We start from the raw sequence: 57,671 nt of genomic DNA, 5'->3' as shown, positions 1-57,671 counted from the left end.
GTTATCGGGCATAAGTTTATACATGTTTTTGATGATATTGAAGTGACCCGGATGCGCTTAGTTATTAAATCAGCAATAGGAACCCCCAAGATCAAAAAAATCGAAGTACATAAAAATTAGAGTTTTACATTTATAAAATAACTGATTCTGGAAAAAGGATTGTATTCCTGTAAATCATTACACGCCAAAATAATTAAGATTAAAAAATTAGGCTATGTCCAACAAGATATTTGTTTTAAGGTTTTCGGTATATCGTATCAAGGACAAATAAATCCATTTATATGCTTATAAAAACGATTTGTAATAAAATCCATTATAGGGTAATGTTGGTTTCCTTGTTCCTCCAAGTTGGTTGCACCAATTCTGAACTATCAAGGAAACCAAACATCATATTTATTCTTGCCGATGACCTGGGCTGGAGGGATTTGGGATTTATGGGGAGTGAATTTTATGAGACCCCAAACCTGGATAAGCTTGCTTCGGAGAGCATGGTGTTTACCAATGCCTATGCAGCTTCTCCGATATGTTCCCCGTCACGCGCAGCTATCCTAAGCGGCAAACACCCTGCGAGATTGCATCTTACGGATTGGATACCTGGAAACCCTCCTTCAAGGACCGAAAAACTGATGGCGAAACCCTTTAAAACCGAGCTGGCAATGGAGGAGTTTACTTTGGCAGAGGCCATGCAACAGGGAGGTTACAAAACATTTTTTGCTGGTAAATGGCATTTGGGAGAGGAAGCGTTTTATCCGGAATATCATGGATTTGATATAAATATTGGAGGAAACCATACAGGTCATCCTTCCAGTTATTTCTCTCCTTACAATAACCCACAGTTGCCCGATGGTCCCGATGGCGAGTATCTTACGGATCGACTTGTCAATGAGACAATTTCATTTATGAAGGAGGAACAAGGGAATCCATTTTTGGCCTTTCTTTCGTTTTATTCCGTTCACTTGCCTTTACAGGGAAAACCGGAAAAAGTGGAAAAATATAGGAAGAAGCTCCAAAATATGAATTTTAATGGCAAGGAGTTGGTACAACAGGGAACGACCTATTTTAAAAACCACCAAAATGACCCCGTTTATGCGGCCATGGTGGAAAGCATGGATGAAAATATTGGTCGGTTGTTGAAGGCTATTAAACAACTGGGACTTGATAAAAATACGATCATTGTATTTACATCCGATAACGGCGGGATGGCGACCAATAGGAATCCAAATCCTATCCCAACTTCCAATTTGCCCCTAAGGGCCGGTAAAGGACATTTGTACGAAGGTGGAATCCGTGAACCGCTAATAGTATGTTGGCCAGGAAGGGTTGTTCCCGGTAGTAGGTCGGACGAGCCTGTAACGGGAACGGATTTTTATCCAACATTTATAGATCTGGCCGGAATAAAAATGCTACCAGAGCAACATATTGACGGGAATAGTTTAAAACCGGCATTATTTAGTAAGGAAAGAATCGATAGACAAGCCATTTTCTGGCATTATCCCCATTATAGTGGGGGGTTGGGCGGTAGGCCTGCAGCTGCAGTAAGGATGGGCAAATACAAGTTGATAGCATTTTTTGAGGATATGGAAGTTGAACTATACGATCTGGAAACCGATATCTCGGAACAACATGATCTGTCCACTAAAATGCCCAAAAAAGTGAAAGAAATGAAGGGGTTATTGCATGCGTGGAGAAAGGAAGTAGGTGCGCAAATGCCTATACCCAACCCCGATTATAAAGAATAAAATAGCTATATTATCATTAAAACTTGTTTCATGTATTATAAAAAGGGATTTTTTAACCTAAGCTTATTTTCCGTCTTGTTTCTTTTTACAATGGCAGGCTGTCAAAAACAAAATTTTGATAAAAATAATGAATTGCCAAAATACGAACCCACATTTAAGGAATTGGCTAAAACATGGGATGAGGCCATACCCCTGGGCAATGCAACCTTAGGTGCGTTGATCTGGCAGAAAGACGGGAAATTACGATTTTCATTGGATAGGGCAGACCTCTGGGATCTGCGCCCAATGGAAAACTTGAATTTTGAGGAATTCGACTTTGATTGGGTGAAAAAAGAATGGGAAAACAATACTTATAAAAATGTTCAGGATAAATATGATGCCCCATATGATAATTTACCGGCCCCATCCAAAATACCGGGAGCTGCCATAGAATTTGACATTAGTAGTCTAGGAGAGGTAGCATCGGTAAAACTAATGTTGAAAAACGCCATTTGCGAGGTACGTTGGAAAAACGGAGCAGTCCTTAAAACCTTTGTCCACGCCACAGAACCTATTGGTTGGTACCGATTTGAAAATCTCCCAACGCTTTTAAGGCCTACCATATCCCCCCCGACCTATGCATTGAAAGAAACCACTGGAAAGGGAGATCCGGTAACCGGACAGGATTTGCGAAGATTGGGTTATGGGCAAGGTAAAATAGAAGAAACTGAAAATTCCATTTCTTACGATCAAAGTGGGTGGTCCGGATTTGAATATCAGTTACATACCCAATGGAGACAGACTGAGAATGTATTGGAAGGTAGTTGGAGTATGAGTTCAAGAAAATCAAAAAATGAAAGGCATCTAAGCGCCGAGAAAATTGTCAATGTCTCTTTTTCTGATGGAATGTTGGCTTCTATGAAAAGCCATAGGTCCTGGTGGGAATCATTTTGGGGAAAATCCAATATAAGTGTTCCCGATACCATTTTACAAAACCAATGGTATATGGAAATGTACAAATTGGGATCGGCTGCAAGGCAGGGGGCACCACCCATATCCCTGCAAAGCGTATGGACAGCGGACAACGGTAAACTACCGCCCTGGAAAGGGGATTTTCACCATGACCTAAATACACAATTAAGTTACTGGCCCACCTATTCCGGCAATCATCTGGATCTGGAACAAGGGTTTCTGGACTGGCTGATCAAATACAAGCCCAGCTTTAAAAAATATACCAAGGAATTCTATGGTACCAACGGACTTAATGTGCCCGGGGTCACTACCTTGACGGGAGAGCCCATGGGCGGTTGGATCCAATATTCCTTCGGCCCAACGGTCGGGGCATGGCTGGGGCAACATTTCTATTTACATTGGCGCTATTCCATGGATAGGGATTTTCTTAAGGAGGAAGCCTATCCGTGGATCAGGGAGGTGGCCGTTCACATTGACGAGTTGTCGGTAATGGGCAAGGACGGAAAGCGAAAACTCCCTTTGAGCTCCAGTCCTGAAATCCACAATAATTCCCGCGAGGCCTGGTTCGATGAGATCACCAATTTTGACCTTGCCTTGATCAAGTGGACCTATTCACATGCGGCAGAACTGGCCATGGAGCTAGGTTTGAAAGAGGAAGCGGATAAATGGAACTCCAATCTTAACGAGTGGCCGGATTATGCCGTGAACGAACAGGGGCTTATGTTCTCCCCTGGCCTGCCCTATAACGAATCACATCGTCATTTTTCCCATTTAATGGCCATACACCCACTGGGACTCATAGATCCTTCCCATGGGGAAAAGGATACGGAAATTATAAACAGGACCATTGCCAACCTGGACGCTACAGGTAGCAGCCAATGGGTAGGCTACTCCTTTAGTTGGCTGGGCAACCTAAAGGCCAGGGCCTTTGACGGGGAAGGAGCGGCAAAGGCATTAAAGGATTTTGCCACTTCCTTTGTACTGTCCAATGGTTTTCATGTCAACGGCGACCAATCCGGTACCGGAAAATCCAATTTTACCTACAGGCCATTTACCTTGGAGGGCAACTTTGCCTTTGCCGCGGGACTGCAGGAAATGCTGATACAGAGCCATACCGGAACCGTACGCCTTTTCCCCGCTATCCCATCGGATTGGAAAAACGTGGGTTTTAGCCAATTGCGCGCAGAAGGGGCCTTTTTGATATCCGCGCAAAAACAGGAAGGAAAATTGAAATGGGTAAAGATTTTTTCTGAAAAGGGTGGGGAGTTACGACTAAAAAACCCCTTTCCGAATAAGGAGATTTCTTTTCAAGAAAGAACGGACTATACTTGGAAAGGGGATATATTGTTGATCAATACAAAACCCGGAGAAATGGCATTAATTAAGGAAAAAGAGTAATCTCTAAAATATTTTATGGAGTGGATTTTATTATATCGGTTGTAGATAAATAAATTAAAATTATAATGAACCGGCTCTTTTAAGATTTTTTATCAATTTTGTGGTTTGTAAACTATTGAAATGAAAAATCATTTCATAGGGTTTTTTAAATGAGTCTTTAATATTTTTTCAATATTAAGACTTATTGCGATCAACAATTGGATTTTTCAATCGTGTTATTTTTTTAATGTAAGTCATGAAAACAACTAATAAAATAAAGACCAAGGACGTGATTCTCCAAGTGGCAGTGCAATTATTTAATCAGCATGGTGTTCAGAGCATTACAAGTAGGCAGATTGCTACGGAGATGGGGATAAGTTATGGTAATGTTGACTACCATTACAAAAATAAAGAGGAGGTGTTGTTGGCTATCTATAAGCAGATGCGGAACGAAATGTCCAGTACCTATCTTTCACGGAAAGAATATTCTACATCCTTGGAATATTTTCATCGATTATTGATTAGGCTTGAAGCATTTCAGTTGAAGTATAGATTTTTTAATCTGGATGTACTCGAAATATCCCGTTCGTTTCCTAAGATAAGCAAACATATTACCAAGACTTTGGAAATAAGAAAACAACAAATGAATGAGTTGTTTATGGACTTTATTGCGGAGGGTTATTTGGAAGGGGATGGGGGTTTTGACTATAGCCGCTTACAACATACAATACGTATTATTATTACTTTCTGGTTGTCACAACAGGAGGTGCTCCACAATTTTAAATATCAGGAAAACGGCGAAATGACGAGACATATATGGGAAATACTTTTGCCTAATCTAACAGAATCTGGCCGGAAGGAACATCATAGATTGATTACAAGGTTTGGTTATTGCTGAATTGGGAATATTTATTCAAAGCAGGAGGGTCCTGGTTCGGAACCAGTAGGGCCCAAAGTAACAAAGACATGGCTTCCAAGAAATTGGGAACTGTTTTTGTGGGGTGTAAATTCTCGTTTGAGCGCGCTTTACGATCATTTTTTAAATCCTGTTCCTTCTCCAATTAAATTTTTGTGGGCCAAGTATTCTAGGCATCATAATTTTCTCCAGGCTGTAGCGGGAATATCTTCATTTTTATAGTTTCGGGAGGAAAAATATAGGAGTATGGTATTATTTAAATAATAGTCATTATCTTTTATGGGTCAATGTAGTATTTGGCCTCTGCTGTTGTTGTCTTGGGTTGATTAAAATAGGGTTAACAGAACATTAGGACTGGAATGTTGCAATTCCAGTTTTATGCTTATACCCAATGGGCTTGCAGTGAATATATTATATGGGAGCCAACCAAGACCATCAAATTATTGTTTACATGAAAAACCAAAATAAGGCCGTATCGCGAAGAAAATTCTTGGATTCTATTACAACAGCAGCACTAGCAGTTCCATTTTTGGCCAATGCCTCTGTAAGTTTTGGTTCTCCGGTCAACAAGTTAAGACATGCTTGTATAGGGGTCGGGGGAATGGGATGGCACGACCTTCAAAACTTTAAGGAACATCCCCATGTACAAATTGTTGCACTATGCGACGTGGATGCAAAAAACTTACAAAGGGCGGCGGATATTTTACCGGATGCACGATTATATAGTGATTGGCGCGAACTTCTTGAACAGGAGGGAAACCTTATTGACTCGGTAAACGTGACCGTACCGGACCACAACCATTTCGCTATTGCTTACCGGGCAATCCTGGATGGAAAACATGTTTATTGTCAAAAACCTTTGTGCCATGACGTGGCAGAAGTACGCAAACTTACCCAAGCCTCAATAAAGGCGGGGGTAGTAACACAATTGGGTACACAGCATGCCTCGGGCCAAGGAGATCGTTCAGCGGTCCAAATTCTAAAGGAGGGTGCTATAGGAAAAATTAAGCACGCCTATCTGTGTTCCAACCGTCCGGAGGCCATAGAAAGATATAGGTTGCCAGGCCCACGTCCATCTGAAGGGCAGCAACCGCCCTCCCATTTAAATTGGGACCTATGGACAGGAACCGCTCCTATACGCTCTTATTCCCCCAATATATATCATCCGGCCATTTGGAGGGCATGGCAGGACTTCGGTACCGGATGGTCAGGAGATATAGGATGCCATATATTTGATGCCGTATGGAAAGGTTTGGGATTAACGGCACCTATATCCGTAGTAGCAAGGGTTCAGGATTCATGGCGGGAATCTTCGGAACGAAATGGGGATACCTGGCCTCAGAGCGACCACATCACTTGGATGTTCCCTGGGAATGAGCTTACTCACTCGGATTTACTGCCTCTGGAATGGTTCGACGGAGAGTTTTACCCTCCTTGGGAAGTACAGGCCCTATTTCATGGAAAACCATATCCGGCAGAATCGGCACTTCTCATAGGAACCGAAGGGGCCCTACTTATACCCCATACGGAAATGCCTGTTCTGTTGCCGGAAAATAAATATGCGGATTACCAAATGCCCACCTTGGAAGACCGCAATCATTACCATCATTTTGTGGATGCATGTTTGGGCCTTGAAGTAAACGAATCACATTTTGCCCAGTCCGGGCCTATGACCGAGGCTATCCTATTGGGAACGGTGGCAATTCGGGTTCCGGATACGGTCCTGGAATGGGATCCTGCTACTATGACGTTTCCCAACCATCCTAAGGCCAATAAATATCTTCAACGTACCTATCGTAAAGGCTGGGGCGTGGATGGATTTTAAATAATAGGGAAGAGTAAATTTATTTATTTTCCCTGAAAGTAGAAGATAATCCGGATGCATTATAAGTCTGAGGCTTTATTTTAAAACCGACCTGATATATTTGTTGTTCAGAACATAACTATCAAACATTATCGCATTTTCGGGAACTGCCCCTTCGATTTGTACCCAACCTTCATAGCCAATATCATCTATTGCTTTTTTTACTTCATTAAAATCAATTTTGCCCTGTCCCAATAAATAACCATTCTCTTTGGCGTGAAATTCACAGATGTGCTTTTTGCCCAGCCATCGGATTTCGTCATAGATATTGTACCCCATTTTGTTTGAGTTGGCCACATCATAATACACTTGGACATTGGGCGAATTTACGGCGCTGATGATTTCCATGTGTTCTTCGGCACTTAACCAAGATTCTATGCCTAGGATGACTCCATTTTTCTCTGCCTTTTTTGATACTTTTTTTAATCTTCGAATAGTTTCCTGAGTACCTTTGATGTCCTTTTTAAGGTCTCCATTGTGGAAGAAAGCCAAGAGAACCACTTTAACGCCCAATTTTTTGGCCACATCTATACTGTCGGATACCCAAATCTCCGCACGTGCATCCGATTTATAGGGAATGTTGTTCATTTCACCAATAGCAATGCCGCTTATGCTCATACCATACTCGGCGCAGGCATTTTTATATTGTTGTTGAATGTTTGGTTGCCTTAGGTGCATGTTGTTGGCTACAGTACCCAAACTGATCTGTACGCCATCCAATCCAATTTTTTTACCAACTTTTATGGCTTCTATTTCCGACATTTTCTGGATAGACCAATCACAGGCACCAATTTTAAATCTACGACTTTTGTCCCATGCAAAAGCCTCGTATGCCCCCATTAAACTTAATCCTAATAGTCCGATAGAGGATTTTAGTACTTCCCTTCTTGTTATTGAGGTACCCATAATGTCAAAATTTAATGGTTTATTATTATTGAATAACGTGAGTTCGATATAAAGTTTATTTAAAATCCGTTGCTTATATGGCATCTGTCCGCTCGAGGGGACCTTAGCAATTATTTTAACTTACGCTAAATCAATGTATTGAAAACATTTTTATGTGGAACTCACGTTAAATACTACTATTTTTGAGTGTTGACAAGTAGGTGGATAGATTGGCTAGGTCTTGTTCCGTAAGACCCAGGGATGCTGCATTGGGCATAATGCCCATTTTCATTTTCTTCTTGCTCTCAATGTCATTTGGTGCAATTACAATCTGTTTTCCTGTCATGTCCTTCAATACGGTGGTTTCGCCCTCAGATAGAATAAAACCGAAAAAGGCCTGACCGCTTTTAGTTTTTATCATAACCGGTTCATATCCAAATACAATGGAGGTATTTGGATGAATAATGGCATCCAACATCGCTGTTTTGTCGAATTTCTCCCCGATCGAGGATAGGTCCGGACCTATATCGTTGCCTATAGTTCCGTTTTTATGACATGTCGTACATTTTGATAGAAAAATACCTTCTCCTTTACTGCTATTCCCTGTCAATTTTAAGATATTGGGTATTGCCATTTGCTTTTCACCAGTTTTTTTAAAATATTCACTGGCCAAAGTCCGTATTTCCAATTCTGGATTGTTAAAAATGGCCTCGGATATTCCGCTAATAACTTCATTGGAAAGTCGCTCTTTGGAGGCTAAGCTAATTAAGAGGCGGCCACCTATTAAGCTGCCCGCCATATCTTTTCCTGCGTCGATCTTTTTTTCTGTGGAGGTGTCCCCGTTTAAAAGTATTTCATTGAGTATGGCAATATTATCAGGAATCCGGAAACCTTCACCCTTTTCCGCTTCCCAGTCCCATAGGGCATACCAATCATTACTTTTTCTGAAGTTGAGCCACCATTGGGAAACTTCCTTTACCGTTTTGTTCTTACTGGATTTATTTATTGCCAGCATAGCTTCGACCGCCTCTGTCTCATTAATAAAGGCCAGGGCATCTACCGCTTTTTTTTTAAGATCCGGGGATAAACTTTCTTCCAGAGCCCTTTCTTTTAGTGCGTTGATGGCAGATTTGGGATGAATTCGCCACACAAGGGAGGCAAAGGTATCGGACCAATTTGAAGAGGGGTAGGACTGTTTGGAAAGCAATTCGGTATAGGCCAATTCTTCTTTACCGTCCATAGCCATTCCCAAGGCCTCCAAATACCAGGGGTCCTTGTGGTGGTATCCCTTAAATAATTCCTTGATAAGTGTACTGCTTTCCTCCCAAGGGATGTCCCTAAGGGAAATGGCTACCTCCCTTCTCACTTGGGGCGAAGGATCATTGACAGCTATGGTAGCGTTTTTCAGAAAGGATTCGGCATCCCCTTTTAGAGCTCTGTAAGCTACAATCCTTAATCGGGGGTCCGGATCTTTTTTCAATATATTTTGAACGATGGTTTTTCCTTGGCTGCCAAGTTTGGGCAATAACCAAATGGCCCTTGATTGGTGATAGGGATTGTCCGAATCCAATATCTTCCTGACTTCCTCCAATGCCTGTTCCCCTTGCTCCGCTAATTTTTCAAAGCCTTGGCTTCTAACATTTATGGCTGGATTTAGGAGGGCGGCTACTTGGCCTTCAATAGTGCCCAGGTCTATTTTCGGGGCGGTAAGTTTTTTTCCCTTGGGACTAATTCTATAGATACGTCCGTAGCCCAAGGTGTCCATCATTTGGTGGCCACCTACTACCGGATCGTACCAATCGGCTACGTAAATGGCACCATCGGTTCCAACGGCAACATCACTTGGTCTAAACCATTTACGTTTATCTCCATCAATTTCATTCCATACATAGGCTTCTGTAGATTCTTGGGTGGAGGTAATCAAATCCCGTCTTTTTAAATCAAATCCCGCTCCATTGGGAGAAGGCTGGTAGGCAAATATTACGTTGCGGCCGGCATCGGCACTTAGGAGCATTCCGCGATATTGCGGACCAAAGGCATTCCCTTCGTAAACGACCACGCCTGTAGGTGATCCTGCGCCGGTATTGTCCCCGGAAGGCATAACCCCTGGGTCGTCCTGGTGCCAATGGGCATCAAAAACATTTTGTCCGGGTTTACGGTCGGCCTGCCAAGTTCGTTTGCCATTGGCATTGAAATATCCGGCGTTGCCTCCTTCCATGAGCCAACTTACCCTGCAGGTTACCACTTGATCATCGTTGTCGTTTTGCCACATGTTGCCATAAGAGTCCAGCGCAACTTCGTACGAGTTTCGAAAATTGTGACCCACTACCTCAAGGCCAGTGCCGTCATTGTTCATTCTTAGGGCAAGGCCACCGACCCAGATACGCCCATCATCACTGACTTGTGCTGGTTCATTTTTGTCGTTGTATGGGGTTCCGCCCGTATAAACGCTTCCTGAGCGTAATTGCCAGCCACCTTTGTCCGTTACACGGTGCGGACCTGCATTCCCTGTATTGAAATACCATTTTCCGTCAGGGCCTACAACTAGCGAATGCAAGCTGTGGTCGTGATCAAAGCCTCCGAACCCAGTAAGTAAAGCCTCTTTTTTGTCGGGCACATCATCACCGTTTTCATCCGTATAGACAAGCAAGGTTGGTGCGCAGGATACGAAAACCTTGTTCCCTACTACTGCAATTCCCAAGGGTGCAACAAGATCTTTGTCCTGGACAAATACCTTGGAGGTGTCGCTTATTCCGTCACCATCCGTATCTTCCAGAATCATTACCCGGTCTCCTTGATCGAAATTTAGGCGGTGTTTTGGATCAGTATTGAAATCCCTATAATTAACGGCTTCCGTAACCCAAATTCTTCCCTTTTCATCAACATCCATATTGGTCGGGTTGTAGAGGGAAGGGGTCTCGGCCCATAGACTTACCTGCCATCCTTCCGGCACAATAAAGTTGTTCTCCACCTTCGTCTGGAAATTGAGTTCTGGGGTTTGGTATTGTTCCATTCTGCTGTCTTGGCAGCCAACAAGGAAGTAGCCCAAAGCAGTGCTAATAAGCGCAATTAAAAATTTGTTATTAATGTTTATGATCAATTCCATTGGACAATTCTGATAGGCATTAACTTGTGCATACAAGTTAAAATTTAATTCGGGATTATGGGCTTTTTTTTACAAAAATTACAGGAGTGTATTTAAAATTTTTGACCATAATAGTTGGTTGTTTCCGGCTAGGGGTAGATGGGGATAATTTTAAGGATAAATTGGTGTATAGAATAGGGTTTTTTAGTTTAAACTTTAAAAATCATATAGTTATAATGTTTTTTTGAGTTAGTTTTGGATAGTTGGTGAAATCTGTCTGTGCGTTGAATGTGTTAGGAAACAATCTGTGGATAGTTTACTTTTGTATTGAATAAAAGATTCACCTTGTGTCTGTTAATTAACTTGTCCGTACAAAAAGGAAATATCGCCGAGCGGAAAAACATTTTAATAGGTTGTGGTCGGATAACAAGGGATAATGTAAATTGGAAATCGTTACCTGAATATTGCCCGTGAATAAAATTAAAAAGTACCATCAGATCCAAGAATATATAAAAAAGCGAATACAGACACAAAAATATCCGCCCGATAGTTATTTGCCATCCGAGAGCGATTTTTGTGTTCAGTTTGGAACTACGAGAACAACGGTGAGAAAGGCACTGGACGAGCTTTTGAAAGAAGGGTTTATTGTCAAGGAACACGGGAGGGGAAGTAAGGTGGTGGAAAGAGGCAAATATTTGGGACTGTTATCCATCAAGGGTTTTTCGGGCTCTACTGATTATAAGGTAAGGACCAAGGTCACCGTAGAGCCTAAAATTGTGGAATGGGACCCGGTTATTGGTTTTCCGTTGTCCGAGGATGAAAAGAGTTCCAAATGCGTGTATTTTCAAAGAGTTCGTTATATAGACGACCAACCTGTAGTTTTGGAGAATAATTGGTATGCCCTGAACGCCTTAGAGCCCATAAGGTCCGAGGAATTTGTGGAGGGATCTTTTTTTAAAACGCTAAGTCAGGAATACTTAATAGAAATTATGGGAGCGGAGCAGGAGCTAAGATCAGTACCGGCCAGTAGGGATATTGCCGAGAAATTGGGAATTACATTTGGCACCCCTATTTTACATATATCGATTAGGTTTAGAACCAGCTGGCCCAATCTTAATCTGTATGGCGATCTATACTGCAATACAACGGAATACGCAATACGAAATAGTTACTTTTTGTAGGTTGTCCATGGGTATTTGGCTTATGATTTAAAAAAGGCATATAATTTTTTTGGATTGTTAAAAAATAGTCTTTCATAATGCTCTTCCAATCCCTTGGATTTTAAAAATCGGGGAATGGTTTCTATAAGATAATTTAATCCTGGACTGCCTCCATAACTTTTCCAATAAGCATTTTTTGCCATATCCATACCCAAGGTAATTTGATCCGGGTATAAGGGGAGAAGGTTTTCCAAAAGAATTAGTGTGTAATTGGGTTCCGATTCTTTCCAACGGAAGGCACTGTCGTATTCCAGCCGAACTCCAATATCCAGTACCGCCCTGTTATAATCCAACTCTTTGGCCCTGTCTACATGGGAAAGCACAATATGTTGGAGATTTGCTCCCAATTTTTCGAACAGTTTCGCTTGCTCCAAGGCCTGTTTTCCAAAATTGGTGTGTGTTAATATCGGAGCTCCGGTTTCCAAATGTGTATTCACCACAGCCCTGAAAATTTTTTCCTGATGAGGAGTTATCGGCCCATCCCCGGTAGCCAATTTAATGAGACCTGCCTTATACTGGGTCCTTTTTACAAATGGTCCGGAATAATCAAATTGATCAATACCATTTTCAATATCGTCTATAAAAAGTTCGGTCATTTGCTCTTCGGAATAGTGATATCGCCAATGGTTTTGAGGATAATAAATTTCCAGATGGATTCCTGTTGGGACAATGATATTGACGCCACTTTGTTGGCTTACCTCCACCGATTTTAATATATTGCGGCCACAATTGGCCGTCATGGTATCTACTACGGTTCTGCCTCCCACCTTGTAAAAGGATTTGAGCTCCTCCGTAATTTTGTCTACATCGTTGAGCAAGAATTCAGGATGGGCAGCGGTTACATAACTGTCCTCAATAATAATATGTTCGTGGGAATAGGTGAGTCCCATTTCCGAAGTTGGCTTATCGCCCAAAACTGTTCTGAAAAATTTTTGAGACATAATTGTTAATTGTTTTTCCATCCGTATCTAGAGGTATCTGCTACTTTTTCGGGCATTTTTAAAATGCCCCCAACTTGTATTAAAGCATCCTGCAGTCTGTTGATGTCGATGTTTTTTGCGTTCTGATCTGTGTCCAATGAGATTATTGCGGCCAATCCGGCTGCCTGCCCCATACTCATTGTCTGTGCCATAGAGCGACAGGAAGCATGGGCGTCATGTGTGGCTGAAAAGCAACGGCCTATTACCCAGGCGTTTTGGCTCTCTTTGGGTACAATAGTGCGGTATGGCACTCCGTAGGCCCCCCCATTGGGGACATATTGCCAAAAGGTTTCCGATTCTCCAAAATCCGATTTTCGATGATCTTCAATAGGTGCCCCACAAAGAAAAATTTGATCTTCGAAGGTTTTGGCACCAATACAATCCTCTTTGGTTAGACGATATTCCCCAAAGACCCTTCGAGTTTCCCTTACACCTATTTGATGAGAGAGTCCAATGATCTTTGAATCTTTATATCCAGCAATCTCTGACCTGAAAAAATCTTCAAAAATAAAGGCCTGCCTTCGACCCTCAATTTCCGCTTTTGTAATGCCTTCTACGTCCAAAGGATCCAGATCCACTACTTTGACGGCTACGGTAGAAATGCATTTCGGTTGGCACATTTCGTGTGCTGATCCTTCTTTGCGCGGAAGGGCGTAGGTTCCCTTTGTATAAGCTTCTGCCATCTTTTGTTTCAACATTTTTTTTCCACCTGCCGACTCATACCCTAGTAGGTCCACGTTCGCCATTCGGAAAGTGGTGGTCATACTTTGGGCAGATTCCTTATCACCGGCACGTTCATAGGGTATATTTGCCCAATGACAATAATCGGCATCGCCCGAAGCATCTATTACACGGTTTGCCGTTATTGAAAAGAAGCCCATGCCTTTATTATGGAATATGCAGGTCGATGTTTCCCCTAGGCTTTCCACTCCAACCAAGGTGGAATGATATAATAATTGAATACCATTTTTAAGCAAAAGTTGGTCCCAGACCTGTTTTAGTTTTTCTGGGTTGTAATTCACTCCCGTACCTGCTCCATAGGTGTTGGGGCGCAAAAAAATATTGCCTGTTCTATCCAATTCATTCACGATTTTATCGGGAATGCCCCCTACAATTTTTCTCGGGGATTCCGATGGGGTGAAAAAGCCGTAAAAAGTGTCGAGCATTTGGGTGGAGGTGCCACCCGGAAAACCATAACGTTCCACAAGGGTTACATGATATTTCCCATTTGATGCGGCAATGGCAGCCGTAGCACCTGCGCTGCCGCTTCCAATTATTAGAATGTCTGTGCGAAACGATTTAGAAATTACAGTTGTAAAGTTCATTTTTATAATTAATTATATCCCAATATTGGGAATTGCAAGATAATACATGGTAATACGTTGCCGTGCCATTAATTTTCACCTGAATTATTTCCCACATTTTGATATAATTTTGCCATTAAGTGTGCATGTTCATCATAGGCCGATTCGAAAAGGTCTACTGCCCGTTGTTCTCCAACAATTTTGCCACTGCTCAATACTTTTGGTGATTTTCCTTTCTCGTGCAAGATTTTGGCCACTTCCGCCTTAATACAATTAACTAGGAGGACCCCGCCTAATGTAGAGCCGGGGGCCACAGGAGAATCCAGGCCATCTAGATATATCATGGCATCGCCCAAAGGGGCTCCGGTATCCAATACGATATCGGCAAAATCGGTTAGTTTTGTACCGTCCGATTTTTTAGAGGTACTTCCTTCCAAGTGAAGCTTGCTTACTAAGGCAACCACTTTTATATTTCTTTTTTGAAATTCTTCCGCCATTTCAATAGGAACAACATTGCAACCACTGGAAGAGATTACCAATGCCGAGTCCAAAGGATCAGTGTCAAAATTCCGAAGAATCCTTGCCGCCAATCCGGATACATTTTCCAGGAACATGGCTTGGCGCTGCCCGTTGGCACCGACCACCAAATTATGAAAGGACAATGAAAGTTCCACAATAGGGTTAAAGCCGGGGAAGGATCCGTATCTTGGCCACATTTCCTCTACCATCATTCGGCTATGTCCAGATCCAAAAAGATGGACCATGCGTCCGTTTAAAATGGATCGGGCGAAAATTTGCGCCACTTCTTTTATTTTTATTTCCTGTTCCCCGATTACGGTGATAATTTTGTTTCCCTTGGCCAGATATTCTTTTGTAACGTTCATTATATTTTTTTATTTATTATGGTTTTAGGCAGATCTTAATTTGCTTTTGGCCCCGCATATGCCCAGTACCATTCCATTTCTATGGGCTTATGAATATTGGCCTTCACTAATGCTCCAACCTCCGTCAACTGCCAAAACTTGTCCAGTAATAAACTTTGAGTCGGGGTGTAGAAACATAAGTACGGCATTGTTGATATCTTCGGAAAGGCCAGGTCGCCCTCCGTCCAGAGGTTGTTTGGTTTTAAGGAAATCCAATATCCTTTCGTCATTTAAAGCCCTGTGGGCCATAGGAGTAATAAAGAGACTGGGGGCAATGACATTTATTCTGATATTGTTCTCGGCATAATATGCCGCGATGGACTTGGAAAACCCGATTACTGCCGATTTGGCTGCGGCATAGGCATGAGTGGTGAAATATTTTGGCGAGGGGGAGTAGCCCAATACGGATCCCATATTCAAAATGGTGCCCGATTTTTTATATTTCAAAAAGTAGTTGATAATGGCCTGGTTGGACAGCATTAAAGAGGTTAGGTTTAGCTCCATGGTCCTGTTCCATCCGTCCAAACTTATTTTATTCAAGGGACCATCTCCCCATTTTCGGCCACTCCCTCCTGCAACATGAAATAATCCAGTGATAGACCCAAAAGCTTTATGCGTCACCTTGATTGCCGTTTTGATGGTTTTTGGATCGGTAGCATCTCCTTCCATGGAAAGGCTTCCATTACCTAGTATTTCCTTTGCTTTTTCGCAATTATCCAGATTTCTCCCTACTACCGTAACATTGGCTCCATTCTTCTTTAAAGCAATGGCAGCGGCAAGGCCCATTCCCGTGGTCCCGCCCATAATTATATAGGTACTGTTTTTGAAATCCATAGTATTTTTTTATGATAGCCAAGAAGAGTTGCCTTTTTGTGGGGCACACAGACCTTCCTTATCCTTGAACATAATTCTTTTAAATGGTCCGTAATTTAACAAAATAGCGACATGGATGTTAATGTAGCTATTTTGCTTTCACTTGGGTCTTTTTCATCAGTTTACAAGGAATGGACCTTATTTTTCGGCATGGGTTACTTTTTGCGTTACCGTACCGGTTTTTTTATGTTTTAATATTATTTTATTGTCCCCGTTGGGGAGTACTTCTTTTTTTATGATAAAGTGGTCCTCGTCATAGGAATCCCAAATTTTTTGATGTTGAAAGGGCTCGTCACCTCGCCAATCTTCCAAAATAACGGGCTCCCACAATTTACTTTTGGCCGACTTATAGGCGGCGTCCAAAATGGCATTGACCACATATCCGTCATAAAATGTCTCAAGTGGTTGCCTATTTTCTTCTATGGCCGTAAACATATCGGTGAACATATGTGGATATCCCAGTTCGTGGGCCTCATCACCAACGGGAAATAACCAGCCAGTGTTGGACTCTGCCTTTTCGGCCACATAGCCTTCGCCTCCCTTTCCTGTTGTGAACATTTCGAATCCTGTGCGCAAAAAGCTATTGATCCAAATAGTGCCTTCGGTACCCATCACCTCATCACGCAGGTCCATTCCTCCCCTAAAGGTCCAACTTACCTCGAACTGTCCTATGGCCCCATTGGCGTATTTTACCAGTCCTATGGCATGATCTTCTGCTTCTATGGGATGTACCTGAGTATCGGCCCAACACATCACTTCTATAGGTTTTATATTTTTACCAATAAAATTACGGCCAATTTCAACGCAGTGGCATCCCAGATCAATGATGGCGCCACCTCCAGATTTTTCCTTATCCCAAAACCAATCGCTGTGCGGGCCAGGGTGGGCTTCCCTTGATTTTGTCCAGAGTACCCTGCCAATTTCTCCGCGCCTAATGCTTGCCAGAGATTTGAGAAATTTTGGCGTGTAGCACAGGTCTTCAAGGTAACCACCAAAAATTCCTGCTTCTTCCACCATATCCAGCATGGATTTTGCTTCTTTGGCCGTTCGGCCCAGAGGCTTGGTACAGATTACATGCTTTTTGTATTTTGCACATTCACGAACAGCTGCCTCGTGTAAGTTGTTGGGTAGGGATATGAGCACTACTTCAACGTCTGAATGCGCTATAGCTTCTTCCATAGAAGTCGTGTAATGTGGCAAATTATAATCGTTTGCAAAGCGTTTGGCGTTTTCTTCATTGCGCGAATAGACCATTGCCAAATAATCCTTTCGTCTTTGGGAATGCAGTGATTCGGCATAAAATCGGGCAATAAAACCAGAGCCCAGCATGGCTATTTTCATATCCGTGTATTTTATTTCAATTTAGCTGTTCTGCAACTTCCGGTATACCTTTCAAACGGTTGTTTTTCGTACAACCAAATATCATATCTGGAAGAAAACATAAGAGGTCATTTAAAAAAGCGATTTAGTAAATATAAGAATTTTACTTGTACGTACAAGTTTTGGGAACAATATAGATTGGGTAGAATGGCTTGAAATTGAATTTTTTAAAAATTTGTACTATTTAGTATGATGGACCAAACGTATTGGGCATAACATTTTGGTTTCTGATAAGCCATGCCTTGAAATTAGGCAAGGTTCGGTAAAATTTGAAGGATGTGATAATTCCCTGAATTCCAAATGGATCCACATGGGCGCTTAAAGAAAAATGGGAAATTGAATGGGCAAAATGGAAATAGACTGTATTTTAATTCCAGAAAAGCTATTCTTTGCCCCGGAAGTTTTATGTAAATAAAATGGCTTGGGGTGTTTGTTTGCCTATGCTACAATTAATTTTTTGTGGTATCACCAATTTTTCCTTTTTCCAAATCGGGAAAGGAGTCCATATCCAGGGAACGTGTTTTTTTTGACATATACATCCCATGAAGGATCACAAAAATGGTGCCTCCTGCAAAACAAAGATTCAATACTAGTATAATGCTTATGATCTGTGACATGATAAATGATTTAGGGTGTTATATAAATGTTGAAACAAGGGGGAACTATATGATATACCATTTTTTAATAGATTATGCAATTCTTCTAAAATGAACCATCTCAATACAAAAAAGACATCCTATGTGGTTTAAAAGTTGGTTTAATCCAAGGCTATCATTTTAATTTTTAATGAAGATAGGGAGTAAATCCAATAGGTTAAATTGGAAATGTATGGATGGTTTGGTTTTCTGCACAATCGGTATTAATAATATGGACAGTTTCGAAGGTATTGCTGTCCTTCCAACTGTATGTTAATGGAACAACTTATCAAGTTATATGGATTGCCCATGTATTGTGGATATGATGCTTTCCTTATATTGCTATTCTTTTAGTACATGACAAAAATCGTCTTAATAAGGTTGCTTTAGTCCGCGATGGCGGAAGGAGGAATTAGGTTAGTGCCTTTGGATATGGAATAAAGGTATATGGGCGGGACGGAGGGATCAGGGAACAGGTTTACAGAAAAAATCCCCTTACCGACAGCCCCTATCGGGAGGGCAACAATTGAGCAGATTTTTAGGGAATAAAATTAATAAGCACTATTCTATATAAATGTAAGGTATAGGTACTTAAAATTGATTTCGAGACTTTCCGCCCATAACTTTTTATAATTCTTCGTAAGTTTGAAATAAATGGACGGGGTTATGGTTTTTAGAGTTGTTTATGGGTTGTTTTTTGTAATGGTATTTGGGCTTACTTCCTGTAAAATGGAAAAGAAACCATCCAATTTGGTTTCAGGGGAGGTATCAAAAACAGGTGGCCCACCAAATATAATTTATATCCTAGCCGATGATCTGGGGTATGGGGATCTAAGTATTTACGGACAAAAAAAGTTTAAGACTCCCAATATAGACAGGTTGGCTGCGGAGGGGATTCTCTTTACCCAGCATTACTCTGGCAGTACTGTTTGTGCCCCCTCCAGATCATCACTTATGACCGGGATGCATACGGGACATACGGTGGTTAGGGGAAATTATGGAATTAAACCAGAAGGTCAATTCCCTATTCCCGATAGTACCCTGACCATAGCGGAAGTCTTAAAGAAGGCGGGATATAGCACCGGTGCTTTTGGAAAATGGGGATTGGGATATCCTGGATCGGAAGGTGACCCCAACAACCAAGGATTTGATACATTTTATGGGTACAATTGCCAGACTATGGGACATAATTATTATCCCTATCATTTATGGTCCAACCAAGATTCTATTGTGCTACCGGAGAATTCGGGCAAGAAAAAAGGGGTATATGCCCCTAGTCTTATTCATGAGAGGACCTTAGCGTTTATTGAGGAGAATAAGGACAGGCCATTTTTTGCCTATGTGCCGTCCATAATTCCCCATGCGGAATTGGTGGCCCCAGAGGAGGAAATGAAAAGGGTTAGGGGAAAGTATGTACCGGAAAAAGTGTTCAAGGGTATAGACAACGGCCCAAGGTATAAAATTGGGGGATATGGCTCCCAAACAGAAAGTCATGCGGCATTTGCGGCCATGGTGGGTATCTTGGACCGGCAAGTAGGGGAAATTTTGGAAAAGGTCAAGGATTTGGGAATAGCGGACAATACCATTATAATTTTTACTTCGGATAATGGCCCACATTTAGAGGGCGGGGCAGATCCCGATTACTTTAATAGCAATGGTTTGCTAAAAGGTTATAAAAGGGATCTTTACGAAGGGGGGGTACGTGTCCCCATGTTGGTTAAATGGCCCAACAAGATCAAACCTGGAACCGTTACGGCCCATGTTTCGGCTTTTTGGGATGTCTTTCCAACCTTGGCCGAAATAGCCGAGGCAAAGAAAACTCCTGATTTGGACGGAATTTCGTTCTTGCCCACCCTGTTAGGGGAGTCCGTTGTACAGAAAGAACACGAATATCTGTATTGGGAATTTCATGAAAAAGGGGGGAGGCAAGCAGTTAGAATGGGAGACTGGAAGGCTGTAAAATACAATGTTCTAGAGAATCCCGATGCCCGGATAGAACTATATGATTTGTCCAAGGACATTGGTGAGGAGAATAATGTGGCAACCTATTTTCCAAAGGTGGTGGCCGAAATGGAGAGCATTTTGGAAAAGGCCAGGACACCTTCGGAAGTGTTTGTATTTGGGAAATCTAAATAAGGAAAGGGAGCAGGTAACGGATTCGTTCCATTTGATAGGAGGTTGATTTAATCTAAATATTCCCCTGCCCATGTAGATCGCTATAGTTTCCACAGTTTTGAAATCAATTTTGGGTCCAAATAAAATTGGTCTCTTGAAAAAAAAATCCCCTAGCTTGTTTTAAACTCTTAAAATTGGTGTAATTTTGGCGGACTATTTTTCTGTTGTTACAGATAATTGGGGTATTAGCTCAGTTGGTTTAGAGCGCTGCCTTGACAGGGCAGAGGTCACTGGTTCGAATCCAGTATGTCCCACAGAAGCTTATAATAAATCGAGTATTCTTTCCAAGGCCATTCCCCTAGATCCTTTTATCAGGATAGTGGCGTTTTTTATAGTATCGTTGTTAAGGGTTTCCTTAAGATGGTCAAAGGACCTGAATTTGTTATAGGTATCTTTTGTTCGGAAAAAATTCTCTCCAATAAGGAACACCTGATCCATATTCATATTGGTGGCCAAATTGGCAATTTCCTGATGTTCTTTTTCAGCCATTTTTCCCAATTCGAACATATCCCCCAAGAATGCAACCTTGTAATCGGCCTTTAATTCATGAAAGTTTTCCAAGGCGGCCTTCATACTTGTGGGGTTGGCATTATAGGCATCCAGAATTATATGATGCCCATTTTTGTCTATTATTTGGGAACGGTTATTTTGGGGGATGTAATTTTCAATCCCTTTTTTTATTTCGCTTAGCGCAACATTAAAGAATTTACCGATCAATATTGCGGCGCAGCAGTTGGTGAAATTATAGCTGCCTACCAATTGGGTGGTAATATGGATATCATCTACAGCAATTTTAACAAACGGGTCAGAACCAATAAGTTCTATTTTAAAGAACTCATTATTGTTTTGGCTAAACCCATATTTTTTGATGACCGAGGCCAATTTTTTTTTTTGGATAGGATCGTCCGCATTAAAAAAAATGGATTTATCATGGCCTGTCAAAAAGTCGTAAAGCTCACTTTTACCTTTTATTACTCCTTCCTCACTTCCAAAACCCTCCAAATGTGCCTTTCCAAAATTGGTGATGTACCCATAATCCGGCCTGGCCAGCTCACATAGGAATTCTATTTCCTTAAGATGGTTGGCCCCCATTTCTACAATGGCCATTTCCGTGTCCGGGGCAATGGAAAGTAGTGTTAATGGGACGCCTATATGATTGTTTAAATTTCCCTTGGTGGCGATAGTTTTGTATTTTCTTGATAGAACCGCGGTAATAAGTTCTTTTGTTGTGGTTTTTCCATTACTCCCGGTAAGGCCAATAACCTTTGCTTTGCAATAATTCCGATGAAATTGGGCTAGGTTTTGAAGCGTAGTAAGTACATTTTTAACAAGTATGGTCTTATGGCTTCCGGCAAATTCATCTTCATCAACAACGGCATATGAAGCACCCTTATCCAAAGCTTGGGCGGCATAGGAATTACCATTAAAATTGTCGCCCTTTAAGGCAAAAAATAGGCAGTTTGGACTTATTTTCCTCGTGTCCGTGCAAACTTGGGGAAACTCTAAAAAGAGTTGGTGCAATTGTTCTAATGTCATAAATCTAAGGTATAAAAAAAGCCCTTTTTAAAAAGGGCTTTTTCATATTTATTTTCTAGACTTATTTGCTTCTAGGCGTTTTGTTTTTAGTTTTGGATTTGGAGCCAACCCTGGACATGGCGCATCTAAATCCTATATAATCCGTGGACATATATTGTGGTAGATATCTTCTTTGGGCCGGATCCAACCAGTAAGCCCTATCTCTCCATGAACCTCCTTTGAAGACCCTCACCTCATCATTGATCAATGAAGTTCTGTTATTGGATTTGTCGTAAGCTCTAATAATATTACCGGTAGAGTCTACTTGTACCTTGCTTACAGGGGCATCGTACATTCTTTTTTGGTCTTTTCCGTCTTCGTCTTCATCACTGAACTGATCATAAAATCGGGTAGATCCAGGTTCGCCGTCCCTATACCCACGGTTGTCACTGGATGAGAAGTTGGTTCTCAAAAAGGTTTCTTCCTCATCAATGGGTACCATTTTTATCTCTCCCGGTAAATTTACCGCAACAACTTTGCCGTTGGGCAAGGTGTCGTACACAATGGAGTCGCGTATTACATTTACTTTTCCGTCTTTTCCAATGGCCGTTTTCATATAAACATTTCCCCGGAAATAGTTGAAGTCGCTTACTTCGTCATCTACTATAGGTCTATAAACATCCGCAACCCATTCGGCCACGTTTCCTGCCATATCGTACAATCCAAAGTCATTGGGCTTGTAAGATTTAACTTCTGCCGTAATATCCGCCCCGTCATCCGACCAACCTGCAATTCCGCCATAATCCCCTTTACCTTGTTTAAAATTGGCCAATTGATCCCCTCTGCCCACTCTTTGTCCATTTCTGGTATAATCCCCTTCCCAAGGATATTTCTTTCTACCTCTGTAGTTGTTATATTCCCTGCTTCCAATCTGTGCCTGTGCAGCGTATTCCCATTCCGTCTCCGTAGGCAATCTGTACTCCGGTAATATAATCCCGGAACTTCTTTTGGCAAATACGGAAACCGAATCTTTTTTCATTTTCCCCTGTAAGGAGTCTATCTGGCCGTTATATACGGATTCCGGTCTATTTAAATAGGCCTCTGTGCTAAAACCACCTTCTGCCTCACCATTAATTACTTTGTATTTGGCATCTTCGGAAAGATAGCCTTCCCTTTCCAACATTACCTCATTTACACGGTCTGTCCTCCATTCTGCAAATTGGGTGGCCTGGATCCAATTTACACCAACCACGGGGTATTCTGCATAAGCCGGGTGGCGTAGGTAGTTATTGGTCATGGTTTCGTTGAATCCCAATCGGTTTCTCCAAACCAATGTATCCGGTAGGGCCCCGGTGTAAATATGTACATATTTGGGGTCTTCTGGAGGATATACGCTCTTCAGGTAGTCCAAATATTCCAAATACATCACATTGGTGACTTCGGTCTCGTCCATATAAAAAGACTGCACGTGCTGTGAAGTAGGGGTGTTGTTCCATTCGTGCATCACATCATCCTGCACTTGGCCTTTTGTAAAGGTTCCACCTTCCACAAACACTAAACCCGGTGCAGTTTCCTGCTCTTTAAAGTCTGAATTGTACTGAAATCCACCTTCCTTGGCGTTAATATTCCAGCCCGTAGCCCTTGAAACATTTTTTGAGGATGATGAGTTTTTACAGCTTGAAAAACCACCAGCTACAATAGCGCAAGAGAGTACAACTTTGATGAATTGTTTTTTCATAATTAGGACTTGAGTTCAAAAGACAAACTGCTTGTTAAAAGAGTTTGAGATTCATATTTTATTAATATTTTGCGTCGCTTTCGGCATTTAGAACGATGATTAAGGCATAATATTTTGTTAAACGAAAAAAAATTGATCATTTAATTAACCCGCAAATAGCATCGCTTAACATGAATAACGACTTAAAATTTAATATAGTATGGATAATTGATAATTCTTTGCAAAATATCAACTAATTATTTGTGCTAAACATATTTAAAATGCTAATCATATTTTTATCTCTAAATGGGTAAAATTATCCTGTTTATTGTATTGTTTACACAAGATATTTTTAAAATGGTCGTTAATAAATGTATATGAACTAAAATTATCTTAATAATTCATTTAAATTTAAGAGTTTTACGACAAATATTTTATAGACCATTAGAGATGAAAAAAATTTCAATATTATTTCTGTTCGTTATTATGGGTAAAGTTACGGCGCAACAGGATAGGGTGATTACGACCGCTGTGCCTTTTTTGACGATTGCTGCAGATGCCAGGGCATCGGGTATGGGGGATATGGGGGTGGCCACATCTACCGACGCTTTCTCCCAACAGTGGAATCCGGCAAAATTTGCCTTCGCCGAAAGAGAAATGGGGATTGGACTTAGTTATACGCCTTATTTGGAAAGTATCATTACCGATATTGCGCTGTTGAGCGCAAATTTTCACAAGAAGATCAACGACAGAAGTGCCTTTGCCTTAAGTATCAGGTACTTTACCTTGGGGGAAATAGAACTTAGGCAATTTGCAGGGGACCAGGCAAGATTGGCAAAGCCTAACGAACTGGCTTTTGACGGTTCCTACTCCCTAAAATTGAGTGAAACTTTTTCTATGGCGGTGGCAGGTAGATTTATTAGTTCCAATCTTAAATTGCCCGATAATGGCAGCGAGGATTCCAAGGCCGCGAGTACTTTTTCAGTAGATGTTTCGGGGTTCTATCGCTCCCGAGAAATTGCCTACAATAATTTTGATGGCCGTTGGAGGGCCGGTTTCAATATTTCCAATTTGGGAGGCAAGTTAAAGTATGACGATGCCGGACAAGAGAATTTTCTTCCGACCAATCTGAAAGCGGGCCTGGGTTTTGATTTTATATTGGACCAGGATAATGTACTGGGGCTTACTTCCGAGTTTAATAAGCTGTTGGTGCCCACCCCTCAGGATTATAATGATGACGGCGTTATTGATGGCACGGATAACGATGAATATCAGCAGACCACTTTTTTTGAAGGGGTTTTTAAATCGTTTGGCGATGCACCCGATGGCTTTGCTGAAGAGTTGAAAGAATTTACATGGGCACTTGGTGCGGAATATACCTATCAAGATGCATTTATGTTGAGAACTGGATATTTTAATGAGAGCGATTTAAAGGGAGCGAGAAAATTTTTCACCTTGGGTGCCGGGTTTAGGTTTAAATCGGCACAGGTAGATCTGTCTTATTTGTTTTCCACTTCCCAAGTGAGGAACCCTTTGGAAAATACGCTTAGGTTTTCACTAACATTCAATTTGGGAGAAGAATTTTTGAACGACTAGCGTATAACTAGAGTGCAAAATATATAATCCAAATACAAAACCTGCCTAAGGCAGGTTTTGTTTATTTTTGATAAATTGTTTAACATCAATTATTTATGAAACTACGTAGGGTCGTGTTTGATCTAATAGTCTATGAATCCATGCATGAACTGGAAAAGGAGGACCAAGTTTTAATGCATGCAGCAGTGAAGGCCAGGAACAATGCCTATTCCCCTTATTCAAAATTTAAGGTTGGGGCCGCGGTATTATTGGATAACGATGAAATTATAATTGGCAATAATCAAGAAAATGCCTCCTATCCTTCTGGTCTGTGCGCAGAAAGAGTGGCCTTATTTTACGCTTCCGCAAAATTTCCCGGTATTGGTATCAAAACCATTGCCATCAGTGCCACCTCCAAAAATTTTGTGGTGGATAGGCCTGCCGCCCCTTGTGGTAATTGTAGGCAATCCATTTCGGAATATGAAATAAGGCAATCGAGGCCTATTGCAATAATCATGTCCGGGGAAACGGGAGAGATTTTAAAATGTACTTCCGTTTCGGACATTCTTCCCTTGGCCTTTAATGGTACCTTCCTGGGTTAGTGCAAGAAGAAGTAGGCAGTAGCAGTTTACAGTCGGCAAAAAAAGTGTATTTCACTGTGCACTGCTAAATTGTCTATCGGTTAATGCCAAGGAATTCCATTCCTTTCCAAAACCCCTGTCTTTGTTGGCCAGACAGGCCTGTCTTTTTCGGTGGGCAGGTATGTAATTTGATTGTTTGGTAGTTTTATTTTAAGTTCTGACCAATTCCTTAACTGTTCCCTATTTTGTTTTATACCATCGCTTTATGGGAAGCTTTTGATTTAATTTTTTTTCCTATTGATTTATATATGTATTTTTGTTTTCCGTTTTTGCATTGAACTTGTTTCCGAGCAAAGCGAATTACTACATAAATTATCAATTAATGGAAAAAATAACCAAAGAGGTCTACCTAAAATGGTATGAGGACATGTTATTCTGGAGAAAGTTTGAAGATAAACTGGCTGCCGTCTATATTCAACAAAAAGTTCGTGGATTTTTACATCTTTACAATGGTCAGGAAGCTGTTCTTGCAGGGGCATTGCATGCAATGGACCTCACCAAGGATAGAATGATAACTGCGTATAGGAATCACGTTCAGCCAATAGGTATGGGAGTTGACCCCAGAAAGGTTATGGCGGAACTGTACGGTAAGGTTACGGGAACCTCCAAAGGCATGGGGGGATCTATGCATATTTTTTCCAAAGAACATCGTTTTTATGGTGGCCATGGTATAGTTGGTGGCCAGATCCCATTGGGTGCCGGATTGGCCTTTGCCGATAAGTACTTTAAAAGGGATGCCGTTACCCTTTGTTATATGGGAGATGGGGCGGTAAGACAAGGATCGCTCCATGAAAGTTTTAACTTGGCAATGCTTTGGCAATTACCGGTCGTCTTTGTATGCGAGAACAATGGGTATGCCATGGGAACTTCGGTAGCAAGAACTTCGCATTCAACAGAAATTTGGAAACTGGGATTGGGATATGAAATGCCCTGTGGGCCGGTAGATGGGATGGATCCCGTAACCGTTGCCAAAGAAATGAGCAAGGCCATTGAACGTGCCAGATCGGGAGGCGGTCCTACCTTTTTGGAAATGAAGACGTATAGGTACAGAGGGCACTCCATGTCCGATGCCCAGCATTATAGGACCAAAGAAGAGGTGGAAGAGTACAAGAAGATAGATCCTATAACCCAAGTATTGGCTACGATCAAGGAAAACAAATATGCTAGCGATGCTCAGATAAAGGAGATAGATACCCGGGTTAAAAAGTTGGTTTCGGAATGTGAAAAATTTGCGGAAGAATCGGATTATCCACCTATAAACCAATTATATGATATGGTATACGATCAAGAGGACTACCCATTTGTAAAACATAAAATATAAGTAAATGGCAGAAGTAATAAATATGCCAAGACTTAGCGATACCATGGAAGAGGGGACCGTTGCTAAGTGGCTAAAGCAAGTAGGCGATAAAGTTGAAGAGGGCGATATTTTGGCGGAAATCGAAACCGATAAGGCTACCATGGAATTCGAATCTTTCAATGAAGGAACTTTGTTATATATAGGTATCAAGGAAGGGGATACAGCTCCAGTGGATTCGCTTTTGGCCATAATTGGCGAGAAAGGGGAGGATGTATCCGGATTGATCAACAGTCCGTCTTCAGAAGCCAAGGAAGAAAAACAAACAGAAGCCGTAGACAAGAAGGAAGAGAATAAGGAATCGGAAGATAAGAAGGAAGCACCAAAAGCTACAGGGGCTACAATCCCTGATGGGGTAGAGATAATAAAGATGCCCCGCCTTAGCGATACTATGGAAGAAGGTACCGTGGCAAGCTGGTTGAAAAAAGTGGGGGACGAAGTGGAAGAAGGGGACATTCTTGCAGAAATTGAGACCGATAAGGCCACCATGGAGTTCGAATCCTTTTACTCGGGGACCTTATTGTACGTAGGTATCAATGAAGGGGAAACGGCGGCTGTAGATTCGGTTCTTGCCGTTATAGGACCCAAAGGAACGGATGTTGATGCCGTATTGAATGCGGGATCGGGTTCCTCCTCTGATGAAGAAAGGGCTCCAGAAAAAGCCAAAAAGGCCGAAACCCCCTCCAACAAGGATCAGGAAGTAATATCTGTCACCGCAAATGACGGTCAACGGATTTTTGCATCGCCATTGGCCAAAAAAATAGCCCAGGATAAGGGAATAAATCTTGGGGATGTTAAGGGTAGCGGTGATCAAGGAAGGATTATAAAGAAAGATATCGAGGAATATCAGCCAAAACAGAAAGCTGCTGAGAAAGCAGTTCCTGCCCAGGAAAAAGCCTCCCCACAAGCTGCTGTTACCGCTCCAATTAATTTACCTGTAGGACAGGAGGGGACCGAGGAGGTGAAAAATTCCCAAATGCGCAAGGTTATTGCCAAGCGTTTGGGGGAATCAAAATTTTCAGCACCGCATTACTATTTAACCATAGAGGTCGATATGGATTATGCCAAGGTGTCAAGAGAGCAGATCAATGGCTTGCCGGATACCAAGGTATCCTTTAACGATATGGTGGTAAAAGCTTGTGCAATGGCTTTAAAAAAGCATCCGCAGGTAAATACCACATGGAACAATGAGACTACCAGATACAACCATCATGTCCATATTGGAGTGGCCGTAGCCGTAGATGAGGGCCTTTTGGTTCCTGTATTGAAATTTGCGGATCAAATGACATTGACCCAAATAGGGGCTTCGGTGAAGGATTTGGCCGGGAAGGCAAGAAATAAGAAAATAAGCCCGGCGGAAATGGAGGGTAGTACCTTTACCGTTTCCAATCTGGGAATGTTCGGAATTTCCGAGTTTACTTCCATCATCAACCAGCCCAATTCGGCAATATTGTCCGTAGGGGCCATAGTTGAAAAGCCAGTGGTTAAAAATGGGCAGATCGTGGTGGGCAACACTATGAAGGTAACTTTGGCCTGTGATCACCGTACTGTGGATGGAGCAACTGGAGCCCAATTTTTACAAACGCTTAGGGCCTATTTGGAGAATCCGGTTACCATGTTGGCCTAAATTGAATACGCTTAAGATTTATAGAAAAAGCATCCTGATTTTCAGGATGCTTTTTTAACTTTAAACCCTATCCGGTTCTTGAAGGGGATATATAATGCATTAGTGGTTACTTGGTCATATTTACTTTAAATACAGAATGGATATATAAAATTCAATTCGCTTAAATGACAAATAAAAAAACAATTTATGAAATGAGCCATAACAAATCGTTGATACTTCCCGATAATTATCAGGGCGATATGTTCAATGGCGAATCGCATTTGACCTATTTATAACAATAAAAATGAACAGATGAAAAACATTATTGGTTTTGCCCTAATATCCATTGCCTTAGGTTGCGCTGGCACTAAAATTGATGAGGTAGGTCCGGCAAAAAGTGCCGATGGTTCCGGGGCAATTGTCAAGGATGCCGCCCTAGCTCCGGGAAAAATGGAAGTTTCTTCCGAAGTTTCCCTCTTTTCCACCAGAAAAACAGTGGGGGAAGTAATTTCATATTTGGCTTCCGATAAACTTCATGGACGAGAAACCGGGAGCGAAGGAATAGAAATGGCCGCCGAATATATAGAAACGATTTTTAATAACAATAAAGTGGTGCCCTACTTTAAAAGTTATAGGGATACATTGACCAATTTTGAAAAACCGGCATACAATTTAGTGGGCTTTATTGAGGGTACGGACGCACAATTAAAACACGAATTCGTTATCATTGGTGCCCATTATGACCATATAGGCACTGCAGGGCCTGTGTCCGGTGATACTATTGCCAATGGAGCCAATGATAATGCCTCCGGCACTACCGCTGTTTTGGAGTTTGCCCGTTATTTTGGCAGGTATGGAAACAATAAACGCAGCATTATCTTTGCCCTGTTCAGTGCAGAGGAAAAGGGCCTCTTGGGGTCGAAACACCTGGCCAAAAGGCTAAAGGATCAAAATCTGGATCTCTATGCCATGTTAAATTTTGAAATGGTTGGAGTTCCCTTGATCGGGAAGGATTATTTTATGTATGTTACGGGCTATGAGGAATCTAATTTGGCAGATGTATGCAATTCTTATGCCCAGGACAAATTGGTTGGATTTCTTCCAACGGCAAAGGAATACAATCTATTTAAGAGATCGGATAATTATCCGTTTCATTTGGAGTTCGGGGTACCTTCCCAAACCTTTTGCACCTTCGATTTTACCAACTTTGATCACTACCATAAGGTTGGCGATGAGGTTGCCATAATGGATTTTGAACATTTGGCCTTATTGGTAAATAAGACCGCTCCGGTTTTGCAGGATATTATTAATGCCCCAGAGCGGGAGATAGTATATAAATAATGGCGAATATAGTAATTACGGGAAGTAGTAGGGGAATTGGTTTTGAAATGGCACGGCTATTTGCCGATGACGGACATAAAGTGTTGGCACTTTCCAGAAATAATGCCCCAATTGCTGCATTGAACCATAAAAATATATCCAGTTTTTCATTTGATTTGGCCAATGAAGCCCATTACGGCCATTTGGACGAGTTTATTGGGAATCACTGGAAACAGGTCGATGTTCTTATAAACAATGCGGGTAAATTATTGCACAGACCTTTTTTGGAAACTTCCATGGAAGCCTTTGAAGAGGTTTATAAAGTGAATGTTTTTGGAGTGGCCAATATCACTAAAAGAATAATTCCCTTAATGCCCAAAACTGGTCATGTGGTAACCATTAGTTCTATGGGAGGGGTTCAGGGGAGTATGAAATTTGCCGGATTATCGGCCTATAGTTCCAGTAAGGGGGCTGTGATAACCATGACGGAGTTGTGGGCCGAGGAATTTAAGGAATCGGGTCCGTCATTCAATGTATTGGCCCTCGGAGCCGTACAGACCGAAATGTTGGAGGAAGCCTTTCCTGGCTATAAGGCACCCACCACTGCATTGGAAATGGCTGCATATATCAAGGATTTTGCAATTACTGGCCATAAACTTTACAATGGAAAATTACTACAGGTGTCCAACTCAACACCTTAATTTTAATAGGGGCCATGAAAGATTACAACTGTGTTATTTTCGATTGTGACGGGGTATTGGTAGATAGTGAGGTATTGGGCAATCAGGTTTTTGTGGATATGGCCAATGAACATGGTGCCGGAATCGATATATCCTATGCCATGAAACATTTTAAAGGGGGTTTTTTATACGATAGTATTAGACAGGTAGAGGCCATAATTCAAAAGCGATTGCCTTTGGAATTTGAAAAGGAATATCGAAGAAGGTCCTACGAAATATTTTCGAACCATCTGAAACCGGTAGACGGTATTGAACAGGTCTTGAGTAAATTGACAGTCCCATTTTGTGTCGCATCCAGTGGGCCACAGGAAAAAATTAAAAGGAATTTGGCAACGGCCGGTCTGTCCTCCTTTTTTAAAAATAATATCTTTAGTTGCTATGATATTGGAAAATGGAAGCCAGATCCGGCAATTTACCTGCATGCCTCAAAAACCATGGGTTATTCCCCAAACGAATGCTTGGTCATAGAAGATTCTTTAAAGGGGGCAAAGGCGGCCACTTCCGGTGGATTTGATGTATATGGTTATACGCAGTTAAACGAGGAACCCGATTTTGAAAAGGAAGTTACCAAGACCTTTGGGCAAATGGAAGAACTCATTTCCTTGCTGAAATTATATTAGATATTTTTTTGTTTTTATGTCTTTGCCGGTTTATTGCCAGAAAGGAGATCGGCTATTATTTTGGTTTGGGGGAACTGTTCCAAAATTATCTTGATAAAAACCGTAATCGGTATGGCCATGATCAATCCTGGTACTCCCCAGATATATCCCCATAGCATCAACATGACCAATACGGTTATAATGTTAATGGAAAAAGATTTTCCCATGAATACTGGTTCCAATATCGATCCGAACAAAACCTGTACCCCGGTAATGGACAGGACAAAGAACAAGAGCGTGCTAGATGGTTCCAATTCTACAAATGCAAATAGCGCCAATAACACTACGGAAATAATGGAGCCGACCATTTGGACAAAATTTATGGCAAAGGCGAACAATCCCCAGAAAATAGGAAAGCTTACATCAAAAAAGACACAGGCCAGTCCTATTCCGATTCCTGTAAATAGACTTACCAGAAATTTGACCTTTATAAATGTAATAAGATCTTTTTCAACCTTTACAAAAGTTTTAACCGAGGTATGCCTTTGTTTTAGAATGGTATTGTTCATCAATTTTTGAACGTTTATGGATTCTGCCAACCATAGCACAACAAAAAATACGGTCATTAATATCATGGTAACGGTATTGCCGATAAAATCCAAGGTAGTCCCAAAGTTCTTCATCATACTTTCTTTGGGAATAAAATTGTTAATAATGTTTTCCTCCTTGGAATAGGGTATTCCAAGATAATCTTCCATACCCAATAATAGGGCTTCCAATTTGGTCTCCGCTTTTTGGAAAAAGGCGTTGTCCGCGGAAAGTATTTCCTTACTGGTAAGCTGTATAAGTTCTCCACCAATTTTTAATGCGCCAATGAAAATGAGAATAACAATAACAATACTTATAGGTTTGGACACTTTCTTTTTATTGAGCCAACGCATAATAGGAAGGAACAATAAGGCTATGAACATAGAGAAAATAAGAGGAATAAAGATAAAGGACAGCAGTTTGAGCAGGTAGAATACTAAGGGGACTACTATAATAAGCAATAACTTATTGGTGGTTCTTAACTCGTTCATAATTATAGTAATTATTTATTTTTTACTATGTACGCAGGGAAAGCAAAGTTAGTGGAAAGAAATTGACTTTAATCGTTAATAAAAATGTAAATATTCTTGCGCAAACATTATTTTCTGTTGGCCTAAGAGACTGTCCAAATTTTGTTTTTGGAATATGTTATAGTGTATTCCTGCCTGCCGGCAGGCAGGTTTTTGTCAGACGAAGGTATTTTGAGGTTCATAGCCATAGCTACGGACCGAAAAATAGCTGATGTATAGAGGGAAAAGACAGGGCCGAGCGTAAAGAAAATGTCTGGTAGACATTTTTAACGAAGGAGCCAGCCGGCGCATAGATAAAAACCAAAGGAGTCTCTAAAGGTTATTTCGATAAAATTGCTTCATAAGGGAAAAAGGAATCTTAAAATTTCTAATTTTGTCACTATGCAGGACACTTTGGAAAAGTATCTTCCTGAAAGGGCGGTAAGTTTAAGTATGGCACTTATTAAGGAAAACGGAGTACACCTTAAGATTGTTAATCAACGGGTTACCCGTCATGGAGATTATAGGAGGATGCCCAACGGATCCCATCAGATTACAGTGAACGCAACCTTGAACAAATATCGATTCCTGATTACTTTGGTCCATGAAATAGCACATTTGGTTGCTTTTGAAAAATATGGACATAGAATAAAGCCACACGGACCCGAATGGAAAAGAACGTTTCAATATTTGATGTTGCCATTTTTAAGGCCGGAGGTTTTTCCATCCAATCTTTTACCTATTTTGGCCAGACATTTTAGAAATCCAAAGGCCAGTAGTGATACGGACGCCGGCCTATCCTTGGCCCTAAAACAATTTGATGTACAGGAAAGTGAAAAATCCTATATTTTTGAATTGGCTCATGGCAGTGTTTTCAGGATATATAATGGTAAATTGTTTCAGAAAAGGAATAAAAGGGTAAAGCGATATGAATGTGTGGAAATAGCTACCGGAAGGGTCTATCTTTTCCAGCCCAATGCCGAAGTGGAATTAATAAATGATTAATGGACAATTCTATGAATAAAAATTATTATGCCGTTATAATGGCAGGTGGAGTGGGGTCCAGATTTTGGCCAATCAGCACCACTGCCTTTCCCAAGCAGTTTCATGATATGTTGGGTACAGGGGATACCTTGATACAGAAGACTTTTAAGAGATTGATGAAGTTTATACCGGTCCAAAATATTTTGATCTTGACCAATGAAAGATATAACGAACTGGTCCTGGAACAATTGCCGGAGGTAAAACAAGAACAAGTAGTCTTGGAACCGGCCATGCGCAATACCGCTCCATGTATTTTGTATGCGGCCTTAAAAATACAAAAAAAGAATCCTGATGCCCTTATGATTGTTGCCCCCAGTGATCATTGGATAGAGGATGAGGATGCCTTTGCCAAGGATGTTATAAGCTGTTTTGATAAGTGCGAAAAGGAAAGTGTTCTCTGTACCTTGGGAATAAAACCTACTTTTCCCAATACGGGCTTCGGATATATAGAATTTGAAAAGAAAGGGGGGGAACGCCTAAAGAATGTTCGGCAGTTTAGGGAGAAACCTGATTATGCGACTGCCAAGGATTTCATAAAACAAGGGAATTTTTTGTGGAACGCCGGGATCTTTATGTGGAGTGTAAAAACCATTGTAGATGCTTTTAAAAAATATCGCCCAGAACAATATAATCTATTTCTTAGTGGATCGGAATACTATAATACCGTTCAGGAAGGGGCATTCATAAATGAAAATTACCCAAAGGCGGAAAATGTTTCCATTGACTATGCTATTTTGGAGCCGTCCAGTAATATTTATGTGCTGCCTGCCACTTTTGATTGGAACGATCTTGGAACCTGGGGTTCTTTGTACGATAAATTGGAAAAGGACGATAATGAAAACGCCTTGGTGAACTGTCAGGTTTTAGCAGAGGATTCCCAAGGAAATATGATTCGTTCCCCAAAAGGTAAAATTATCGTTATAGATGGATTAAAAGACTATATTGTAGTAGACAAGGAGGAGGTTTTGCTCATATATCCCAAATCCAAGGAACAGGATATTAAAAAGGTACTTGCAAAAATTAAGGATAAATTTGGGGATCAACTGGCTTAATTATGGAGAAAAATTTAAATAAGGACCAGGATCAGGAAGTCCCGGAAGGTAACGGACAGGGAATAAAAAGGGATTTCAAGGGCCTTTTAGGTGGTGTAAAGGTGTTTTTGGCCGATTTGTTGGATATACGTCAGAATACAGATCAGCAAGCTACTATAGAATCCATTGTTGCGGATATTCCCTTTAAGGGCCATACTTCCTGGATTTTAATATGCTCTATTTTTATTGCATCGGTTGGTCTTAATGCCAATTCTACGGCGGTTGTCATAGGTGCCATGTTAATTTCGCCTTTAATGGGGCCTATTTTGGGTATTGGACTTTCATTGGCAATCAATGATATAGATACCTTGAGGCGATCGCTCAAGAATTTTGCCGTTATGGTGGCCTTAAGTGTTGTTACGGCTTTTTTATTCTTTTATCTGTTCCCCTTAAGGGATGAATCATCCGAGCTGCTGGCAAGGACCGCACCGGATATTAGGGATGTTCTTATTGCCTTTTTTGGAGGATTGGCATTAGTGATTGCCCGTGCCAAGAGAGGGACCATTGCCAGTGTTATTTATGGGGTGGCCATTGCAACTGCCTTGATGCCTCCCTTATGTACGGTTGGTTTTGGCCTGGCCATAGGTAATTTTAGCTATGCCACCGGTGCCATGTACCTCTTTACCATAAATACTATCTTTATTGCGCTGGCTACGTTTTTGGTTATAAAATTATTGCGTTTTCCAATGGTGCGCTATGCCAATTCGCAACGAAGAAGGTTTATTGCCCGAATGGCATCCATTGTAGCTATTCTGGTCATGATTCCTGCCGGATTTACTTTTTATGATGTGTTTCAGGAGTCCTTGTTTAAAAAGGAGGCCAAGCAATTTGTGGTCAATAATATTGTGCCCTATGAACTACCGGGAGAGGGCCGGTATTTGGACAATTTGACGGATATACAATACAATCATGGGGAGAATGGTTTTATTGAATTGGTGTTTATGGGGAACGAACCCATACCGGACAATGTTGTGGCTACATGGAATACGCAAAAGAATTCCTTTTCCAAGCTTAAAAATGTAGAACTAAAAATAGTACAGGGATCCAAAAACGAAGAATTGGATCAAATGAGGTATGTCAGTGAACTCTATGAATCCAAAAAGGCGGAATTGTTGAGCAAGGAACAGCAGATCCAGGTTTTAAAGGAGGAGGTTGGAAAAATGAGCAAGATTGTTGAACTGCAGATTCCTTTTCAGGAAATTAGCGCGGAAGCCAAGACCAATTATGAGAATTTGACCAGTCTGGGGTTTTCCTATACCATAACAACGGATTTTAATAAATTGGACACCGTTCCAGTGTTCAATGTGCAATGGAAAAAGGGATTACCTGCCCAGCAAATAAAAACCGATTCCCAAAAACTTACGGATTGGTTGCGCCTAAGATTAAAAAACGCCAAGATTCAGGTGAGGGAAGAACAGCCTTAATTGCGTTCCTCTATATACATTTGCCGCACCTTTTTAAATAATTCCGAGGAATAGACAAAATCGGTTACGGCTTCGTTTTCCGTTTTAAAAATTTCCTTATTGCTACCTTCCCATTCCTTGAGGCCATTTTTAAGGAAAATTATCTTCTCGCCAATTTCCATTACGGAATTCATGTCATGTGTATTGATTACCGTTGTAATATCGTATTCTTTGGTAATTTCATGGATAAGGTTGTCTATAAGGATAGCTGTTTTTGGATCCAGCCCCGAATTGGGTTCGTCACAAAACAAGTATTTCGGTTTCATTACAATAGCTCTGGCAATGGCAACCCGCTTTTGCATTCCTCCTGAAATTTCCGATGGAAATTTATTATGGGCATCCACCAGGTTTACACGTTTTAGTACAAAATCTACCCTATCCTGCATTTCCGACTTCGATTGTTTGGTGAACATGTCCAAGGGAAACATAACGTTGCCCTGCACGGTCATGGAATCGAACAGGGCGCTGCCCTGGAATACCATTCCCATTTCCTGTCTTAAGTCGCGTTGTTCACTTGCCGATAGTTCGGAATAGATTTTTCCATTATAGCTAATAGTACCTTCATCCGGTGCAAAGAGACCCAAAAGACATTTTAAGAATACCGTTTTTCCGGAACCGCTCTGTCCTATTATAAGGTTGGTCTTGCCCTTTTCAAAATTGGAACTAATGCCTTTTAAAACATGGCTCTCCCCAAAGGATTTATGTATGTTGTCCACTTCTATCATTAGCCCAGTAGTAATTGTGTTAAGATATAATTCACAATGATGATCACAACACTTGTCCAAACAAATGCGGTGGTGCTGGCCTTTCCAACTTCCAATGCCCCTCCCTTCATGTAGAATCCGTGAAATGAGGGTATTGTGGCAATAATCAATGCAAACACTATCGATTTTATAAAGGAATAGGTAACGTGAAAGGGAATAAAGTCCAATTGCAAGCCCTCCACGAAGTCTGCACTGGAACTGAACCCTCCAAAAACACCGGCTGTCCATCCTCCAAAAATACCTACATACATAGCTATCGCAATCACAAAGGGGTATAACAACATCGCTACTATTTTCGGAAAAACCAGATAGTTCAAAGAATTTACTCCCATGATCTCCAAGGCATCAATCTGTTCAGTTACCCTCATGGTGCCAATGCTGGACGTGATATAGGAACCCACTTTACCGGCCATGATTATAGAGGTGAAGGTAGGGGCAAATTCAAGTATTACGGATTGCCTGGTGGCAAACCCAATAAGATTTCTGGGGATCAGTGGATTGGTAATGTTCAGGGCGGTCTGTATGGCAACTACACCCCCTATAAAAAAGGAAATGAAAATAATGATTCCCATGGAACCATAGACCAGTTCGTCTATTTCCTTTAATATAAGGGTTTTCATAATGGACCATTTGGTGGGTTTTTTAAAAACCTCCTTGATCATTATAAAATAACTGCCTATTGATGCTATGTAACTCATTCAATATAAAATATTGCTTAGGAATGTAAAAATAACAATATTAAGAATCATTTAACTTCCAATTAAGATTTAAAGGTTTTATTTCTATATTTTTGTTTTGTTAAAATAAAAAGAATGCAAAATAAGAGTGTGCTGCTATTGTTTTTGATGCTGTTGGTAGGATTTAATCCGATTAAGACTAATGCGCAGCGAAAATCCAAAAAAGATAAGCTTGGGGACAAATCAAGTACCGAGATGGTAATTGGTGAGCATATTGTAACCACCCCTAAACTAGTGGTCGGGATTGTGGTAGATCAAATGCGGTATGATTATCTGACCCGTTTTTGGGACCAATATGGCGATGGTGGATTTAAGCGTTTGGTGAACGATGGGTTTAATTGTAAAAACAATCATTTTAATTATGCGCCAACGGTTACCGGTGCCGGACATGCCTCCGTGTATACAGGGACCACCCCATCCGTACACGGTATAATCGGCAATGATTGGTATGATAAATACACAGGTGAAAGTGTGTATTGCGCTGGGGATCCTGGTTATAATTCGGTTGGAACGTCTTCCGATGCCGGAAAAATGTCCCCGCACAGGGTACAGTCCACTACGATAACGGACCAAGTTAGGCTGCATACGCAAATGCGCGGCAAAGTAATCGCTGTTGCCATTAAAGATAGAGGTGCCGTTTTGCCCGGAGGCCATGCCGCCAATGCTGCCTATTGGTTTGACGGGGGAGCCGAAGGCAATTGGATAACCAGCTCTTATTATATGGATGCATTGCCCCAATGGGTCATTGAATTTAATGGACAAAAGAGTGTGGATAAATACAAAAAACCTTGGAATACCCTTAAGGACATAAATACTTATATAGAAAGTGGTACCGATAACAATAATTATGAAGGACTCTTTGATGGCCAGTCAACTCCAACCTTTCCTCATGATTTGGTTGGCCTATGGGACAATAATGGCAAATATAGTATCCTAAAAAGTACTCCCTACGGTAATAGTCTAACTACAGATTTTGCTTTGGAGGCTGTGGATAAGGAGTCGCTCGGAACGGATAGTTTTACGGACTTCCTGGCAATAAGTTTCTCAAGTACCGATTATGTGGGACATAAATGGGGGGTGAATTCCAAGGAGGTAGAGGATACCTACCTGCGTTTGGACCAAGATTTGAAACGACTTTTTGAAACCTTGGATAAGAAAGTGGGAACTGGGGAATATACAGTTTTTCTAACTGCAGATCATGCAGCTATCAATGTTCCGGCTTATTTAAGGGATATTAAACTTCCAGGTAGTGTAGTGGGGTCTAAGGAATTGGACGATCGACTTGCAGAATATTTGAAGTATACCTATGGAACTACGGATATTGTAAAGAAAACCTCCAATAATCAATTGTTTTTGGATTATAAGGTAATCAAGAGTTTGGATTTGGAAATAGAAGATGTTGAAGAGGAGTTGGCTTTGGAACTGATTCAATATGATGGCATTTATAAGGTGTTTACGGCCAATCAAATGTGGCAGAATCAATATACCAGTGGAATTCCATATATCGTTCAGAACGGATATAGCCAAAAACGTTCAGGGGATGTGTTGATGGTGTTCGATCCGGGAAGCGGAAATTACGGAGATACCGGTTCTACACATGGTTCGCCATGGAATTACGATACGCATGCACCCTTATTGTTTTATGGCAAGGGCATTAAGAAGGGGAGTACGGTAAACAGGACCGTAATTCCGGACATAGCTCCAACCATAGCTGCCCTAATGGGAATGAACGCCCCTTCAGGAACTACTGGAGATCCTATAGCGGAGGTATTGGAGTAATATAACAAGGTTGTGTAATAGTAAAAGGCTGGCAAAGGCAGGCCTGCCTTTGCCGGAAGGTATGTAGTTTCATTGCTTAGGAGTAGTTTAGTGAAAGATTTTGTCCTTCATTTTTTTCCATCTCAGCTGGCGAATAAATTTACCCTCCATCGGGCTTACCAAATAAGCTGTTTTTTCTTTTCTGGCCGAAAAATATCCATGAAGATTATCTATAAATGCCCTCGGTTTTTTTTGTTTCAAAGCCATCTTTATGGAAGCGATAAGGGTAATTGGAAAGCCATACCTCATGGTAAACATGGCCTTTCCCTGAAGTAATTTGGCTTTTTGGTTATAGGCATTTCCCAAAGGCCGTAAGTGCTTCACCTTTAAGTGGCTATCGGTATGGATATTGAAACCGTAATATTGGGCAAGTAGTTCGTCCACGGTATCCCATCCCATGGCTGTTTTGAGTCCGCCAATTGCCTTAAAACATTTTTTCCGGTAAGCTTTAAAGGCCCCTCGCAGATGGTCTTTGTCCATAGGGTGATTTAATTTCCATTCCCCGTTTTTGTCCTGTTCATAAGCAAATCCACCTGCTATCCCAATTTTGGCATCGGTTGTAAATATCTTGGCCACTTTTTCAAAATAGAAATTGGGAAGAATTATATCGGCATCCAACTTCACTATAAAGTCATAGTTGTCATCCAATTGTTCCAAGCCTTTGTTAAAGGCATTGATAACCTTACTGCCGGGCATATGGGCAGTGGACGATTTTACATTGATTTTTTTGATGTATTTATATTTGGCAGTGAAGCTATCTATTATCTGCTCGGTATTATCCGATGAATTATCATTTACCACCACCACTTTTTTTGGGGGCATGGTTTGCATAACCAAAGATTGCAGGGCATCCGTTAAGAATTGGCCTTCGTTATGTGCAGGAATGATAATATAGTAGTTCAACTTTGAAAATTTATTTGTATTTATGGTCGGACGGGGCGGCTTTCTGCCGGATGTTATTTAACTGCAAAGATTTCAACAGCGTATCACACTAACCGATTGTACTACATTTATGGTGTTTATTTTTACTTACAAGTCATTTAAGAACCAATTTCAGGGCCTTTTTTTCTTATGGCATAAACGATGTAATATCTAGGGGTAAAACTACGGAGCAGGGGTCTTATCCCAATTTTTTGTACGGGGTTGGTCCATTTGGCCCGATCTTTAATTTCCCATCCCGCCTTTTCCAGTAACCAATCGAACTGCCAGTCTTCAAACTCGTGATAGTGCCTGTCCCATGGATCGGTCTTGCTCTTGTAAGCTGATGAAAACCATAATCTTAAGGGGATACTTGCTACCAATTTATCAGGTTTAATGTGGTTAAGGATGTTGAACGGGGCCAAAAGATGTTCAAAGATTTCAAAGGCCGTGACAACTTCTGCCTTAGTGGTCCTGACCGTAGAAAAATCCAGGTCCAGATCCTCACCTTTTGTGTTCTCAACCTGGTATCCATTTTCCATCATAATCTTGGAAAATGGATTTTCTACCCCAAGATCCAATATGGTTTGATCTGTGGAAATGTGCTTTTGTAGAAAATCCAGCGTATGTTTAAAACGTTTGTTCGGGAAACTTCTTTCGTACATCGGCGGTAATCGGGTTATTTGTTTAAATTGTTTTTGGCGGTGTTGTAGGCAAGGGTCCTAAAACCGGAAACATAGAGATTTGAAAAAGTGTTCGGTAGTCCAATCATTATACCTTGTAGACAATGGCGTTTATGTTCATGCCCGCACCAACACTTGCAAATATAACAACATCTCCCTTTTTTATAGATTGATTTTCCATTTTTCCATTTCTTACCATATCAAATAAGGTGGGTATGGTAGCCACGGAACTATTTCCCAATTTCTCTATGCTCATGGGCATAATTCCATCGGGCATCTCCATATTGAAAAGTTTATAGAAACGTTTTACTATGGCCTCGTCCATTTTTTCATTGGCCTGATGAATGAATATTTTTTTTACTTTGGCGATAGGTACCCCGCTTTTGTCCAAACTGTCTTTCATGGCCTGTGGTACATGGGTTACAGCAAATTCATATATTTTTCTGCCATACATTTTTATGTATTTAGTGTGGTCTTGTACGGTTTTGGAATAGGATTTACCGTAGAAGAGAAAAAAGGCTTCCCCATTGGCATAAGTAGCACTGTTGTGCGATAGGATTTGGCCGGCATTTTCCCTAGCTTCAATAATGGTGGCCCCAGCACCATCCGAATAGATCATGGAATCCCGATCATGCTTGTCAACTATCCTGGATAAGGTTTCTGCCCCGATTACAAGACATTTTTTGGCAATCCCACATTTGATAAAGGCATGTGCTTGGATTACTCCTTCGATCCAACCTGGACAACCAAATAGGAGGTCATAGGCAACACATTTGGGATTCTTGATCTGTAATTGGTGTTTTACCCGTGTGGCCAAACTGGGCAAAGTGTCCCCTTGCGATTGGCCAATGGACACATCACCAAAATTGTGGGCAAAAATGATGTAATCCAGTTCCTCCTTGTCGATTTTGGCATCGGCTATGGCCTTTTCCGCCGCGAAAAATCCCAGTTGGGAAGTGTTTAGACCATCCTCTGCATAGCGCCTTTCGCTAATTCCTGTAATGCCTTGGAATTTTTGGATGATCATCTCATTTGGATGCTTAAAGGGGGTGCCATCCTCATTTAAAAAATCATGATTTTTGAAATCCGAATTTTTTGTAATAATGGATGGTAAATAAGAACCAGTGCCAGTAATGCCAATGTTCATAACGATGTGTAAATTTATTGGTATAAATATAGGGTAATTGGATAGGGGTAAAGGATGTCCTTTTAATTTGATATGATGTTCAAGATAATTCCACTTTTGAATTTGCCAATAAAAAAGCCTTTCACTATAAGGTGAAAGGCCCTGAAATGCTTGATTTTCTTGTGCTTTTTAGGCTTCTATATACGCTTCGATGGGAGCGCAGGTGCATATTAAATTACGGTCTCCATATGTATCGTCAACCCGTCTTACACTGGGCCAAAATTTGTTTTCAAAAATATATGGCAAGGGGAAGGCGGCCTGTTGTCTAGTGTAAGGATAATTCCATTGGTCCGTGGTAACCATTTCCAAGGTGTGGGGCGCATTTTTTAGGGCATTGTTGGTATCCTCGACCGATGCGGCATCTATTTCTTTACGAATGGAGAGCATGGCGCTACAAAACCGGTCCAATTCGGCCAAACTTTCACTCTCCGTAGGTTCTATCATGAGTGTGCCCGCTACAGGGAAGGAAACTGTAGGGGCGTGAAACCCATAATCCATTAGTCTTTTTGCAATATCAGTCACTTCTATACCATTTTCCTTAAAGGGCCTGCAGTCAATAATCATTTCGTGGGCAGCCCTTCCCCTTTCCCCGGTATAGAGTACATCGAATTTTCCACTTAACCTATTTTTAATATAGTTCGCATTTAGAATGGCGCTCTTTGTAGACTGGGTCAATCCACTTTCGCCCAACATTTTTATATATCCGTAAGAGATCAAACATACCAACGAACTTCCCCAAGGTGCTGCAGATATGGCCGTAATGGCCTTTTCACCACCTGTTGTAATAACAGGGTTGCCCGGTAAAAATGGCACCAATTGCTCCGCCACGCAAATAGGTCCAACTCCGGGACCGCCGCCGCCGTGGGGAATAGCGAATGTTTTGTGTAGGTTTAAGTGGCAGACATCTGCCCCAATGGTCGCGGGATTGGTCAATCCTACCTGTGCATTCATATTGGCCCCGTCCATATAGACCTGCCCCCCATTGTCATGGATCAATTTTGTAATTTCCTTTATGGAGGATTCAAATACACCGTGGGTAGACGGGTAGGTAACCATTAAGGCAGATAGGTTCTCTTTGTGCAGTTCGGCCTTTTCTGCAAGGTCGGCCACATCTATGTTGCCATTTTCGTCGGTTTTTGTAACCACTACCTTCATACCCGCCATAATTGCGGAAGCGGGGTTGGTACCATGTGCCGAGGCAGGTATTAAGCAAATGTTTCTATGGCCTTCACCTCTTGATAGATGATAGGCCCTAATGACCATCAGGCCTGCAAATTCTCCTTGGGCCCCGGAATTTGGCTGCAAGGACGTTCCTGCAAATCCGGTGATGATATTAAGGTCTTTTTCCAATTCCTTAAGGATGACCTGATAACCTTCGGCCTGGTCGATAGGTACAAAGGGATGGATGTTTCCCCAACGCGCCATACTCAATGGTAACATTTCAGAAGCGGCGTTCAATTTCATGGTACATGAGCCCAGGGAAATCATGGAGTGGTTCAACGCCAAATCCTTTCGCTCCAATTTTTTTATATACCGCATCAATTCGGTTTCGGAGTGGTAGGAATTGAATACGCTATTCTCCAAAAAGGTTGAAGTACGGGCAAGTTTGTCAACAAGAAGGGATGGTGGTAAAAGGCCATTGATCACAATGGATTCTTTTCCCATGGCCTCGGCGAAAATAGTTGTTATTAGCTGTAGATCTTTCAGGGAGGTGGCCTCATTCAATGCAATGGAGATGGTATCGGCATCAACATATAGGAAATTAACCCCATGTTTTTCGGCAATGGGCCTTACTTTGGAGGAATCCGCCTTAATGCTTATAGTGTCAAAATAAGCAGTGTTGGTTTGATAAAAGCCTAATTTTTCAAGGCTGTCCGCTAGGGTAAAGGCAGTGGAATGAACCTTGTTGGCGATATACCTTAGTCCCTTTGGGCCATGATATACGGCGTACATTCCTGCCATTACGGCCAACAGGACCTGGGCAGTACAGATGTTGGAGGTGGCCTTGTCCCGTTTAATATGTTGCTCCCTTGTCTGTAGCGCCATTCTTAAAGCCGGCTTGCCATCGGTGTCCTTGGTAACCCCTATTATTCTGCCGGGGATACTTCTCTTGTATTCTTCCTTTGTGGCAAAAAAGGCAGCATGGGGTCCGCCGTAACCCAGGGGAATGCCAAACCGCTGCGTGGTTCCGACCACCACATCGGCACCAAATTCTCCAGGGGGGGTCAATAATGCCAAACTTAAGATATCTGCAGCAACGGCCACTTTTATGTTCTTCGCAACGGCTTTGGCCACGAAGGGGGCATAATCATGTACCTGGCCATGCTTTCCCGGATATTGCAGCAGCGCGCCAAAAAAATCATCGCCAAAGTCAAAACTTTCATGCTTGCCAACAATCAGTTCTATTTCCAGTGGTATCGATCTTGTTTTTAAAAGCGACAATGTTTGGGGCAATATCTCTTCGGAAACAAAGAATTTTAAAACGTTGTTTTTCTTTTGATCCCTACTGCGTACATCAAAAAGCATGGTCATCGCTTCTGCAGCGGCAGTGCTCTCGTCCAAAAGTGAGGCATTGGCCAATTCCATTCCGGTGAGTTCCGCTATTACGGTCTGGAAATTCAATAGGGCCTCCAAGCGCCCTTGGGCAATTTCTGCTTGATAAGGGGTGTAGGCGGTATACCACCCTGCATTTTCCAGAATATTTCTTTTTATCACAGAAGGAGTTATGCTTTCGTGGTAGCCCAAGCCGATATAGGATTTAAAAACCTTGTTCTTTTCGGACAAAACTTGGATATGGGACAAATACTCGTGCTCGTTCATGGGCGGATCTAAAGCCAAGGGCCTTGCAAGGCGGATATCGTCCGGAATGGTCTCGTTTATCAATTGATCTAAAGAATCGACATTGATACTTTTTAGCATCTGTGGAAGGTCTTCTTCTCTAATGCCGATATGGCGCAAGGCAAATAAGTCTGTCCTCATAAATTCAAGCAATTTTGATCTAAAATATAGGTGAGCAAAAATACTCATTATTTATGTTTATTTTGCAGCTTTTAAGTCCAACTCCTTCAAAGTTTTTAACTAAAATGAGAGGTTATGAACACTGTGTTTATTTTTGATTTATGAACTGGCGCAGCTACTTATTTCATTTTTATTTGGATGCCAGTATACATGTAGCATTTTCGGTTTTTGCATTTATTGAAATTACCTGCATTTTTTTTGGATTGTCCAGGGACAACCATATCTCCTACCTGGCATTTTTTGGAACAATTGCCTGCTACAATTTTGTGAAGTATGGGGTGGAGGCCAAGAAGTATTATTTGGTATCCAATAGGTATCACAAGAACATTCAAGTGTTAAGCTTTATTGCGGGGGCTTTTGCCTTGTACCATTCCTTTTTTGTATCCTTTGAAGCGTGGATCGGGATTGTGGTCTTATCCGTTCTTGCCAGTTTATATGCGGTTCCGTTGTTGCCCAATGCAAAGAACCTTAGGAGTTTGGGAGGGTTCAAAATTTTTATCGTGGCCTTGGTTTGGGCGGGAACAACGGTGGTTTTGCCAGTTGTAGCTGCGGATGCAGTCTTGGATTGGGATGTTGTAGTGGAGTTGGTGCAACGATTTTTAATGGTCCTGATCCTAATGTTGCCATTCGAAATTAGGGATTTGGCTTATGATGATCCCGAACTTAGGACGCTGCCCCAACGGTTTGGTTGCCAAAAAACAAAACTATTGGGTGCTGCCGGCGCGGTACTTTTTTTCTTAATTACTTTTATGAAAGATCAGCTGACGTATTTGGAGGTGATGGGTAAAAGTCTGGTATTTTTGGTGTTAGGAGTATTATTGTTGGTGACCAAGAGAAATCAGTCTTCATTTTTTTCTTCCTTTTGGGTCGAGTCCGTACCCATTTTATGGTGGGCCTGTATTTTGGTAATGGATGCCTTTTTAAATCTTTGATTTTAACTCCGTTTTCATCTTTTCCTTTTCCTCAACCGGAAGTGTCCTGATTTTGGCTTGGGAACAGAGAGTGGTTAGTTCAGTGTTTTTTTTGGAAAAAGTTTTACAGGTTTTGCAAAAAAACAGATGCAGTCTTATCTTTATTTTCTCCAGGAAGGAGGCTTCCTTGTACTGCGCTTTAGTACAGATTATTTCAACGTCCTTACAGCTTTTCATCTGTTGATATTTATTTGTTTTTTAATGGTCAGACCTGCCTTTGCCGGCAGGCAGGTGCAATGCCTTTTTAATCATTTTCGTGCCGATAATTATCGGTAGTTTTGCAAGTTGTTAACCTATGTGTCCTGTCAACCCTACTTTAGCCATCCCAAGTCTTGTTCTTTTTCACCTGGCCTTCGTTAAAAAACAGTTCCGTAGCTACGGCTATGCAACGTTTTTTTGCCTTGGCCAGATAAAAAATAACCGCGACTTAAACGACACAGTAGCATTGACAAAACACTAGCTTGCCGGCAGACAGGTGGGCATTTCATATCTTGAACCAATTGTTGTTTAGGCAATCCATAAGAACCGTTCTAGCCCTATGCAGGATGACCCAAAGGTTAGACGGATTGATATCCAGCTCCTTACATACCTCCTCGGTACTGAGTCCGTTTATGGTTTTTAGGGTAAATGCCAAAGCGTGTTTTTTTGGAAGCTTGGCGATACAGTGCTGTATGGCCATGCCCAACTCTTCGTTTTCTATTTGGCTGTTTTCCAATAAGCTCATAGGGTCCGCCACCTGTTCCTCCAAATAGTTGCTATCTGCCTCGCTATTCTGGTTTTGGGTGATTCGGACCATGGATTTTGCTTTTTTGGAATTTATTTTGCGATAATGATCAATTACCTTCCTTTTTAGGATGGAGATCAGCCAGGTCCTTTCTGCCGCCTCCCCCTTAAAATTTTTGGCCGACTTTAATCCGGCAAAAAAAGTCTCCTGTACCAGATCCTTGGCAATTTCAGAATCGCTTACCCGGCTTACCGCATAGTTGAATAGGTAGTCGGAATAACTATCGACCCATATGTCCGGATTTAATTCTTGTTTTGCCATACCTCTTTGTCGTTTCAAAAATAGGTGATTTTTTCTGAAGAAGAATTCTTATTTTTGATTAAGCAAATATGTTATGGGAAAAATAATTCTTTTTTTGGTAATGCTGATACTACAAACCGGCTGCTCCCAAGAAAATAAGGACAAAATGCCGATAAGCGACTTTAAGCAGGAATTATTGGATAACGCTATTTTGGTAGATGTCAGGACCCCTGATGAATTTAGTGAGGGGCATTTGGAGAATGCGGATAATATAAATTGGTATGATGCTGATTTCTCGGAACGATTTAAAACTGTGGACAAGAATAAGACTATCTACCTCTATTGCAAGATGGGAGGACGAAGTGCCAAGGCGCAGGAAAAATTAAAATCCTTGGGTTTTAATCATGTAATCGACCTGGAAGGGGGATATGATGCCGTTAAGGCAAACAACTAACCTAGGCCGCAACGGCCATTTTTGGTATACTAAAAATGAGTCTGGGCAATATTGTTCTTATGGTAAGATATAAATCCAAAATAGGGGGGATTCTGGTAATCATAATCCTCCTTTTACTTTTAGCGCCTGTATACCAATGGTTGAAAAACCCTGTACCTATTGGCCCCGTACTTTTGTTGTTGCCTTCACTTTTTATCGGATACATATTTTTGACCACCTATTATGAGATAGGTAATGGGGTTTTAAGGGTCAAAAGTGGATTTCTCCTCGATCGTTCCATTCCAATAAGTTCCATTACGAAAATTGAGACTACCAAAAATCCCATTAGTGCCCCTGCCACTTCCTTGGATAGGTTGGAGGTGTTTTACAATAAATATGAAAGCGTCATCATTTCCCCCAAAGAGAAAAGTGCATTTGTATCCCATTTAAAACAAATAAATCCCAAAATTCAGGATAATACGGGATTGTAAATGTCTTTGTGTTATAAGAAGGTAGGTTGATTTCTGCCCTGTGATTATATTTTATGCCCTCATCTGCCAACTGCAACTGTAAACTGCCTACTAAGAATACTGACTATTCATTTAATCCACCGTCCCGGACAACAGGCCCGCCCTTTTTAACAAGGCCTCTATCTTTGGTTCGCTCCCCCTAAAGCGTTTGTACAATTCCATGGGTTTTTCAGTACCGCCCTTGGACAATATATTGTCCTTAAATTTTGTAGCCACTTCTTGGTTGAAAATGCCTTTCTCCTTAAAGTAGGCAAAGGCATCCGCATCCAGCACTTCCGCCCACTTGTAGCTGTAATATCCAGAGGAATATCCACCTTGAAATATATGGGAAAAGGAAGTGCTCATGCAGGTTTCGGGGCATTCCGGATATAGATCTGTTGGCTTAAAGGCCTTTGTTTCCTGTTCCTTTACGTTGCTGATGCCGGATGGATCCGCCCCGTGCCAGGACATGTCCAACAACCCAAAACTGATCTGTCTTAAGGTGGCCATTCCCTCTTGGAAGGTGGCCGAGTCCTTTATTTTTTGAACCAGTTCCATTGGTATTGCTTCGCCTGTTTGGTAATGTGTTGCAAATAATTCCAAAGCCTCTTTTTCGTAGCACCAGTTTTCCATGATCTGACTGGGCAGTTCCACAAAATCCCAATAAACAGAAGTGCCGGACAGGCCTGGGTACACCGTGTTTGCCAACATACCGTGCAATCCGTGGCCAAACTCATGGAACAAGGTAGTGACCTCGTTAAACGTAAGGAGAGAGGGTTTACTGGCGGTAGGTTTGGTGAAATTGCATACGTTGGAAATGTGCGGGCGAACATTAATTCCGTTCTGTACGTATTGCGCTTTGTAGGATGTCATCCATGCCCCTCCCCGTTTTCCAGGTCTAGGGTGGAAATCCGCATAAAACAAGGATACCGGATTTTTGTCCTTATCGTAAACACGATAAGTTTTTACATCCGGATGATATTTGTCGATATCAAAAACTTCTTCAAATTGCAGGCCGAATAATTTTGTGGCTACTTTAAATACTCCGGCAATAACATTTTCCAGTTTAAAATAAGGTTTGAGTTTTTCATCGTCCAGATCGAACAGTTTTTGCTTCAGTTTTTCAGAATAATAGGCTCCGTCCCATTTTTCCAATCGGTCTATATTGTCCAATTGCTTGGTGAAATTTTCCAACTCGGCAAATTCCCTCTCCGCTGCCGGTTTTGCCTTTTCCAGCAGTTCCTGAAGAAATTGTTGGACTTTTTCCGGGGTTTCTGCCATTCGCTCCTCCAATACGTAGTGGGCATGTGTCTTATAGCCCAAGAGATTGGCCCTTTCGTGCCGGAGGTTGGCAATGTTGATTATATTTTTCTGATTGTCCAGTTCATCGTTGTGAAAGCCTTTGCTGCCAAAAGCGATGGAAAGTTCCTTCCTTAATTTTCTGTTTTTGGCATATTTCATAAAGGGAATATAGCTTGGATAGTCCAAGGTAATCAACCAGCCCTCTTTGTCCTTGGATTTTGCCAATTGTGCCGCTGCCTCCTTTTCTCCTTCCGGGAGTCCGTCCAAATCTTCCTCATGGGTAAGGTGCATTTCGTATTTATTGGTCTCGGCCAGTACATTTTCCCCGAATTGAAGTGTAAGTTTGGAGAGTTGGGCATCAATTTCACGCAGACGTTTCTTTTTTTCGGGAGGCAAATTGGCACCGTTCCTACTAAAGCTTTTGTACTTTTTATCCAGTAGGGTCTGTTCTTCGGTCGTTAAATCCAGATCATTTCTTTGGTCGTATACGGCCTTGACCCTCTTAAACAAATCCTCGTTCAGGGTTATGTCGTTACTGAATTCGGACAATAGGGGAGATATCTCTTGGGCCAATTTCTGAATTTCGGGATTGGTCTCTGCGGAATTCAAATTAAAAAAGAGACTGGATACCCTATCCAATTGTTGACCGGCAAAATCCAGGGCAGCTATGGTATTTTCAAAAGAAGGAACCTTTTTGGAGTTTGCAATGGCATCGATTTCAGCCCTCGCCTCCTCAATGGCCTGCAAAAATGCGGGTTTGAAATGTTCATTTTTGATTTTGGAGAAAGGTGCTGTATCAAAGGGGACCAATAATGGATTCATAAAGGGTATTGTATTTTTGTTTAAAGTTATAATGTTGAAAGTTGAAAGTTTGACCTTTAATTGTTAATTGATAATTGTTCACTGTTCACTGTTCACTGTTCACTGTTAATTGTTAATTGATCATTGTAGATTGTTCACTTTTTTCATTTCCTCGGCTCCGTCAATGACTTTTTGCTTCAGGCCTTCCTTGTAAACAATGATTTTATCCAGGACACATTTATCAGCGCTTCCAATGATCTGGGCGGCCAAAATTCCGGCATTTTTTGCGCCATTAAGGGCTACGGTAGCTACGGGAACACCACCGGGCATTTGGAGAATGGACAGGATGGAATCCCACCCATCAATGGAATTGCTGCTTTTTACGGGAACACCTATAACGGGTAGCGGGGACATGGAAGCCACCATTCCGGGTAAATGTGCAGCGCCCCCTGCACCGGCAATGATTACGGAATACCCATTTTTATGGGCGTTCTTGCTAAAATCGAACAATTTTTCCGGGGTACGGTGGGCAGAGACAATATCAACATCAACTTCGATATCAAAACCTTTTAGTATGTCTATGGCTTCCTGCATAATAGGGAGGTCGCTGGTACTTCCCATTACTACGGCTACTTTACTCATATCGCTGAAAATTTTTATTCGCTAATTACTTTTATGGTATTCTTGACTTGTTCGGCTATTCTTCTAGCTTCGTTTATATCGTTGTTCACAATGGTGACATGGCCCATTTTTCTGAAGGGCCGGGTCTGTTTTTTACCGTAAATATGTGGAGTAACACCGTCCAGACCCAAAATTTCCTCCATATTTTCATAGACTACATTTCCGGTATGGCCTTCTTCACCCACTAAATTCACCATTATCCCCGCTACCTTACTGGCCGTATTTCCCAAAGGAAGGTCTAAAATGGCACGAATATGTTGTTCAAATTGATTGGTGTAACTTGCTTCTATACTATAATGGCCACTGTTATGTGGTCTGGGGGCCACCTCGTTCACCAGAATTTTATCGTCCCGAGTCTGGAACATTTCCACGGCCAATAGCCCAACATGTTTAATTTTATTGGAGAGCCGAAGTGCTATTTCCTGGGCTTTTTCGGCGACCTTGGCATCTATGCGCGCAGGGCAAATTACATATTCCACCTGGTTGGCTTCCGGATGGAACTCCATTTCCACTACCGGGTAGGTTTTTACCTCACCACTGGCGCTCCGTGCTACGATCACTGCGAGCTCATTTTTAAAATCCACCATTTCTTCGGTAATGCATTCCCCGGCAGGCAGACCGTTAAGATCTTCAAGTTTGCGAACTACCTTAACCCCCTGGCCGTCATATCCAAATTGTGCAGCCTTCCAAATAAAAGGGAATTTTAGGCCGCCGTTGGCAATACTGTCCTCGATCTCACTTTTGTAGGCGAAACGCTGAAAATCCGCAGTAGGAATATTTTGGTCCACATAGAACAGTTTTTGTTTTGCCTTGTTCTGTATGATCCGCAGTGCACGGGTGGGGGGGAATACCTTCAGCCCTTCGTCCTCCAATTTTTCGAGGGCATTAAGGTTAACGTTCTCGATCTCTATGGTAAGTACATCTACTTTTTTACCCAACGCATATACCGCATCAAAATCCATTAAATCGCCCTTAAAAAATTCGTTGCAGGCCAATTTGGAAGGAGCCTCCTCCGAGGGGTCCATCACTTTGGTATGGATGTCAAATTTTCTTGTTTCGTACAAAAGCATTTTACCTAATTGACCGCCTCCCAGTATTCCCAGTTTAAAATCAGAAGAAAAATAGTTCATTGGAAATGATTTGCTTGTATTAAAGTAGATTGTATATTAAGTACAAAAATACAGCTAAATCTTAGAAACTAGGCCCGGACCATTAAAAAAGAGAAATCAAAGTGCTATATTTGGCATCTTGAATTTATTATAAAAACATTAGTCTTGATCAAGTTACACGACAAATATTTTAAGCCTTTTATAAGCGAAGGCGAGATTATGGCCGCTATAAAAAGGATTGCGGACCAGGTCGCTGTGGATTACAAGAAGCAAACCCCCATTTTTGTGGGGGTCCTAAACGGGGCATTTATGTTCGTTTCCGATTTTCTTAAGGCTTATCCGCACCCTTGTGAGGTTTCCTTTGTACGGTTGAGTTCCTATCAAGGACTTACTTCTACGGGAATTGTGGAAACGCTGTTGGATGTGCCGGAAAATATTGAGGGCAGAAGTGTCATTATCCTGGAAGATATTATAGATACAGGCAGGACCGTTAAAAAATTGATCGATCTATTTTCCAATACCAAGGTAAAGGAATTTAAAATTGCAACCTTGTTTTACAAATCCGAAGTGTACAACGGGGAGTATAATATAGACTATTTCGGTATGAAAATCGAGGATAAGTTTATTGTAGGTTATGGATTGGATTATAATGAATTGGGAAGAAATTTAAGAGCAGTATATCAACTAAACCAAAAACATATGATAAACCTAGTTTTGTTTGGAAAACCTGGTGCAGGTAAGGGCACCCAGGCTTCATTTTTAAAAGAAAAGTATAATTTAAAGCATATTTCGACCGGAGATGTCTTTCGTTATAATATTAAGAATGGTACCGAACTGGGAACATTGGCAAAGTCATATATAGACAGGGGGGAATTGGTGCCGGATGAGGTTACTATCAATATGTTACAGGATGAGGTAGAGAAAAATCCCGATGCCAGCGGATTTATCTTTGACGGTTTTCCCAGGACTACCGCACAGGCCAAGGCATTGGATGATTTCTTGGTAAGCAAGGAGATGAGGATAGATGCCACAATTGCCCTGGAAGCCAATGATGAAATATTGATAGAAAGATTATTGGAACGCGGTAAGGTTAGTGGTAGAACCGATGACCAGGACGAAAAAATGATCCGTAACCGTTTTGATGAATACAATGAAAAGACAGCTCCCCTAAAGGATTATTATGACGATCAGGGGAAATTCCATAGTGTCAACGGAATAGGTTCCATAGAAGATATTACAAGCCGCTTGGCAAAAGTAATAGAGGAGTTGCAGGCGGTCTAGAAAGGAGCGTATTGGAATATGTGCTCCCAATTATTGAGATAGCCTAATAGTTCTTCACGGGTCCTTAATGGTCTTCCTACCCATTATTTTATGGCACAAAAGTGGAAGTAGGGGCATTTTATGGTCCTAACTTTGATAGCATTGGGAATAATAAACTAAAAAAATGACGGAAGGAAATTTTGTGGATTATGTAAAAGTGCACTTGGAATCCGGTAAGGGAGGAAAAGGTTCCGTGCATTTGCATAGGGAAAAGTTTATCACAAAGGGCGGACCTGATGGAGGTGACGGAGGGCGCGGCGGACACGTAATTGTCCGTGGCAATAAAAACTTATGGACGCTGTTGGGCTTTAAATTTACCAGAACCTTTAGGGCCGGTCATGGTGAGCATGGCAGTAAGAACCGAAGTAGTGGTGCAGACGGACAGGACGTGTATTTGGAGGTGCCTTTGGGGACCGTTATCAAGGACGCCGAAACCTTGGAAGTTTTAATGGAGATTACCGAGGACCAAGAGGAAAAAATCATTTTGAAAGGGGGCATGGGCGGTCGCGGTAACTGGCATTTTAGAACCGCCACCAATCAGACACCAAGGTACGCCCAGCCCGGGGTAAACGGTCAGGAATTGGACCTTATTCTGGAGTTGAAAGTATTGGCCGACGTAGGCTTGGTGGGTTTTCCAAATGCGGGAAAGTCCACCCTTTTGTCTGTACTAACCTCTGCCCAACCCAAGATAGCGGATTATGAGTTTACGACCCTAAAACCCAATTTGGGGATCGTGGAATACCGGGATTTTAAAAGTTTCGTTATTGCGGATATTCCCGGAATCATAGAAGGGGCGGCCGAAGGCAAGGGGCTTGGGCATTATTTTTTAAGGCATATAGAGCGGAATTCCACTTTGTTGTTCCTGATTCCCGCAGACAGCAAGGATATTTCCAAGGAATATGAAATTCTTTTGGACGAGCTGCGCAGATATAATCCTGAACTATTGGACAAGGATCGCTTGATAGCCATCTCCAAAACCGATATGTTGGACGAGGAACTTATTGCGGAAATGAGAATTGAACTGGACAAGGATTTCAAGGGTGTGCCCTATATGTTCATTTCTTCCGTAGCCCAGATTGGACTTATGGAACTTAAGGACAGATTGTGGGCCATGTTGAACAAATAGGCCAATAATTTTTTGAACATCCATAGGCCTGTCCTCAGGGTTTATATTACCCTGCGTTTTAACGAATTCTTGACTTTATAAAAAACGGCAAGAATAAATTTCACTATTTTAGGGTCCGTTTATGAAATTTCAATCATAATTTTTCAATCGGTGCTTATAAAAATTTATAGCTGTGAAAAGTATAATCCCAATCCTACTCTTGCTTTTTTTAGCTTCCTGTAGTGCCATTCGTGTACATTATGACTATGATAGGGATACGGATTATTCCAAATATACCACCTATAATTACTTTTCGGACATGGATACCGGCTTAAGCGAATTGGATAGCCGACGATTATTGAGGGCCATCGATTCCACTATGCGGGCTAAAGGTTTTTTGTTGTCCGAAGAGCCCGAATTCTTAATAAATATTTTGAGCAGCTCCTTTCAGGCACCCAGAAATAATAGCGTTGGGGTCGGTATAGGGGGATCAGGGAGAAGCGTTGGTGGTGGAATGACTATTGGTATTCCCGTTGGGGCAACAAATGTGGAAAGGGAAATTCAGTTCGATTTTGTGGACAGCCAAAGAGACGAACTTTTTTGGCAGGCCATAACCGTAAGTAGCCTTAGGGAAAACAGTTCTCCCATTGAAAGGGAGGATAAAATACGGGAATTGGTGGCCAAAACCCTAGAAAAATACCCGCCTAAGAGGTAGGTAAAAAAGGTGACAGTTAGCAGTTGCCGTAGGCAGGCCACCTACCGGATAATCAAGGAACTTGTTAATATGATGGCTAGGCTATTAAGAATATCGAAGAGGAAATAATCATTCCAAGGTGGCCAATCGGAGCAATTTTAATTTTCCTAAACCAGCCCGTTCCGGTACGGATGGGCCCGCCCGGGACTTTTGGACGGACCTGCCTTTTCCGGTATTTTTATCCTGGCAACATCTTTTAAAAATATCGTGTTTTATTATTCCACCAGAATCCTCACCCCTTCGCTATGACTGCTAAATTCAGGGGCGTACATACTTTGAATGGTAGAAATTCCGTTGCTGAAATCCCCTGCGTTGTTGACCCTTAGATCGTATTCAAATACAAATACACCCTTGGGCAGGTAGTCGAAAAAGAAATTGGTACTGGCATCCTTGGTGCTTTCATAATACCCCAGACCATCTTGCCATTTATAGCTGGATAGCACATTGACGGGTTCCATCCCCGCTGCCCTCATATCTTTCATGTGTACAAATTCCATGGGTCTATCTGCCCTTAATTCAATCCTTACCCTAACTAAATCGCCAACCTGTAAAGGGGATCGACCCTTGATCTCCGTTAATACCTCCCCTTTAGCCGTGTTCTTTTTTAGAAAGACTTTCTTGTTCAATTTTAAAGGGGTTTCGGCAGGGGTTATTTTGTCCATGTCTTCAAAATATTGCCAGTATAAGGCTCCCCATGCAATGCCATTCCCTTTTTTGCGAAGCTGTACCTCTGCCATTTTTGGATGTATTTCGTTTTTGCTCCAAGAGGTTTTGTAATAGCCGGTTCCTGCCTCCACTTGTACATTCTCCAGTTGGGATGGCTCCATTTTTTTGCCCCCCACCAATACGTCTACGGCCTCTGTTACCGATAGCCATTGGCTTCCCTTTAAGAGCAGGGCATACACTGCATCTGTGGTAGCTTTGGTGGTTTTCCATTGATTGGTCTGTTTGTGCTTCAGCAACCAGATTTTAAGGTTGTCAACGGTTTTGGTATCATCCTTAATTTCGGAAAAGGCTTCTATTAGCAGGGATTGGGTCTCAATAGGTGCTCGGTACCAATACCAGGAATTGTTGTTTTCCTTCCAATACATACCTAGTTCATCGCTCAAAATACTATTTTCCTCAAGGGACTTTATTATTTTATGGGCGGTAGCCGTACTTCCGTTTCTAAACAGGACTAGGGATAACAGCCCTTTGGAGTACAGGTCCTTCTTTACCCAATACTTTTGCGCCTGTATTTTGTAGTATTCCATAATTTCCGCCACTTTATTGGAAACCTTGATTTCCGGAAAATAACTGCGCATGTACAGATAATGTATTTGGGTATGGCTTAAATGGTCATCGTTGAGGTCTGTGGTGAATTTTTTCATTTGCTCGTATTCTTTCACAAACCCATCGTCCAAATAGCTGACCGCATTTTTTATTACTTCCTCTTCCCAGGTATGGCTACTTTGCCCCACTCCTGATTTTCCCTTACTTGCGGAGGTGGATGTTAACTTCCTAAGATGGCCTAGGCCGGTAACAATATGTTGGGTAATAAATCGGTTTTCGGGACCTCCCTTGAACCATGCCCAAGCCCCGGACGACATTTGGTTCTGGACCAGTTCATGAAAGGCATTGTCCTGATCATTTTTTAATTTGTTGAGATCAAAGAGCAGGGCTATACGTTTCTTTTGTTCGGTTTCCGATTGTGCATCGCGCAACCATGGGGTTTCCTGAATTAAGATCGATTTTAATGCTTCGTTTTTCTCAAGATTGCTCAACAAGACATCGGAATTGGCCCATTGGTCAAACACTTGTTGTATTCTTGGATTGGAATTGGCGATATATCCTCCCAAGGTATTGGCGTAGTATCTGGAAAATATTTGCTCGTTACAGTCATAGGGATATTCCATTAAGTAAGGCAGGGCCTGAACGGCATACCATGCCGGATTGGAGGTTATCTCCAAGCTAAGTTGATGATGCTTTAGGGTGGTGGAGGTAACGTTCTTTAATTTGTCCAGAGTAAAGGTCCTGGTTTCATTGCCCCTCACCCACATGGGCAGGGTTTCGGTGACCAACATACGGTTGGTAAGTACCGGAAGTAGGTTTTGTTCCCCATCGCTAAAATTGCCCGCCTTGGCCATTATCTTGTATTGTACCGCCCCAATACCTTCGGGAATTTGTAAGTTCCATGATACCTGGGTATTTCCCATGGCGTCTATCGTAAAGGTATTTTCGGTCAGATCGGTTGCGGACAGTGGATCCTTTACCAATAGATCTTGGGTGATCTCCCTTCCATTAAAGGCATCCGTCAATTCCAACTTGGCAGTACCGTTCAGTAATTTGTTGGTTAGGTTCGCTATTTTGGTGCTGATCGTTATTTTATCTCCCTCCCTTAAGAATCGGGGGGCATTTGGGGTCACCATCAATTCCTTTTGTGTAAGGGTTTCCAAGGTGGAAGTGGCACTTTCCAAGGTTTTGGTG

General features: G+C 41.7%; 47 protein-coding genes and 1 tRNA gene (2 of these 48 cut by a window edge). 25 read left to right on the top strand and 23 right to left on the bottom strand.

Features of this window, described 5'->3' with window-relative positions; genetic code table 11:
• The 5 genes from D0S24_RS12725 to D0S24_RS12700 form a co-directional block, all read left to right on the top strand.
• Positions 1 to 120, top strand: partial view of an alpha-L-fucosidase gene (locus tag D0S24_RS12725; RefSeq protein ID WP_220377760.1) — the end only. Its footprint begins 1,269 nt before the window's first position; 120 of the gene's 1,389 nt are visible here — the last part of the coding sequence; the start codon falls outside the window, past its left edge; the stop codon is at positions 118 to 120.
• A gap of 161 nt (positions 121 to 281) precedes the next feature.
• Positions 282 to 1,739, top strand: a complete 1,458-nt coding sequence (locus D0S24_RS12720) for a sulfatase (protein ID WP_220377759.1) — start codon at positions 282 to 284, stop codon at positions 1,737 to 1,739.
• A 132-nt stretch (positions 1,740 to 1,871) separates the two neighbouring features.
• Positions 1,872 to 4,088: a glycosyl hydrolase family 95 catalytic domain-containing protein gene (locus tag D0S24_RS12715; RefSeq protein WP_181938082.1), complete on the top strand. Its 2,217-nt coding sequence runs from the start codon at positions 1,872 to 1,874 to the stop codon at positions 4,086 to 4,088.
• 235 nt (positions 4,089 to 4,323) lie between these two features.
• A complete protein-coding gene (locus D0S24_RS12710) occupies positions 4,324 to 4,965 on the top strand; it encodes a TetR/AcrR family transcriptional regulator (RefSeq protein WP_117020216.1) in 642 nt (213 codons plus the stop codon).
• Between the two features lie 469 nt (positions 4,966 to 5,434).
• On the top strand, positions 5,435 to 6,808 hold the full coding sequence (locus tag D0S24_RS12700; RefSeq protein WP_117020265.1) for a Gfo/Idh/MocA family protein: 1,374 nt from the start codon (positions 5,435 to 5,437) through the stop codon (positions 6,806 to 6,808).
• Positions 6,809 to 6,883: 75 nt separating this feature from the next.
• Here D0S24_RS12700 and D0S24_RS12695 read toward each other — a convergent pair whose 3' ends face one another.
• Together D0S24_RS12695 and D0S24_RS12690 are read right to left on the bottom strand one after the other, a co-directional pair.
• Positions 6,884 to 7,753 (bottom strand): sugar phosphate isomerase/epimerase, encoded by an 870-nt coding sequence (locus D0S24_RS12695; protein WP_117020214.1) that lies wholly within the window; start codon positions 7,751 to 7,753, stop codon positions 6,884 to 6,886.
• A 166-nt stretch (positions 7,754 to 7,919) separates the two neighbouring features.
• On the bottom strand, positions 7,920 to 10,838 hold the full coding sequence (locus D0S24_RS12690) for a PVC-type heme-binding CxxCH protein (protein ID WP_117020213.1): 2,919 nt from the start codon (positions 10,836 to 10,838) through the stop codon (positions 7,920 to 7,922).
• Between the two features lie 449 nt (positions 10,839 to 11,287).
• Between D0S24_RS12690 and D0S24_RS12685 the strand changes: the two genes are divergently transcribed.
• Positions 11,288 to 11,998, top strand: coding sequence for a GntR family transcriptional regulator (locus tag D0S24_RS12685; RefSeq protein ID WP_147321451.1), 711 nt, complete (start codon positions 11,288 to 11,290; stop codon positions 11,996 to 11,998).
• A gap of 20 nt (positions 11,999 to 12,018) precedes the next feature.
• Here D0S24_RS12685 and D0S24_RS12680 read toward each other — a convergent pair whose 3' ends face one another.
• From D0S24_RS12680 to D0S24_RS21110, 6 genes are all read right to left on the bottom strand, one after another.
• On the bottom strand, positions 12,019 to 12,978 hold the full coding sequence (locus tag D0S24_RS12680) for a phosphotriesterase (protein WP_117020264.1): 960 nt from the start codon (positions 12,976 to 12,978) through the stop codon (positions 12,019 to 12,021).
• A gap of 5 nt (positions 12,979 to 12,983) precedes the next feature.
• Positions 12,984 to 14,342 carry an FAD-dependent oxidoreductase gene (locus D0S24_RS12675; protein WP_117020211.1) on the bottom strand — a complete coding sequence of 453 codons (1,359 nt, stop codon included), beginning with the start codon at positions 14,340 to 14,342 and terminating at the stop codon, positions 12,984 to 12,986.
• Between the two features lie 68 nt (positions 14,343 to 14,410).
• Positions 14,411 to 15,205, bottom strand: coding sequence for a sugar isomerase domain-containing protein (locus D0S24_RS12670; RefSeq protein ID WP_117020210.1), 795 nt, complete (start codon positions 15,203 to 15,205; stop codon positions 14,411 to 14,413).
• An 87-nt stretch (positions 15,206 to 15,292) separates the two neighbouring features.
• Positions 15,293 to 16,078 (bottom strand): SDR family NAD(P)-dependent oxidoreductase, encoded by a 786-nt coding sequence (locus D0S24_RS12665; protein ID WP_117020209.1) that lies wholly within the window; start codon positions 16,076 to 16,078, stop codon positions 15,293 to 15,295.
• Between the two features lie 177 nt (positions 16,079 to 16,255).
• Positions 16,256 to 17,458: a Gfo/Idh/MocA family protein gene (locus D0S24_RS12660; RefSeq protein ID WP_117020208.1), complete on the bottom strand. Its 1,203-nt coding sequence runs from the start codon at positions 17,456 to 17,458 to the stop codon at positions 16,256 to 16,258.
• A 488-nt stretch (positions 17,459 to 17,946) separates the two neighbouring features.
• Positions 17,947 to 18,114 (bottom strand): hypothetical protein, encoded by a 168-nt coding sequence (locus D0S24_RS21110; protein WP_181938081.1) that lies wholly within the window; start codon positions 18,112 to 18,114, stop codon positions 17,947 to 17,949.
• A 684-nt stretch (positions 18,115 to 18,798) separates the two neighbouring features.
• On the opposite strand from D0S24_RS21110, the gene D0S24_RS12655 reads away from it, so the two are divergent.
• Entirely contained in the window at positions 18,799 to 20,268 is a 1,470-nt protein-coding gene (locus D0S24_RS12655; RefSeq protein WP_220377758.1) for an arylsulfatase, read from the top strand.
• Positions 20,269 to 20,486: 218 nt separating this feature from the next.
• Positions 20,487 to 20,561 (top strand) — tRNA-Val (locus D0S24_RS12650).
• A gap of 7 nt (positions 20,562 to 20,568) precedes the next feature.
• On the opposite strand, the gene murF is transcribed toward D0S24_RS12650, so the two are convergent.
• Positions 20,569 to 21,843: a UDP-N-acetylmuramoyl-tripeptide--D-alanyl-D-alanine ligase gene (gene murF / locus D0S24_RS12645; RefSeq protein ID WP_117020207.1), complete on the bottom strand. Its 1,275-nt coding sequence runs from the start codon at positions 21,841 to 21,843 to the stop codon at positions 20,569 to 20,571.
• A gap of 61 nt (positions 21,844 to 21,904) precedes the next feature.
• The gene (gene gldJ / locus D0S24_RS12640; RefSeq protein WP_117020206.1) at positions 21,905 to 23,560 is read right to left on the bottom strand and encodes a gliding motility lipoprotein GldJ; all 1,656 of its coding nucleotides are present in this window, start codon (positions 23,558 to 23,560) and stop codon (positions 21,905 to 21,907) included.
• Between the two features lie 429 nt (positions 23,561 to 23,989).
• Here gldJ and porV point away from each other — a divergent pair, with 429 nt between their 5' ends.
• The 7 genes from porV to D0S24_RS12605 all read left to right on the top strand — a co-directional run bounded on the left by porV (position 23,990) and on the right by D0S24_RS12605 (position 31,398).
• On the top strand, positions 23,990 to 25,135 hold the full coding sequence (porV, locus tag D0S24_RS12635; protein WP_117020205.1) for a type IX secretion system outer membrane channel protein PorV: 1,146 nt from the start codon (positions 23,990 to 23,992) through the stop codon (positions 25,133 to 25,135).
• A gap of 95 nt (positions 25,136 to 25,230) precedes the next feature.
• Positions 25,231 to 25,716 (top strand): cytidine deaminase, encoded by a 486-nt coding sequence (gene cdd, locus D0S24_RS12630; RefSeq protein WP_117020204.1) that lies wholly within the window; start codon positions 25,231 to 25,233, stop codon positions 25,714 to 25,716.
• 361 nt (positions 25,717 to 26,077) lie between these two features.
• On the top strand, positions 26,078 to 27,076 hold the full coding sequence (gene pdhA / locus D0S24_RS12625) for a pyruvate dehydrogenase (acetyl-transferring) E1 component subunit alpha (protein WP_117020203.1): 999 nt from the start codon (positions 26,078 to 26,080) through the stop codon (positions 27,074 to 27,076).
• A 4-nt stretch (positions 27,077 to 27,080) separates the two neighbouring features.
• Entirely contained in the window at positions 27,081 to 28,739 is a 1,659-nt protein-coding gene (locus D0S24_RS12620; RefSeq protein ID WP_117020202.1) for a pyruvate dehydrogenase complex dihydrolipoamide acetyltransferase, read from the top strand.
• Between the two features lie 291 nt (positions 28,740 to 29,030).
• A complete protein-coding gene (locus D0S24_RS12615; protein ID WP_117020201.1) occupies positions 29,031 to 30,059 on the top strand; it encodes a M28 family peptidase in 1,029 nt (342 codons plus the stop codon).
• The gene (locus D0S24_RS12610) at positions 30,059 to 30,739 is read left to right on the top strand and encodes an SDR family oxidoreductase (RefSeq protein WP_117020200.1); all 681 of its coding nucleotides are present in this window, start codon (positions 30,059 to 30,061) and stop codon (positions 30,737 to 30,739) included. Before D0S24_RS12615 ends, D0S24_RS12610 begins: the two co-directional genes overlap by 1 nt.
• Before the next feature lie 14 nt (positions 30,740 to 30,753).
• The gene (locus D0S24_RS12605) at positions 30,754 to 31,398 is read left to right on the top strand and encodes an HAD family phosphatase (RefSeq protein WP_117020199.1); all 645 of its coding nucleotides are present in this window, start codon (positions 30,754 to 30,756) and stop codon (positions 31,396 to 31,398) included.
• Positions 31,399 to 31,412: 14 nt separating this feature from the next.
• On the opposite strand, the gene D0S24_RS12600 is transcribed toward D0S24_RS12605, so the two are convergent.
• Complete coding sequence (locus tag D0S24_RS12600) at positions 31,413 to 32,456, bottom strand: AI-2E family transporter (protein WP_117020198.1); 1,044 nt, start codon at positions 32,454 to 32,456, stop codon at positions 31,413 to 31,415.
• 420 nt (positions 32,457 to 32,876) lie between these two features.
• Between D0S24_RS12600 and D0S24_RS12595 the strand changes: the two genes are divergently transcribed.
• The 3 genes from D0S24_RS12595 to D0S24_RS12585 are packed head-to-tail and all read left to right on the top strand — an operon-like array spanning position 32,877 to position 36,033.
• Positions 32,877 to 33,479 carry a SprT-like domain-containing protein gene (locus D0S24_RS12595; protein WP_117020197.1) on the top strand — a complete coding sequence of 201 codons (603 nt, stop codon included), beginning with the start codon at positions 32,877 to 32,879 and terminating at the stop codon, positions 33,477 to 33,479.
• Positions 33,480 to 33,490: 11 nt separating this feature from the next.
• Positions 33,491 to 34,570 (top strand): mannose-1-phosphate guanylyltransferase, encoded by a 1,080-nt coding sequence (locus tag D0S24_RS12590; protein ID WP_117020262.1) that lies wholly within the window; start codon positions 33,491 to 33,493, stop codon positions 34,568 to 34,570.
• Between the two features lie 2 nt (positions 34,571 to 34,572).
• Positions 34,573 to 36,033: a DUF389 domain-containing protein gene (locus D0S24_RS12585; protein ID WP_117020196.1), complete on the top strand. Its 1,461-nt coding sequence runs from the start codon at positions 34,573 to 34,575 to the stop codon at positions 36,031 to 36,033.
• On the opposite strand, the gene D0S24_RS12580 is transcribed toward D0S24_RS12585, so the two are convergent.
• Complete coding sequence (locus D0S24_RS12580) at positions 36,030 to 36,797, bottom strand: ABC transporter ATP-binding protein (protein ID WP_117020195.1); 768 nt, start codon at positions 36,795 to 36,797, stop codon at positions 36,030 to 36,032. The genes D0S24_RS12585 and D0S24_RS12580 overlap by 4 nt on opposite strands.
• Positions 36,797 to 37,534 carry an ABC transporter permease gene (locus D0S24_RS12575; protein WP_117020194.1) on the bottom strand — a complete coding sequence of 246 codons (738 nt, stop codon included), beginning with the start codon at positions 37,532 to 37,534 and terminating at the stop codon, positions 36,797 to 36,799. The genes D0S24_RS12580 and D0S24_RS12575 overlap by 1 nt, the downstream gene beginning before the upstream one ends.
• Positions 37,535 to 37,648: 114 nt before the next feature.
• Between D0S24_RS12575 and pafA the strand changes: the two genes are divergently transcribed.
• On the top strand, positions 37,649 to 39,352 hold the full coding sequence (pafA, locus tag D0S24_RS12570) for an alkaline phosphatase PafA (RefSeq protein ID WP_220377757.1): 1,704 nt from the start codon (positions 37,649 to 37,651) through the stop codon (positions 39,350 to 39,352).
• A gap of 87 nt (positions 39,353 to 39,439) precedes the next feature.
• Here the strand turns inward: pafA and D0S24_RS12565 are convergent, their stop codons facing one another.
• The 4 genes from D0S24_RS12565 to gcvP all read right to left on the bottom strand — a co-directional run bounded on the left by D0S24_RS12565 (position 39,440) and on the right by gcvP (position 45,157).
• Entirely contained in the window at positions 39,440 to 40,294 is an 855-nt protein-coding gene (locus D0S24_RS12565) for a glycosyltransferase family 2 protein (RefSeq protein ID WP_117020193.1), read from the bottom strand.
• Positions 40,295 to 40,431: 137 nt separating this feature from the next.
• The gene (locus tag D0S24_RS12560) at positions 40,432 to 40,974 is read right to left on the bottom strand and encodes a methyltransferase (RefSeq protein WP_117020192.1); all 543 of its coding nucleotides are present in this window, start codon (positions 40,972 to 40,974) and stop codon (positions 40,432 to 40,434) included.
• Between the two features lie 106 nt (positions 40,975 to 41,080).
• Complete coding sequence (locus D0S24_RS12555; RefSeq protein ID WP_117020191.1) at positions 41,081 to 42,139, bottom strand: 3-oxoacyl-ACP synthase III family protein; 1,059 nt, start codon at positions 42,137 to 42,139, stop codon at positions 41,081 to 41,083.
• A gap of 168 nt (positions 42,140 to 42,307) precedes the next feature.
• Positions 42,308 to 45,157, bottom strand: a complete 2,850-nt coding sequence (gcvP, locus tag D0S24_RS12550; RefSeq protein ID WP_117020190.1) for an aminomethyl-transferring glycine dehydrogenase — start codon at positions 45,155 to 45,157, stop codon at positions 42,308 to 42,310.
• A 140-nt stretch (positions 45,158 to 45,297) separates the two neighbouring features.
• Here gcvP and D0S24_RS12545 point away from each other — a divergent pair, with 140 nt between their 5' ends.
• Positions 45,298 to 46,128 (top strand): hypothetical protein, encoded by an 831-nt coding sequence (locus D0S24_RS12545; protein WP_117020189.1) that lies wholly within the window; start codon positions 45,298 to 45,300, stop codon positions 46,126 to 46,128.
• Here D0S24_RS12545 and D0S24_RS12540 read toward each other — a convergent pair.
• Positions 46,117 to 46,344, bottom strand: coding sequence for a hypothetical protein (locus D0S24_RS12540; RefSeq protein ID WP_117020188.1), 228 nt, complete (start codon positions 46,342 to 46,344; stop codon positions 46,117 to 46,119). The genes D0S24_RS12545 and D0S24_RS12540 overlap by 12 nt on opposite strands.
• A 307-nt stretch (positions 46,345 to 46,651) precedes the next feature.
• Entirely contained in the window at positions 46,652 to 47,212 is a 561-nt protein-coding gene (locus tag D0S24_RS12535) for a sigma-70 family RNA polymerase sigma factor (RefSeq protein WP_117020187.1), read from the bottom strand.
• Between the two features lie 73 nt (positions 47,213 to 47,285).
• Between D0S24_RS12535 and D0S24_RS12530 the strand changes: the two genes are divergently transcribed.
• On the top strand, positions 47,286 to 47,645 hold the full coding sequence (locus D0S24_RS12530; RefSeq protein WP_117020186.1) for a rhodanese-like domain-containing protein: 360 nt from the start codon (positions 47,286 to 47,288) through the stop codon (positions 47,643 to 47,645).
• 59 nt (positions 47,646 to 47,704) lie between these two features.
• Positions 47,705 to 48,115: a PH domain-containing protein gene (locus D0S24_RS12525; RefSeq protein WP_181938080.1), complete on the top strand. Its 411-nt coding sequence runs from the start codon at positions 47,705 to 47,707 to the stop codon at positions 48,113 to 48,115.
• Between the two features lie 111 nt (positions 48,116 to 48,226).
• On the opposite strand, the gene D0S24_RS12520 is transcribed toward D0S24_RS12525, so the two are convergent.
• From D0S24_RS12520 to D0S24_RS12510, 3 genes are all read right to left on the bottom strand, one after another.
• On the bottom strand, positions 48,227 to 50,257 hold the full coding sequence (locus D0S24_RS12520) for a M3 family metallopeptidase (RefSeq protein ID WP_117020184.1): 2,031 nt from the start codon (positions 50,255 to 50,257) through the stop codon (positions 48,227 to 48,229).
• Between the two features lie 120 nt (positions 50,258 to 50,377).
• A complete protein-coding gene (gene purE, locus D0S24_RS12515; RefSeq protein WP_117020183.1) occupies positions 50,378 to 50,878 on the bottom strand; it encodes a 5-(carboxyamino)imidazole ribonucleotide mutase in 501 nt (166 codons plus the stop codon).
• A 14-nt stretch (positions 50,879 to 50,892) separates the two neighbouring features.
• Positions 50,893 to 52,047: a 5-(carboxyamino)imidazole ribonucleotide synthase gene (locus D0S24_RS12510; protein WP_117020182.1), complete on the bottom strand. Its 1,155-nt coding sequence runs from the start codon at positions 52,045 to 52,047 to the stop codon at positions 50,893 to 50,895.
• Between the two features lie 144 nt (positions 52,048 to 52,191).
• Here D0S24_RS12510 and D0S24_RS12505 point away from each other — a divergent pair, with 144 nt between their 5' ends.
• The 3 genes from D0S24_RS12505 to D0S24_RS12495 all read left to right on the top strand — a co-directional run bounded on the left by D0S24_RS12505 (position 52,192) and on the right by D0S24_RS12495 (position 55,166).
• A complete protein-coding gene (locus D0S24_RS12505) occupies positions 52,192 to 53,307 on the top strand; it encodes an adenylate kinase (RefSeq protein WP_117020181.1) in 1,116 nt (371 codons plus the stop codon).
• Between the two features lie 163 nt (positions 53,308 to 53,470).
• Positions 53,471 to 54,472: a GTPase ObgE gene (gene obgE, locus D0S24_RS12500; RefSeq protein ID WP_117020180.1), complete on the top strand. Its 1,002-nt coding sequence runs from the start codon at positions 53,471 to 53,473 to the stop codon at positions 54,470 to 54,472.
• A gap of 172 nt (positions 54,473 to 54,644) precedes the next feature.
• Positions 54,645 to 55,166, top strand: coding sequence for a DUF4136 domain-containing protein (locus D0S24_RS12495; RefSeq protein ID WP_117020179.1), 522 nt, complete (start codon positions 54,645 to 54,647; stop codon positions 55,164 to 55,166).
• A 254-nt stretch (positions 55,167 to 55,420) separates the two neighbouring features.
• Here D0S24_RS12495 and D0S24_RS12490 read toward each other — a convergent pair whose 3' ends face one another.
• A protein-coding gene (locus tag D0S24_RS12490; RefSeq protein WP_117020260.1) for an alpha-2-macroglobulin crosses the window boundary here: on the bottom strand, positions 55,421 to 57,671 show its 3' end. Its footprint extends 3,827 nt past the window's final position; the window shows 2,251 of its 6,078 coding nt (coding positions 3,828–6,078); the start codon falls outside the window, past its right edge; the stop codon is at positions 55,421 to 55,423.

The sequence above is a fragment of the Arenibacter sp. P308M17 genome, from assembly GCF_003426735.1.
Classification (GTDB): Bacteria; Bacteroidota; Bacteroidia; order Flavobacteriales; family Flavobacteriaceae; genus Arenibacter.
Note: the sequence above shows the minus strand (reverse complement) of the source record. Positions and strands in the feature narration are given on the sequence as shown.

Excerpts from the sequence above, each read along its gene's own strand:
- D0S24_RS12545 (WP_117020189.1), top strand. The coding sequence starts at position 45,298 with ATGAACTGGCGCAGCTACTTATTTCATTTTTATTTGGATGCCAGTATA.
- D0S24_RS12520 (WP_117020184.1), bottom strand. The coding sequence starts at position 50,257 with ATGAATCCATTATTGGTCCCCTTTGATACAGCACCTTTCTCCAAAATC.
- D0S24_RS12605 (WP_117020199.1), top strand. The coding sequence starts at position 30,754 with ATGAAAGATTACAACTGTGTTATTTTCGATTGTGACGGGGTATTGGTA.
- D0S24_RS12620 (WP_117020202.1), top strand. The coding sequence starts at position 27,081 with ATGGCAGAAGTAATAAATATGCCAAGACTTAGCGATACCATGGAAGAG.
- obgE (WP_117020180.1), top strand. The coding sequence starts at position 53,471 with ATGACGGAAGGAAATTTTGTGGATTATGTAAAAGTGCACTTGGAATCC.
- D0S24_RS12555 (WP_117020191.1), bottom strand. The coding sequence starts at position 42,139 with ATGAACATTGGCATTACTGGCACTGGTTCTTATTTACCATCCATTATT.
- D0S24_RS12590 (WP_117020262.1), top strand. The coding sequence starts at position 33,491 with ATGAATAAAAATTATTATGCCGTTATAATGGCAGGTGGAGTGGGGTCC.
- D0S24_RS12675 (WP_117020211.1), bottom strand. The coding sequence starts at position 14,342 with ATGAACTTTACAACTGTAATTTCTAAATCGTTTCGCACAGACATTCTA.
- gldJ (WP_117020206.1), bottom strand. The coding sequence starts at position 23,560 with ATGAAAAAACAATTCATCAAAGTTGTACTCTCTTGCGCTATTGTAGCT.
- D0S24_RS12595 (WP_117020197.1), top strand. The coding sequence starts at position 32,877 with ATGCAGGACACTTTGGAAAAGTATCTTCCTGAAAGGGCGGTAAGTTTA.
- D0S24_RS12610 (WP_117020200.1), top strand. The coding sequence starts at position 30,059 with ATGGCGAATATAGTAATTACGGGAAGTAGTAGGGGAATTGGTTTTGAA.
- gcvP (WP_117020190.1), bottom strand. The coding sequence starts at position 45,157 with ATGAGGACAGACTTATTTGCCTTGCGCCATATCGGCATTAGAGAAGAA.
- D0S24_RS12585 (WP_117020196.1), top strand. The coding sequence starts at position 34,573 with ATGGAGAAAAATTTAAATAAGGACCAGGATCAGGAAGTCCCGGAAGGT.
- murF (WP_117020207.1), bottom strand. The coding sequence starts at position 21,843 with ATGACATTAGAACAATTGCACCAACTCTTTTTAGAGTTTCCCCAAGTT.
- D0S24_RS12710 (WP_117020216.1), top strand. The coding sequence starts at position 4,324 with ATGAAAACAACTAATAAAATAAAGACCAAGGACGTGATTCTCCAAGTG.
- pafA (WP_220377757.1), top strand. The coding sequence starts at position 37,649 with ATGCAAAATAAGAGTGTGCTGCTATTGTTTTTGATGCTGTTGGTAGGA.
- D0S24_RS12680 (WP_117020264.1), bottom strand. The coding sequence starts at position 12,978 with ATGTCTCAAAAATTTTTCAGAACAGTTTTGGGCGATAAGCCAACTTCG.
- D0S24_RS12660 (WP_117020208.1), bottom strand. The coding sequence starts at position 17,458 with ATGAAAATAGCCATGCTGGGCTCTGGTTTTATTGCCCGATTTTATGCC.
- D0S24_RS21110 (WP_181938081.1), bottom strand. The coding sequence starts at position 18,114 with ATGTCACAGATCATAAGCATTATACTAGTATTGAATCTTTGTTTTGCA.
- D0S24_RS12720 (WP_220377759.1), top strand. The coding sequence starts at position 282 with ATGCTTATAAAAACGATTTGTAATAAAATCCATTATAGGGTAATGTTG.
- D0S24_RS12560 (WP_117020192.1), bottom strand. The coding sequence starts at position 40,974 with ATGTACGAAAGAAGTTTCCCGAACAAACGTTTTAAACATACGCTGGAT.
- D0S24_RS12690 (WP_117020213.1), bottom strand. The coding sequence starts at position 10,838 with ATGGAATTGATCATAAACATTAATAACAAATTTTTAATTGCGCTTATT.
- pdhA (WP_117020203.1), top strand. The coding sequence starts at position 26,078 with ATGGAAAAAATAACCAAAGAGGTCTACCTAAAATGGTATGAGGACATG.
- D0S24_RS12580 (WP_117020195.1), bottom strand. The coding sequence starts at position 36,797 with ATGATAGAAGTGGACAACATACATAAATCCTTTGGGGAGAGCCATGTT.
- cdd (WP_117020204.1), top strand. The coding sequence starts at position 25,231 with ATGAAACTACGTAGGGTCGTGTTTGATCTAATAGTCTATGAATCCATG.
- D0S24_RS12665 (WP_117020209.1), bottom strand. The coding sequence starts at position 16,078 with ATGGATTTCAAAAACAGTACCTATATAATTATGGGCGGGACCACGGGA.
- D0S24_RS12600 (WP_117020198.1), bottom strand. The coding sequence starts at position 32,456 with ATGAACGAGTTAAGAACCACCAATAAGTTATTGCTTATTATAGTAGTC.
- D0S24_RS12530 (WP_117020186.1), top strand. The coding sequence starts at position 47,286 with ATGGGAAAAATAATTCTTTTTTTGGTAATGCTGATACTACAAACCGGC.
- D0S24_RS12575 (WP_117020194.1), bottom strand. The coding sequence starts at position 37,534 with ATGAGTTACATAGCATCAATAGGCAGTTATTTTATAATGATCAAGGAG.
- D0S24_RS12540 (WP_117020188.1), bottom strand. The coding sequence starts at position 46,344 with ATGAAAAGCTGTAAGGACGTTGAAATAATCTGTACTAAAGCGCAGTAC.
- D0S24_RS12615 (WP_117020201.1), top strand. The coding sequence starts at position 29,031 with ATGAAAAACATTATTGGTTTTGCCCTAATATCCATTGCCTTAGGTTGC.
- purE (WP_117020183.1), bottom strand. The coding sequence starts at position 50,878 with ATGAGTAAAGTAGCCGTAGTAATGGGAAGTACCAGCGACCTCCCTATT.
- porV (WP_117020205.1), top strand. The coding sequence starts at position 23,990 with ATGAAAAAAATTTCAATATTATTTCTGTTCGTTATTATGGGTAAAGTT.
- D0S24_RS12535 (WP_117020187.1), bottom strand. The coding sequence starts at position 47,212 with ATGGCAAAACAAGAATTAAATCCGGACATATGGGTCGATAGTTATTCC.
- D0S24_RS12695 (WP_117020214.1), bottom strand. The coding sequence starts at position 7,753 with ATGGGTACCTCAATAACAAGAAGGGAAGTACTAAAATCCTCTATCGGA.
- D0S24_RS12525 (WP_181938080.1), top strand. The coding sequence starts at position 47,705 with ATGGTAAGATATAAATCCAAAATAGGGGGGATTCTGGTAATCATAATC.
- D0S24_RS12700 (WP_117020265.1), top strand. The coding sequence starts at position 5,435 with ATGAAAAACCAAAATAAGGCCGTATCGCGAAGAAAATTCTTGGATTCT.
- D0S24_RS12655 (WP_220377758.1), top strand. The coding sequence starts at position 18,799 with ATGGTTTTTAGAGTTGTTTATGGGTTGTTTTTTGTAATGGTATTTGGG.
- D0S24_RS12670 (WP_117020210.1), bottom strand. The coding sequence starts at position 15,205 with ATGAACGTTACAAAAGAATATCTGGCCAAGGGAAACAAAATTATCACC.
- D0S24_RS12510 (WP_117020182.1), bottom strand. The coding sequence starts at position 52,047 with ATGAACTATTTTTCTTCTGATTTTAAACTGGGAATACTGGGAGGCGGT.